59 protein-coding genes, 1 tRNA gene and 1 pseudogene (2 of these 61 running past the window's edge) are annotated in these 54367 nt (G+C 63.8%); 23 read left to right on the plus strand and 38 right to left on the minus strand.

Features of this window, described 5'->3' with window-relative positions; all coding sequences use genetic code 11:
• The 4 genes from KBZ13_RS10615 to KBZ13_RS10630 form a co-directional block, all read right to left on the minus strand.
• Positions 1 to 754 carry the 5' portion of a leucyl aminopeptidase gene (locus KBZ13_RS10615; RefSeq protein WP_255008948.1) on the minus strand. It extends 740 nt beyond the left edge of the window, so 754 of the gene's 1494 nt are visible here — the first part of the coding sequence; its start codon is at positions 752 to 754; its stop codon lies off the left edge, out of view.
• Between the two features lie 72 nt (positions 755 to 826).
• Complete coding sequence (locus KBZ13_RS10620) at positions 827 to 1441, minus strand: GIY-YIG nuclease family protein (protein WP_255008949.1); 615 nt, start codon at positions 1439 to 1441, stop codon at positions 827 to 829.
• A gap of 1 nt (position 1442) precedes the next feature.
• Positions 1443 to 2141: a hypothetical protein gene (locus KBZ13_RS10625; protein WP_255008951.1), complete on the minus strand. Its 699-nt coding sequence runs from the start codon at positions 2139 to 2141 to the stop codon at positions 1443 to 1445.
• 108 nt (positions 2142 to 2249) lie between these two features.
• On the minus strand, positions 2250 to 2954 hold the full coding sequence (locus KBZ13_RS10630; protein ID WP_255008953.1) for a response regulator transcription factor: 705 nt from the start codon (positions 2952 to 2954) through the stop codon (positions 2250 to 2252).
• Between the two features lie 99 nt (positions 2955 to 3053).
• On the opposite strand from KBZ13_RS10630, the gene KBZ13_RS10635 reads away from it, so the two are divergent.
• From KBZ13_RS10635 to KBZ13_RS10650, 4 genes and pseudogenes are all read left to right on the plus strand, one after another.
• Entirely contained in the window at positions 3054 to 3377 is a 324-nt protein-coding gene (locus KBZ13_RS10635) for a DUF1825 family protein (RefSeq protein ID WP_255008955.1), read from the plus strand.
• Between the two features lie 63 nt (positions 3378 to 3440).
• Positions 3441 to 4742: a tyrosine--tRNA ligase gene (gene tyrS, locus KBZ13_RS10640; RefSeq protein ID WP_255008957.1), complete on the plus strand. Its 1302-nt coding sequence runs from the start codon at positions 3441 to 3443 to the stop codon at positions 4740 to 4742.
• Positions 4739 to 5379, plus strand: a pseudogene (gene pyrF / locus KBZ13_RS10645) (orotidine-5'-phosphate decarboxylase). The gene tyrS and the pseudogene pyrF overlap by 4 nt, the downstream one beginning before the upstream one ends.
• A gap of 18 nt (positions 5380 to 5397) precedes the next feature.
• Positions 5398 to 6267: a transglutaminase-like domain-containing protein gene (locus KBZ13_RS10650; RefSeq protein ID WP_255008959.1), complete on the plus strand. Its 870-nt coding sequence runs from the start codon at positions 5398 to 5400 to the stop codon at positions 6265 to 6267.
• Here the strand turns inward: KBZ13_RS10650 and KBZ13_RS10655 are convergent.
• The 5 genes from KBZ13_RS10655 to hpf are packed head-to-tail and all read right to left on the minus strand — an operon-like array spanning position 6228 to position 10988.
• The gene (locus KBZ13_RS10655) at positions 6228 to 7445 is read right to left on the minus strand and encodes a glycosyltransferase family 4 protein (protein WP_255008960.1); all 1218 of its coding nucleotides are present in this window, start codon (positions 7443 to 7445) and stop codon (positions 6228 to 6230) included. The genes KBZ13_RS10650 and KBZ13_RS10655 overlap by 40 nt on opposite strands.
• Positions 7446 to 7474: 29 nt before the next feature.
• Entirely contained in the window at positions 7475 to 8854 is a 1380-nt protein-coding gene (locus KBZ13_RS10660) for an MFS transporter (RefSeq protein ID WP_255008962.1), read from the minus strand.
• Between the two features lie 19 nt (positions 8855 to 8873).
• Positions 8874 to 9689: a DNA repair protein RecO gene (recO, locus tag KBZ13_RS10665; RefSeq protein WP_255008964.1), complete on the minus strand. Its 816-nt coding sequence runs from the start codon at positions 9687 to 9689 to the stop codon at positions 8874 to 8876.
• A gap of 18 nt (positions 9690 to 9707) precedes the next feature.
• The gene (deoC, locus tag KBZ13_RS10670; RefSeq protein ID WP_255008966.1) at positions 9708 to 10388 is read right to left on the minus strand and encodes a deoxyribose-phosphate aldolase; all 681 of its coding nucleotides are present in this window, start codon (positions 10386 to 10388) and stop codon (positions 9708 to 9710) included.
• Between the two features lie 33 nt (positions 10389 to 10421).
• Positions 10422 to 10988 carry a ribosome hibernation-promoting factor, HPF/YfiA family gene (hpf, locus tag KBZ13_RS10675; RefSeq protein ID WP_255008969.1) on the minus strand — a complete coding sequence of 189 codons (567 nt, stop codon included), beginning with the start codon at positions 10986 to 10988 and terminating at the stop codon, positions 10422 to 10424.
• Positions 10989 to 11039: 51 nt separating this feature from the next.
• Here hpf and lipB point away from each other — a divergent pair, with 51 nt between their 5' ends.
• The 4 genes from lipB to KBZ13_RS10695 all read left to right on the plus strand — a co-directional run bounded on the left by lipB (position 11040) and on the right by KBZ13_RS10695 (position 15769).
• Positions 11040 to 11720 (plus strand): lipoyl(octanoyl) transferase LipB, encoded by a 681-nt coding sequence (gene lipB, locus KBZ13_RS10680; RefSeq protein ID WP_255008970.1) that lies wholly within the window; start codon positions 11040 to 11042, stop codon positions 11718 to 11720.
• Between the two features lie 28 nt (positions 11721 to 11748).
• Positions 11749 to 13656, plus strand: coding sequence for an AMP-binding protein (locus KBZ13_RS10685; protein WP_255008972.1), 1908 nt, complete (start codon positions 11749 to 11751; stop codon positions 13654 to 13656).
• An 86-nt stretch (positions 13657 to 13742) separates the two neighbouring features.
• Positions 13743 to 14189 carry a YlqD family protein gene (locus KBZ13_RS10690; protein ID WP_255008973.1) on the plus strand — a complete coding sequence of 149 codons (447 nt, stop codon included), beginning with the start codon at positions 13743 to 13745 and terminating at the stop codon, positions 14187 to 14189.
• Positions 14190 to 14413: 224 nt separating this feature from the next.
• A complete protein-coding gene (locus KBZ13_RS10695; protein ID WP_255008974.1) occupies positions 14414 to 15769 on the plus strand; it encodes a phage integrase SAM-like domain-containing protein in 1356 nt (451 codons plus the stop codon).
• A gap of 137 nt (positions 15770 to 15906) precedes the next feature.
• Here the strand turns inward: KBZ13_RS10695 and KBZ13_RS10700 are convergent, their stop codons facing one another.
• The 4 genes from KBZ13_RS10700 to KBZ13_RS10715 all read right to left on the minus strand — a co-directional run bounded on the left by KBZ13_RS10700 (position 15907) and on the right by KBZ13_RS10715 (position 19959).
• Positions 15907 to 16083 (minus strand): hypothetical protein, encoded by a 177-nt coding sequence (locus KBZ13_RS10700; protein WP_255008975.1) that lies wholly within the window; start codon positions 16081 to 16083, stop codon positions 15907 to 15909.
• 2555 nt (positions 16084 to 18638) lie between these two features.
• On the minus strand, positions 18639 to 18998 hold the full coding sequence (locus tag KBZ13_RS10705; RefSeq protein WP_255008976.1) for a hypothetical protein: 360 nt from the start codon (positions 18996 to 18998) through the stop codon (positions 18639 to 18641).
• A 23-nt stretch (positions 18999 to 19021) separates the two neighbouring features.
• Positions 19022 to 19219 (minus strand): hypothetical protein, encoded by a 198-nt coding sequence (locus KBZ13_RS10710; protein WP_255008977.1) that lies wholly within the window; start codon positions 19217 to 19219, stop codon positions 19022 to 19024.
• A 407-nt stretch (positions 19220 to 19626) separates the two neighbouring features.
• Positions 19627 to 19959 carry a hypothetical protein gene (locus KBZ13_RS10715; RefSeq protein ID WP_255008978.1) on the minus strand — a complete coding sequence of 111 codons (333 nt, stop codon included), beginning with the start codon at positions 19957 to 19959 and terminating at the stop codon, positions 19627 to 19629.
• A gap of 111 nt (positions 19960 to 20070) precedes the next feature.
• On the opposite strand from KBZ13_RS10715, the gene KBZ13_RS10720 reads away from it, so the two are divergent.
• The gene (locus KBZ13_RS10720) at positions 20071 to 20322 is read left to right on the plus strand and encodes a hypothetical protein (RefSeq protein ID WP_255008979.1); all 252 of its coding nucleotides are present in this window, start codon (positions 20071 to 20073) and stop codon (positions 20320 to 20322) included.
• A 13-nt stretch (positions 20323 to 20335) separates the two neighbouring features.
• Here the strand turns inward: KBZ13_RS10720 and KBZ13_RS10725 are convergent, their stop codons facing one another.
• The 3 genes from KBZ13_RS10725 to KBZ13_RS10735 are packed head-to-tail and all read right to left on the minus strand — an operon-like array spanning position 20336 to position 26698.
• Positions 20336 to 23494, minus strand: a complete 3159-nt coding sequence (locus KBZ13_RS10725; protein WP_255008980.1) for a type I restriction endonuclease subunit R — start codon at positions 23492 to 23494, stop codon at positions 20336 to 20338.
• Entirely contained in the window at positions 23494 to 24813 is a 1320-nt protein-coding gene (locus tag KBZ13_RS10730) for a restriction endonuclease subunit S (protein WP_255008981.1), read from the minus strand. Before KBZ13_RS10730 ends, KBZ13_RS10725 begins: the two co-directional genes overlap by 1 nt.
• Positions 24803 to 26698: a type I restriction-modification system subunit M gene (locus tag KBZ13_RS10735; RefSeq protein ID WP_255008983.1), complete on the minus strand. Its 1896-nt coding sequence runs from the start codon at positions 26696 to 26698 to the stop codon at positions 24803 to 24805. The genes KBZ13_RS10730 and KBZ13_RS10735 overlap by 11 nt, the downstream gene beginning before the upstream one ends.
• Before the next feature lie 122 nt (positions 26699 to 26820).
• Between KBZ13_RS10735 and KBZ13_RS10740 the strand changes: the two genes are divergently transcribed.
• The 3 genes from KBZ13_RS10740 to queA all read left to right on the plus strand — a co-directional run bounded on the left by KBZ13_RS10740 (position 26821) and on the right by queA (position 30055).
• Complete coding sequence (locus KBZ13_RS10740; RefSeq protein WP_255008984.1) at positions 26821 to 27036, plus strand: hypothetical protein; 216 nt, start codon at positions 26821 to 26823, stop codon at positions 27034 to 27036.
• 503 nt (positions 27037 to 27539) lie between these two features.
• On the plus strand, positions 27540 to 28904 hold the full coding sequence (locus KBZ13_RS10745; protein WP_255008986.1) for a dihydrolipoamide acetyltransferase family protein: 1365 nt from the start codon (positions 27540 to 27542) through the stop codon (positions 28902 to 28904).
• Positions 28905 to 28909: 5 nt separating this feature from the next.
• Positions 28910 to 30055 carry a tRNA preQ1(34) S-adenosylmethionine ribosyltransferase-isomerase QueA gene (gene queA / locus KBZ13_RS10750; RefSeq protein WP_255008988.1) on the plus strand — a complete coding sequence of 382 codons (1146 nt, stop codon included), beginning with the start codon at positions 28910 to 28912 and terminating at the stop codon, positions 30053 to 30055.
• A gap of 57 nt (positions 30056 to 30112) precedes the next feature.
• Here the strand turns inward: queA and KBZ13_RS10755 are convergent, their stop codons facing one another.
• The 3 genes from KBZ13_RS10755 to KBZ13_RS10765 form a co-directional block, all read right to left on the minus strand.
• Entirely contained in the window at positions 30113 to 30712 is a 600-nt protein-coding gene (locus KBZ13_RS10755) for a superoxide dismutase (RefSeq protein ID WP_255008989.1), read from the minus strand.
• Positions 30713 to 30787: 75 nt separating this feature from the next.
• On the minus strand, positions 30788 to 31471 hold the full coding sequence (locus KBZ13_RS10760) for an FKBP-type peptidyl-prolyl cis-trans isomerase (RefSeq protein ID WP_255008991.1): 684 nt from the start codon (positions 31469 to 31471) through the stop codon (positions 30788 to 30790).
• A 55-nt stretch (positions 31472 to 31526) separates the two neighbouring features.
• Complete coding sequence (locus KBZ13_RS10765; RefSeq protein ID WP_255008993.1) at positions 31527 to 31868, minus strand: phasin family protein; 342 nt, start codon at positions 31866 to 31868, stop codon at positions 31527 to 31529.
• Between the two features lie 69 nt (positions 31869 to 31937).
• On the opposite strand from KBZ13_RS10765, the gene KBZ13_RS10770 reads away from it, so the two are divergent.
• The 3 genes from KBZ13_RS10770 to KBZ13_RS10780 all read left to right on the plus strand — a co-directional run bounded on the left by KBZ13_RS10770 (position 31938) and on the right by KBZ13_RS10780 (position 34591).
• Complete coding sequence (locus tag KBZ13_RS10770; RefSeq protein WP_255008995.1) at positions 31938 to 33500, plus strand: apolipoprotein N-acyltransferase; 1563 nt, start codon at positions 31938 to 31940, stop codon at positions 33498 to 33500.
• A gap of 152 nt (positions 33501 to 33652) precedes the next feature.
• Positions 33653 to 34306: a class I SAM-dependent methyltransferase gene (locus tag KBZ13_RS10775; RefSeq protein WP_255008997.1), complete on the plus strand. Its 654-nt coding sequence runs from the start codon at positions 33653 to 33655 to the stop codon at positions 34304 to 34306.
• 72 nt (positions 34307 to 34378) lie between these two features.
• Positions 34379 to 34591: a hypothetical protein gene (locus tag KBZ13_RS10780; protein ID WP_255008999.1), complete on the plus strand. Its 213-nt coding sequence runs from the start codon at positions 34379 to 34381 to the stop codon at positions 34589 to 34591.
• A gap of 1 nt (position 34592) precedes the next feature.
• Here KBZ13_RS10780 and KBZ13_RS10785 read toward each other — a convergent pair whose 3' ends face one another.
• Together KBZ13_RS10785 and KBZ13_RS10790 are read right to left on the minus strand one after the other, a co-directional pair.
• Complete coding sequence (locus tag KBZ13_RS10785) at positions 34593 to 35357, minus strand: hypothetical protein (protein ID WP_255009000.1); 765 nt, start codon at positions 35355 to 35357, stop codon at positions 34593 to 34595.
• A 40-nt stretch (positions 35358 to 35397) separates the two neighbouring features.
• On the minus strand, positions 35398 to 35547 hold the full coding sequence (locus KBZ13_RS10790) for a high light inducible protein (RefSeq protein WP_255009124.1): 150 nt from the start codon (positions 35545 to 35547) through the stop codon (positions 35398 to 35400).
• A gap of 127 nt (positions 35548 to 35674) precedes the next feature.
• Here KBZ13_RS10790 and KBZ13_RS10795 point away from each other — a divergent pair, with 127 nt between their 5' ends.
• The 4 genes from KBZ13_RS10795 to KBZ13_RS10810 all read left to right on the plus strand — a co-directional run bounded on the left by KBZ13_RS10795 (position 35675) and on the right by KBZ13_RS10810 (position 38179).
• On the plus strand, positions 35675 to 35941 hold the full coding sequence (locus KBZ13_RS10795; RefSeq protein WP_255009002.1) for a hypothetical protein: 267 nt from the start codon (positions 35675 to 35677) through the stop codon (positions 35939 to 35941).
• 215 nt (positions 35942 to 36156) lie between these two features.
• Positions 36157 to 36426: a CDGSH iron-sulfur domain-containing protein gene (locus KBZ13_RS10800; RefSeq protein ID WP_255009003.1), complete on the plus strand. Its 270-nt coding sequence runs from the start codon at positions 36157 to 36159 to the stop codon at positions 36424 to 36426.
• 171 nt (positions 36427 to 36597) lie between these two features.
• A complete protein-coding gene (locus KBZ13_RS10805; protein WP_255009006.1) occupies positions 36598 to 37062 on the plus strand; it encodes a bacterioferritin in 465 nt (154 codons plus the stop codon).
• Between the two features lie 424 nt (positions 37063 to 37486).
• Complete coding sequence (locus KBZ13_RS10810) at positions 37487 to 38179, plus strand: DUF547 domain-containing protein (RefSeq protein ID WP_255009008.1); 693 nt, start codon at positions 37487 to 37489, stop codon at positions 38177 to 38179.
• On the opposite strand, the gene KBZ13_RS10815 is transcribed toward KBZ13_RS10810, so the two are convergent.
• The 7 genes from KBZ13_RS10815 to KBZ13_RS10845 all read right to left on the minus strand — a co-directional run bounded on the left by KBZ13_RS10815 (position 38161) and on the right by KBZ13_RS10845 (position 43861).
• Positions 38161 to 38892 (minus strand): TIGR04283 family arsenosugar biosynthesis glycosyltransferase, encoded by a 732-nt coding sequence (locus KBZ13_RS10815; protein WP_255009010.1) that lies wholly within the window; start codon positions 38890 to 38892, stop codon positions 38161 to 38163. The two genes, KBZ13_RS10810 and KBZ13_RS10815, sit on opposite strands and share 19 nt — an antisense overlap.
• A gap of 64 nt (positions 38893 to 38956) precedes the next feature.
• A complete protein-coding gene (locus tag KBZ13_RS10820; protein ID WP_255009012.1) occupies positions 38957 to 39409 on the minus strand; it encodes a rhodanese-like domain-containing protein in 453 nt (150 codons plus the stop codon).
• 262 nt (positions 39410 to 39671) lie between these two features.
• A complete protein-coding gene (locus KBZ13_RS10825) occupies positions 39672 to 40115 on the minus strand; it encodes a nuclear transport factor 2 family protein (protein ID WP_255009013.1) in 444 nt (147 codons plus the stop codon).
• 52 nt (positions 40116 to 40167) lie between these two features.
• Positions 40168 to 40437, minus strand: coding sequence for a high light inducible protein (locus KBZ13_RS10830; RefSeq protein WP_255009014.1), 270 nt, complete (start codon positions 40435 to 40437; stop codon positions 40168 to 40170).
• Positions 40438 to 41097: 660 nt separating this feature from the next.
• Positions 41098 to 41382: a high light inducible protein gene (locus KBZ13_RS10835; protein WP_255009015.1), complete on the minus strand. Its 285-nt coding sequence runs from the start codon at positions 41380 to 41382 to the stop codon at positions 41098 to 41100.
• A gap of 113 nt (positions 41383 to 41495) precedes the next feature.
• Positions 41496 to 42503 carry an SDR family NAD(P)-dependent oxidoreductase gene (locus KBZ13_RS10840; RefSeq protein ID WP_255009016.1) on the minus strand — a complete coding sequence of 336 codons (1008 nt, stop codon included), beginning with the start codon at positions 42501 to 42503 and terminating at the stop codon, positions 41496 to 41498.
• Positions 42500 to 43861: a cytochrome P450 gene (locus tag KBZ13_RS10845; RefSeq protein WP_255009017.1), complete on the minus strand. Its 1362-nt coding sequence runs from the start codon at positions 43859 to 43861 to the stop codon at positions 42500 to 42502. The genes KBZ13_RS10840 and KBZ13_RS10845 overlap by 4 nt, the downstream gene beginning before the upstream one ends.
• A gap of 206 nt (positions 43862 to 44067) precedes the next feature.
• Here KBZ13_RS10845 and KBZ13_RS10850 point away from each other — a divergent pair, with 206 nt between their 5' ends.
• A complete protein-coding gene (locus tag KBZ13_RS10850) occupies positions 44068 to 44745 on the plus strand; it encodes a peroxiredoxin-like family protein (RefSeq protein WP_255009126.1) in 678 nt (225 codons plus the stop codon).
• A gap of 73 nt (positions 44746 to 44818) precedes the next feature.
• A complete protein-coding gene (locus tag KBZ13_RS10855; protein WP_255009018.1) occupies positions 44819 to 44992 on the plus strand; it encodes a DUF2256 domain-containing protein in 174 nt (57 codons plus the stop codon).
• A 91-nt stretch (positions 44993 to 45083) separates the two neighbouring features.
• Here KBZ13_RS10855 and KBZ13_RS10860 read toward each other — a convergent pair whose 3' ends face one another.
• The 7 genes from KBZ13_RS10860 to ftsH form a co-directional block, all read right to left on the minus strand.
• Positions 45084 to 45383 carry a hypothetical protein gene (locus tag KBZ13_RS10860; protein WP_255009019.1) on the minus strand — a complete coding sequence of 100 codons (300 nt, stop codon included), beginning with the start codon at positions 45381 to 45383 and terminating at the stop codon, positions 45084 to 45086.
• A gap of 123 nt (positions 45384 to 45506) precedes the next feature.
• Positions 45507 to 45689, minus strand: coding sequence for a hypothetical protein (locus KBZ13_RS10865; protein ID WP_255009020.1), 183 nt, complete (start codon positions 45687 to 45689; stop codon positions 45507 to 45509).
• A 186-nt stretch (positions 45690 to 45875) separates the two neighbouring features.
• Positions 45876 to 46556: a cupin domain-containing protein gene (locus tag KBZ13_RS10870; RefSeq protein WP_255009021.1), complete on the minus strand. Its 681-nt coding sequence runs from the start codon at positions 46554 to 46556 to the stop codon at positions 45876 to 45878.
• A 178-nt stretch (positions 46557 to 46734) separates the two neighbouring features.
• A tRNA-Ala gene (locus KBZ13_RS10875) sits at positions 46735 to 46807 on the minus strand.
• A 67-nt stretch (positions 46808 to 46874) separates the two neighbouring features.
• Positions 46875 to 47576 carry a transcriptional repressor LexA gene (gene lexA / locus KBZ13_RS10880; protein ID WP_255009023.1) on the minus strand — a complete coding sequence of 234 codons (702 nt, stop codon included), beginning with the start codon at positions 47574 to 47576 and terminating at the stop codon, positions 46875 to 46877.
• Positions 47577 to 47698: 122 nt separating this feature from the next.
• The gene (gene argF / locus KBZ13_RS10885) at positions 47699 to 48664 is read right to left on the minus strand and encodes an ornithine carbamoyltransferase (RefSeq protein WP_255009025.1); all 966 of its coding nucleotides are present in this window, start codon (positions 48662 to 48664) and stop codon (positions 47699 to 47701) included.
• 69 nt (positions 48665 to 48733) lie between these two features.
• Positions 48734 to 50635, minus strand: a complete 1902-nt coding sequence (ftsH, locus tag KBZ13_RS10890) for an ATP-dependent zinc metalloprotease FtsH (protein ID WP_255009027.1) — start codon at positions 50633 to 50635, stop codon at positions 48734 to 48736.
• A 103-nt stretch (positions 50636 to 50738) separates the two neighbouring features.
• Here ftsH and KBZ13_RS10895 point away from each other — a divergent pair, with 103 nt between their 5' ends.
• Both KBZ13_RS10895 and KBZ13_RS10900 read left to right on the plus strand, forming a co-directional pair.
• Positions 50739 to 51386, plus strand: coding sequence for an SOS response-associated peptidase (locus KBZ13_RS10895; RefSeq protein WP_255009028.1), 648 nt, complete (start codon positions 50739 to 50741; stop codon positions 51384 to 51386).
• A 32-nt stretch (positions 51387 to 51418) separates the two neighbouring features.
• On the plus strand, positions 51419 to 52213 hold the full coding sequence (locus KBZ13_RS10900; RefSeq protein WP_255009030.1) for a potassium channel family protein: 795 nt from the start codon (positions 51419 to 51421) through the stop codon (positions 52211 to 52213).
• Positions 52214 to 52216: 3 nt separating this feature from the next.
• Here KBZ13_RS10900 and ribD read toward each other — a convergent pair whose 3' ends face one another.
• The 3 genes in view from ribD to KBZ13_RS10915 are tightly spaced (at most 26 nt apart) and all read right to left on the minus strand, a layout consistent with a single transcriptional unit that may run on beyond the window.
• Positions 52217 to 53272, minus strand: coding sequence for a bifunctional diaminohydroxyphosphoribosylaminopyrimidine deaminase/5-amino-6-(5-phosphoribosylamino)uracil reductase RibD (ribD, locus tag KBZ13_RS10905; RefSeq protein WP_255009127.1), 1056 nt, complete (start codon positions 53270 to 53272; stop codon positions 52217 to 52219).
• Between the two features lie 26 nt (positions 53273 to 53298).
• Complete coding sequence (locus KBZ13_RS10910) at positions 53299 to 53787, minus strand: DUF3122 domain-containing protein (protein WP_255009032.1); 489 nt, start codon at positions 53785 to 53787, stop codon at positions 53299 to 53301.
• A gap of 4 nt (positions 53788 to 53791) precedes the next feature.
• On the minus strand, positions 53792 to 54367 hold the end of the coding sequence (locus KBZ13_RS10915) for a GH116 family glycosyl hydrolase (RefSeq protein WP_255009041.1). 1956 nt of this gene lie beyond the right edge of the window; the window shows 576 of its 2532 coding nt (coding positions 1957–2532); its start codon lies off the right edge, out of view — the gene reads right to left on this strand; its stop codon occupies positions 53792 to 53794.

Here is a 54367-nt window from a genome sequence, read left to right on the forward strand (position 1 = left end):
CCTCCCCGGCTGGGTGGTACGTGAGGTGGATGAACTTGGGCGGCAGGCTTGAGGCCTGGCTCACCGCCAGGTAGGCGCCCATGCCCAGGGCCTCGCAGTCGGCGCGCTCCAGCACCTTGAGCTCCAGGCCGAAGTCCCGGGCGATGGCGGCGGCGGTGTCCGCCAGGGCCTGGGGGGTGACCACGTTGGGGGGGGCCGCCACTAGCTCCCGGGCCAGTTCCACCCCGGCGCAGGTGGCCCCCACGGCCGCCAGAACGCCATCGTGGGCGGCCTCGAAGCCCAGCAGGCTCACACGCTCGGGCAGGGGGCGGGTCTCCGCCTCACTCTTGAAGCGCTGGTCGGCATAGAGGCTCAGGCGCACGGCGCCGGCGATGGCGCTGACCGCCTCCGCTGGCTCCACTCCCGCCAGCGGCAGTGCCAGGCCCAGGTCGGTGCCTCCCGCCGCCAACGACGCCTTGGCGGCGGCGGCGGCGGCCCGCCTCAGGCCGGCCAGATCGAAGGCTTCGGCCTCACCCAGCCCCACCAGCAGCAGGGTGCCGGGGCGGCGTCCCAGCCAGTCGAAACTCAGCACTTCGCCGGGTTTGGCCTTGAAGCGGCGTTGCTCCAGCCGCTCCTTCAGCCCAGGGCCGAAGTGGGCCTCCAGGGCCTCCAGAGTGGTGCCGTCCTCACCGCTGAACAGACCCACCGCCAGGGTGTCACCATTCCCACTGCTGGCCCAGCTGCTGGCATCGGCGGGGGTGCAGCGAAACTCCATCGTTGGGCCAGATCAGACGCCGCGATCGTAGCCAGTGCGCCCCTAGGCATCGCTGCGCCCAGGGTGCTTCGCTCAGGCCGGTTCGGCGTGGAAGGGGGTCGCCCAGCGCCGGCGGGTTTCCTTGTTGAAGGGCGGCTGCCAGCGCTGGATCAGGGCCTGCTCCAGCGCCCGCCGGGGCCGAACGGCGGTGGGCACATCGAACCAGAAGCGGATGCTCAGGCGACCCGTGAGCCCCACGCTGGCGGTCGCCTCGCCATAGGCGGCCAGGTAGTCCTTGCAGTCGTGCTCCCCCTTCCAGCGCTGCTCGGCGCGGCCCGTTTCGCCGATGTACAGCAGCAGGGGGGAGGCCAGATGGGGCGGCTGATCAATCACCACGTAGAGGGCGGCCCCCCGCTGGGGGGCGCTGGGCCAGCGCCAGAACTGCAGGTGCTGGGGGGTGAGGGCCAGGGGCGCGAAGGCGGCGGCCAGCTCGGTGGCGCTCACCGCGGCGTGGGCGAACAGAGTGGCCTGGGCCGGTCGCGGTGGGTCTGAAGTGCTGGCCGCCTCGAACAGCGGGCGCTGGAAGGCGATCAGCCGCTGCTGCCACTGCTCCAGTTGGTGGCGCAACAGCGGTAGCTCCGGGGCGGCCGGGGTGGCCCCCAGGGGCAGCGGGGCCTGTGGGTCGAACAGATCCCCCTGGCGAGCCATCTCAGCGGCCCCCCGCTTCGGGTTTCGGCAGCATGGGCCCCACGGGCCCGGTGCCGAAGCGGACCTTGCCGATCAGCGCCTCGACCACATCGGCGGGCAGCTGCAAGCGCTGCTGCAGATCGGCCAGATCCAGGAAGGCCCCCCGCTGGCGCTCCCGCAGCAGCCGTTGGTTGCGTTCGCCGGAGAGGCCCAGGCGCCGCTCCAGTTGTTCGCCGCTGGCCTGGTTGAGGTCGAGCGGCGGCGGGCCTGCCTTGGGCGGATCGGTGTACCAGCTGAAGCGCAGCAGAGGCTGCCAGCCCCGCAGCACCGGCTCCGGCAGCTCCAGCAGCCGTTGGAGATCCTCGGGCCCGCTCAGTTGCACCCCGCCCCCTTGGAGCCGCAGCAGCAGGTCCACCTGGCGGGGGGTGCAGCCCGGCAGCCGCAACCAGTCGGTGGCGGTGGCCCGGTTCACATCCAGATGCCAGCCCAGGGCGGCGGCGTGGGCGACCTCCTCAAAGCTGCGCAGGCGCAGGGCGGGGTTCTGGCGCAGTTTCAGGGCCAGCAACTCGCGCTCGATCCGCTCGGCCTCCGCCTCTGGAGCACCCCCTGCGGGGGCGGGTTCCGCTCCGGCGCCATGGGTTCGGCCGCGTTCAGCCGGCAGCTGGCCCGTGGCCTCCAGCAGACGGCGGGCGATGGGATCCAACCAGTGGCCCTTGGCCATGGGGCGTGGGATCGCGCTGAACTGGCTGGAAGTTAGCGGCAGCGCCACGGCTGTCATGCCACTGCTTTCGTGCCACTGCTTTCATGCCGCTGCCAGCGCTGGCAACCTTCAGTGATTCGGCCAGTTCACCAGGTCGCGGCAGAGCCCAATCGCCACGGCGTGGGCGCGGTTGCGGGCCTGGAGCTTGAGCAGCAGATTGCTGATGTGGGTTTTGACGGTTTGCTCTGAGACCACCAACGTCTTGGCGATTTCGGGGTTGGTGTAGCCCTTCACCATCAGCTCCAGCACCTCCAGCTCGCGGGCGGTGGGCAGGTCCAGCAGCTCCGGGCCCGCTCCGCGTTGGCTCTCGCGCAGCAGGTCCCGCAGCTCCCGGTCGATGTAGAGGCCACCGCCCACCAGGGACTGGATCGCGTCGACCATCGTGCCCAGGCCCATGCGCTTCTCCAGGCACATGCCGTCGCAGCCGGCCTCCACGGCCCGGCGCAGCAGGGACCGGCGGCGGATATCGGCCAGCAGCAGCAGCACCAGGGAGTCCGGGTATCGCTCTTTGGCGCCGATGGCCAGCTCGATGCCGCAACCCTGCTCGAGGCGGTCACTGGTGATCAGGAGCGTGGGCCGGTGGCGGTCCATCAGGGCGAGGCCCTCCGATTCCGTGGTGGCGCCCCCCACCAGCTCCGGCCGATTGGGATCGGCCAGCAGGATGCTGAGCGTGCTGCGTTTGCCGAAGCAGGCCAGCACCGTGCGGCCCGCGAGCACGGCGTTCAGCTGGGCGTGCGTTTCACGCAACGCCTGTAGTCGGGGCGTGAAATCCATGGGCCATTCTGCTCAGGGGCTTCGGATACGTCTATCCGTACTCCCCAGGGGCGATCACGCCGTTCACAATCGAAACTGCTGCTGGGGCCTGCCTGTTCGATGGCATTTTTCGATTCGGAGATCGTCCAGGAGGAGGCCAAGCGGCTGTTCAGCGATTACCAGCAGCTGATGGAGCTCGGTGGTGAGTACGGCAAGTTCGACCGGGAGGGTAAAAAGCTGTTCATCGAGCGGATGGAGGAGCTGATGGAGCGCTACCAGGTGTTCATGAAGCGCTTCGAGCTCTCGGAGGATTTCCAGGCCAAGCTCACGGTGGAGCAGTTGCGCACCCAGCTGGGCCAGTTCGGGCTCACCCCCGACGGGATGTTCGCCCAGATGAACCTCACCCTGGAGCGGATGCGCAGGGAGCTGGAGGCGAGCCTCTAACGCTTGAGCCGCCATCGGCGGACGGAGCGTGGCTGCCTACGATCCGCCCATCGCAGGGCAGGCATGGCTGTTGGTGGCGCTGGACCTGTTGGGGGCGCTGGACAATCTGCGGACCGTGGGGAGGCGTTGCCGAGCTGGCTGGAGCGTGGCGTGGTCGATCTGTTTCCCTCCGGCGAGCTGGACCACCCCGACCAGCGCCTGGGCGCCCGGCTGGCGGAGGCGCAACGGGAGGGGCGGCCCCTGCGGGTCAAGCTGGGCATCGACCCGACCGGCTCTGATATTCACCTGGGCCACTCAATCCTGTTCCGCAAGCTGCGGGCCTTCCAGGACGCGGGCCACACGGCGGTGCTGATCATCGGAGATTTCACCGCCCGCATCGGCGACCCCACCGGCAAGAGCGTCACCCGGGTGCAGCTCTCGGCCGAGGAGGTGGAGGCCAACGCCACCACCTACCTGGTCCAGCTGGGCCAGGGCCAGCCCAGGGACCGTTCGCTGCTGGATTTCGAGACGCCGGGTCGACTGGAGGTGCGGCGCAACAGCGAGTGGCTGGCGGGTCTGGATCTGCCGGCGGTGATCGACCTGCTGGGCACGAGCACCGTGGGACAGATGCTGGCCAAGGAGGATTTTTCCAAGCGCTACGGCAGCGGCACCCCGATCGCCTTGCACGAGTTCCTCTATCCCCTGTTGCAGGGTTACGACTCCGTGGCGGTCCGCTCCGATCTGGAGTTGGGGGGCACCGATCAGAAGTTCAACGTGGCGATGGGCCGCGACCTCCAGCGCCACCACGGCCAGCGGCCCCAGTTCGCCCTGCTGCTGCCGATCCTGCCCGGCACCGATGGGGTGCAGAAGATGAGCAAGAGCCTCGGCAACACCGTGGGGCTCCAGGAGGATCCGCTCTCCACCTACTCCAAGCTGGAGAAGGTTCCCGATGCGGCGGTGGAGGCCTACCTGAACCTGCTCACCGATCTGGATCTGGCGGAGCTGCCGGCCAACCCGCGGGAGCGTCAGAAGGCCCTGGCCCTGGCGATCACTGCCGGCCTGCATGGGGAGGCGGCGGCCCTTGCGGCCCAGGCCGATGCCGGGCGGCTGGTGGCGGGGGCCGGCGGCGGTGGTGTGGCCGATGCCGAGGTGCAGGAGGTTTCGCTGGCCGCCGTGAACTTCCCGGCCAAGGCGTTTTATCTGCTGGCCGCCCTTGGGCTCTGCGCCAGCAGCAGTGAGGCCCGGCGCGCGATCCAGGGCGGCGGCGTGAAGCTCGACGGCGAAAAGCTGGCCGATCCCAACCAGGAATTCGGCGCTGCTTCCGAACTGGCGGGCAAGGTGTTGCAGCTGGGCAAAAAGACCTTCCGGCGCCTGGTGGCCCGATGATCAGCGCCCCTGATCTCGCCGAGCGGATCATCCTGGCCCTGGATCGCCCGGATGCCGAAACCGCCCTGGCCCTGGCCAGGGCCATCCCCGAGCTGCGCTGGGTGAAGGTGGGTCTGGAGCTGTTCTGCGCCGCCGGTCCCGATGTGGTGCTTCAGCTGCGGGAGCGCGGCCTGCGGGTGTTCCTCGATCTCAAATTCCACGACATCCCCGCCACCATGGCCGGGGCCTGCCGCAGCGCCGCCCGGCTGGGGGCGGAGTTGATCACCGTGCACGCCTGCGCAGGCTCGCAGGCCCTCTCGGCCGCCCAGGCGGGGGCCTTGGAGGGGGCGGGCGCCGCGGGGCTGGCGGCCCCAACGCTGCTGGCGGTCACCGTGCTCACCAGCTGGGATCCCGCCCGCTTCGCCGCCGAGTTGCAGGTGGCTGAACCCCTGGCGGCCCACCCGCAACCCTTCACCCTGGTCACACCTGGCATTCGCCCCGCCGGCAGCGCCACGGCTGATCAAGCCCGGGTGATGACCCCCAGCGGGCGATCGCCGCCGGCGCCAGCTACTTGGTGATCGGGCGGCCGATCAGCGCGGCCTCCGATCCGGCGGCCGCCTTTGCCGCCTGTTGCCAGGAGCTTCAGTCGCCAGACTGACGCGATTGCGCTGATCCGTTGACGCTGGGACTGATCACGATCGAACTGGGCTGCGATCTGGAGGTCCAGTGCGCCCAGGACACACCGATGCTGCTGCTGATGCACGTGCACAGCAGCCGGCTGCTGGATCTGATCGGCTTTGAGCAGATCAGTTCAGAACCCCCCAGCGCGGGCACCTTTGTGCTGGACGAGGAGGGCAACCGCTTCTGGCGCCTGGTGGCGCCCGCCGGCACGAGCACGATCCAGCTGCGGGCGCACGTCCGCGACTGTGGGCTGCCTGAGCCCGTGGCGCCAGGGGCCCCCCAGGCCCCCGTCGAGGAGCTGCCGGTGCAGTGCTACCCCTACCTGCGGGCCAGCCGCTACTGCGAAAGCGATCTGCTGGCCCCGATGGCCTGGTCGCTGTTCGGGGCCACCCCGCCTGGCTGGGAGCGGGTGCAGGCCATCTGTGACTGGGTCCATCGCCGTCTGCTCTTCGATCCTTCGGCGGCGCGCTCCAGCAAAACCGCCCTGGAGGCCGAGCGGGAGGGCCGGGGCGTGTGCCGTGATTTCGCCCATCTGGCGGTGGCCTTCTGCCGCGCCCTCAACATCCCGGCGCGCTACTGCACCGGCTACATGGGCTACACCGGTGTGGAGGAGAGCCCGGAACCGATCGATTACTCGGGCTGGTTCGAGGCCTACCTGGGGGGATGCTGGTTCACCTTCGACGCGCGCACCAACCAGCCCCGCATCGGCCGGGTGCTGGTGGGGCGAGGTCGCGATGCCGCCGATGTGCCGATTCTCCAGTCGTTCGGCAGCCATGACCTCAACAGCTTCCGTGTGATCACGATCGCGCGCGAACTGGAGCCGGATCAGGCGGACACGACCTCCCTGGGCACCAGCTCGCCGTAGAGCTGCTCGAGGGCGTCGATGTTGCGCTTCAAGGTGTAGCGCTCCAGCACCCGCTCCCGCCCGCGCCGGCCCAGTTCGGCCGTGAGCACGGGCTGGTCCCGCAGCACCGGCAGCAGGGTGCGCAGCTGGGTGGTGACCCCCTGGGTGCTGATCACGATGCCGGCGCCCCCCTCCAGCACCTCCCCATCGGCGCCGGCATCGGTGGCCACGCAGGCGGTGCCGCTGGCCATCGCCTCCAGCAGCGCGAGCGAGAGTCCCTCCACCAGCGACGGCAGCAGGAACACCTCGGCCTGCTGCAGCAGGGCAATGCGGCGATCCAGATCCGGTTCGTAGCCCCACCAGAGCAGGTCGTCCCCATCACTGCCGGCCTGGAGTCCGTTGCGCAGGGGGCCGTCGCCCACGATCACCAGCCGGCAGCCCTCGGGTCGCACCAGCCGCCAGGCGCGGATCAGGGCCTCCACGTTCTTCTCTGTGGAGATGCGCCCCATGTAAAGGAACAGGCGCCGATCCCCCAGCCGTTGGTGCAGCTCCGCCAGCGCTGGACTGGGCCCGAGCGCCGAAGGGCGCCAGGCGTCGACGTCGACGCCGTTGGGAATCACCGCCAGCCGATCGTCTTTCACCCCCAGCCGGGAGAGCACCTCGGCCTGCAGATCGGAGAACACGATCACCCGGTCGCAGCGGGCCAGGGTGGGCGCATAGAGCTGGTAGGTGAGCTGCTGGGTGCCGGCGGTGAGGTTGCGCAGGCCGGCGTCGAAGGCGGGGTGGAAGGTGGCCACCAGGGGCAGTCCGAGCTGCTGGCAGAGGTCCGGCAGGAGGAAGTCCAGGGGCGAGAGTGTGAGGCTGGCATGCACCACATCGGGCCGCAGGCGCTCGAGCGATTCGCGGAACTCCCGCTGGGCCCCCGGAGACGGGATCGTGTACACCTGGGATTTGACCAGGTAAGGCAGGGCCACCTCGGGGGATTCACCGGGTTCCAGGGCGTTCGGGGCCCAGTGGAACAGCTGATCACCCAGATGCCCGAATTGGCCGAGCCCCTTGAGCTGCTGGGCGGCCGAGGTGTCGAAATGAATGAAGCTGATCTGGTGGCCCCGCTGGCGCAGGGCGTGGGTGGTGCTGAGGCCGTAGGTGACGTTGCCGCAGAAGGGAGATTTCTTGCCTAGCCAGGCAATGTGAGCCACCGGGGCCGCGCTTCATTCCAGCGAAAACGTTAGCAGCGCTCCCAGGGGCGCTCCAGCAGGGCGGCCAGCACGGCCAGGGCCGCCAGGGCCCAGAGCACCGGCAGCAGGCCGTAGCGGCTCACCACCGCCCCCGCCAGCACCAGCGGCAGGCTCAGGGCGATGTTGATCATGTTGTTCTGCAGGCCGAACACCTTGCCCCGCAGGCTTTCCGGGGTGTCCTCCTGGATCGTGGTCTGGGCCGGAATCGCCAGCATCGCCGCCCCCACCCCGAGCAGCCCGCAGAGCACCAGGGTGATCACCAGATTGCCGCGCACCTGCCCCAGCAGCACCAGGGAGAAGGCGATCGTGCCCAGACCGGCAGCAGCCAGGCGACGGCGGCTGAAACCGTGGCCCACCTGCGCCACCGCCAGGGCCCCCAGGGCCAGCCCGACGCCGCTCATCGCCAGCAACACCCCGAACTGGGTGGGGCCGAGGCTCTCGATCGTGGAGGCCAGGCTGATCGCCAGCACGTAGAGGGCCGCCAAAAGGCTGTAGAGCAGCACCAGCTGGAGAATGGCGTTGCGCACGCTGGCCCGGTCGCGCAGCACCTCGAAACCCTCGCCGATCTCGCTCCACACCGTCGTCGTGCTGGCCGGTCGTGGTCTCTCCTCCAGCTTGATCGTGCCGAGCACCAGGGCGGCCAGGCCGTAGCAAAGGGGCAGCAGCAGGAATTCGCCGTTCTGCAGACCCACGTGGGACAGCAGGTTGCGCAGCAGGCGCAGCAGGGGATCGCCGAGGGCAAAGCCGACGATCGTGGCCCCCATGCTGGAGGCCTGGTAAAGCGAATTGGCCGCCAGCAGCTGGGGCTGGGGCACCAGCAACGGGATGGCCGCCTGCTCGGCTGGGGCGAAGAACTGGGTCAGCACCGACTGCAGGAAGGTGATCGCCACCAGGCCCCAGTAGCCCCAGCTCAGGCCCAGCCAGTGGGGACCATCAATCAGGCAGAAGGGCACCAGCAGGGTGAGGCCGGCCCGCAGGCCGTTGGAGGCGACCATCACGCTGCGCTTGGGCCAGCGGTCGGCCCAGACCCCGGCCACCAGGCCGAAGACCATCGCCGGCACCGTGTTGGCGACGTAGATCCCCGTGGCCAGCAGGGTGATCATCTGGGCCCGGGTTTCCAGATCCATGCGCAGCACCGTGGCCGCCTCGGCCAGGGCGCCGCTGCTCAAGGGTGTGTCCGTCACCCAGTACTGGGCGATCAGGAACACCATCAAAACGATGTAGAACTTGTCCGCCAACTGGGAGAGCACCTGGCCGCACCACAGCCGCCGGAACTCCGGGAGGGCGAGCACCGCCTGCAGGCCGGCTGTTCGTTGGCCCTCCACCGGTTCAGGAGAGGGAGAGGCACCGGTTGGAGGGAGAGCGCTCAAGGCTTGGTTGATCGTGCGTTCATGATCGCCCAGCGCCCGGTGGCAGCGGGTGGTCCGGAGCGAAGCAGATCCGCAGCAGGCCCAGGGAGCGGCTGCGCCGGTCCAGGTGTTCGCCGCACCACAACTCAATCACTTGCAGCAACCGCAGCCAGACCAGCTCGGGACCCATCAGCTCGCCGGCACGCGTGCGGGGCAGGGCCGGCCGGGTGAGGCGCTGCAGCAGGGCCAGTTCGGAAGCGTTGAGCATCAGCAGGGCGCCGGGCACCGCCCCGATCACCAGGCCCTCAGCGGGCAGCAGGCTGCAGCGCCAGCTCCAGTCGCCCAGGGGGGGCTCCAGGGCAGAGCCGCTGCGGGAGCAGCGCTGCAGGGGCAGGGCATAACCCCCTAGGGCCAGCAGGTGCACGTGCGCCTGGACACTGATCGCCAGGGCTTCGAGGCTGCCTTGGCGTTCGCTCACGACGGTCTCGAGCCGGCCCAGGTGCATCAGCAGGTCGTCGAGGGCGCCGGGCACTCCCTCGCCACTGGGCACCAGCTGCAGGGCCAGCTCCGCCAGGGACTGGGCCGCGGCCAGGGCCTCCAGGCGCCCCGCCAGGTTGGCGTAGCTGCGCGCCACCGTCAGCTGCCGCACCCGGGCCAGGCCGCGGCCGCCGCCCACCTGAAGCCGCAGCAGCACCAGGGGCACGGCCGCCGCCAGGCTGCTTTTCGGCCGCCGGGCCCCGGGCACCGCCAGGCGCACCAATCCCTCCTCGGCGCTGAGCAGGGTCAGGAGCCGGTCGTTCTCCCCCAGGGCCCCGCACTTGAGCGACAGCCCCTCCAGGATCCGCTCGGGGCTCATGGCGAGGCGTCCATCGCGTCAGCCGTCCGGCTGGATGGGGCCCCGGCGCAGGGCCTGCATCAGGGCCACCCCGCGGCTGGTGCCCAGCCGGCTCGCCCCCGCCTCCACCAGGGCGATCGCCTGCTCCACATCGGCGATGCCGCCGGAGGCCTTCACGGCCGCCCGGCCCCGGGCCAGCTGGCGCAGCTGCTGCACCTGCTCCACGCTGGCCGGCGGCCCGAAGCCGCTGCCGGTCTTGAGGAAGGCTGCGCCGGCGTCGATCGCCACCTCCACCAGCAGGGCCAGGGTTTCAGCGTCGTGGCGACCCGCCTCCAGAATCACCTTCACCGGCAGCCCGAGCGCCACGATTCCAGCCAGCTCCTCGCAGACAGCCGAGGCGTTGCCGTCGGCCAGGGCCCCGAAATCGGGCACCACATCGAGTTCATCGGCCCCCTGGGCGGCCGCCCATTCCGCCTCCTGCTGTTTGATCTCCGCGGGGATGGCGCCGAAGGGAAAGCCCACCACCGACACCAGCTTCACCGGGGTGGCGGCCCCCAGGCGTTCCCGGGCCACGGGCAGCCAGCGGGAGGCCACGCAGACCCCGGCAAAACCGAAATGACGGGCCTCATCGCAGATGCGCTCGATCGCCTCGTGGCCCTGGTGAGGGTCCAGCAGGGAGTGGTCGATCAGGGGGGCGAGGTCGGGTCGGTCGCGGGCCACGGCGGGGGTGCGCCCGGACCGGGCGCTTCGGGATCAGGATTCTCGCGGTTGGATCACTCCGTAGCCGCCGTGGTTGCGCCTGTAGACCACCTGAATCGTGCCGCTGGCCGCATCACGGAAGAGGTAGAAATCGTGATCGATCAACTCCAGTTGGTGCAGGGCGTCTTCGATCGACATCGCCGGCATGGCGAAATACTTGCGCCGCACGGCCGGCACCGGAAGCTCGGCCACACGGCCCTTGGTGAGATCGCCTTCGATCGGCAACTCCTCCAGGAGCTCCTCGGTGCTGGGGGCGTGGTGGTGACCATGCAGGCGCTCCTTGTAGCGGCGCAGCTGGCGGCTGAGCTTGTTCGCCACCATGTCGATGCTGGCGTAGAGGTTCTCGCTGCGTTCCTGGGCGCGGATCACCACGCCGTTGGCGAACACCGTGACCTCGGCGGTCTGCTGGGGTACCCGTGGGTTGCGGGCCACCGAGAGGTGCACGTCGGCTTCCTTGACCAGCCCGTTGAAATGGCCGATCGCCCGGCCGAGCTTGTCTTCGGTGTAGTCGCGGATCGCGGAGGTGACCTCCATGTTGCGACCGTGGATCAGAAGCTTCATGCCAACACTCCCTCTGAGGTGGGGCTCCCCCAACGCTAAGAGCGATCCCCGATGGACCCCAGGCTCGACGCAATCTGTTTTGAACCGCCGGATCCGGTGCCGTTTGAGCGCGCCTGGGCCTGGCAGCAGCAGCTGCAGCAACGGCTGCTGGAGGATCCACAGGCAGCTGAGGCCCTGCTGCTGCTCCAGCACACCCCCTGCTACACCCTGGGCCGCGGCGCCAGTGAGGCGTTTCTGGGCTTCGATCCGCTCGATCCGCCCCTGCCCCTGCACCGCATCGACCGCGGTGGGGAGGTGACCCACCACCTGCCGGGCCAGCTGGTGCTCTACCCCGTGCTCGACCTGCGGCGCCATGGCGCCGATCTGCACCTCTACCTGCGTGACCTCGAGGGGCTGGTGATCGAGGTGCTCTCGGAACTGGGCCTGAAGGGCGAGCGGACCACTGGGCTCACGGGGGTCTGGCTGGAGGGCCGCAAACTGGCGGCGATCGGCGTGGGGGCGAAGCGTTGGATCAGCCAGCACGGCCTGGCCCTGAACGTGGACTGTGGCTTGGAAGGCTTCGAGCGGATCGCGCCCTGCGGCCTCACCGATCGGCCCGTGGGGCGCCTGAGCGATTGGCGGCCAGGGCTGACGGTGGCCGCGCTGCAGCCGCTGGTGAAGGCGGCGGCGGCCCGGCGCTTTCGCCTGAGCTTGCGCCCACCATCCGCCACCGAACTCCTGGAGGGGTTGTAAAAGGAGGACAACCCTCGCAGGACGGCCGGTGAACGCCGAGATCCACTGGCAGGCCGATGCCGCTGACCACCGCGCCCTCGCCGGCCGCACCGACTGGAGCGGGCTCACGGGAATCGAGCAGCTCTGGGGCGCGCTGGAGCGGCTCTACGGCGATGCCCCCGCCCTTGAGGCCCCCCATGGCCGCCATCCCGAGCAGCTCACCTACCGGGAGCTGCACCAGCGGATCGAGCAGACCGCCGCGGCCTTTGCAGGCCTGGGCCTGATGCCGGGAGAGCGGGTCGCCCTGTTCGCCGAGAACGGCCCCCGTTGGCTGGTGGCGGACCAGGGGCTGATGCGCGCGGGCGCCGCCGATGCCGTGCGCGGCAGCGCTGCACCGATCGACGAGCTGCTTTACATCCTCGAGGATTCCGGCTCCGTCGCCCTGGTGGTGGAGTCGGCGGCCCTGCTGGCCAAGCTCGGCCCCGGGCAGCCCGCCCTGGCCGGCCTGCGCTTCGTGGTGGTGCTGGAGGGGGAGGCCCCGGCGGCCGCCCCCTGGCCCTGCCTGGATTGGGCGGCGCTGCTGGAGCGGGGTGCGGCCGCCCCGCTGCCGCCGCCGCCACCGGCCGATCCGGAGCGTCTGGCCACGCTGCTCTACACATCGGGCACCACCGGCGCCCCCAAGGGGGTGCCCCTCAGCCACGCCAACCTGCTGCACCAGATCCGCACCCTCGGGGTGGCGGTGAACCCCTCGCCGGGGGATCGGGTGGTGAGCGTGCTGCCGATCTGGCACGCCTACGAACGCACGGCCGAATACCTGCTGCTGGCCTGCGGCTGCCATCAGACCTACACCACCCTCAAGCAGCTGCGCCCCGACCTGCAGCGGGTGCGCCCCAGCTACCTGATCAGCGTGCCGAGGCTGTGGGAGGCGCTGCTCTCGGGTTTCGAGGATGCCCTCGCCGCGATGCCCTCCAGTCGCCAGAAGCTGCTCAAGGGGGCCCTGGCGGTGGGCCGGCTCCATTGCACCGCCCGTCGCCGGGCGCTCGATCTCACCCTCACCCCGGAACCGCCCCTGGCCCGGCTCCAGGGGGCGGCCCTGGCGCTGCTCACCTGGCCGGTGCAGCGGCTGGCGGCGGCGCTGTTCTGGCCGAAGGTGCGCCAGCAGCTCGCCGGTGGCGCCCTGCGCACCGCCATCAGCGGCGGCGGTGCCCTGGCCCCCCACGTGGATGGCTTCTTCGAGGTGATCGGGATCGAGTTGCTGGTGGGCTACGGCCTGACCGAAACCAGCCCGGTGCTCACTTGCCGGCGTCCCTGGGCCAACCGCCGCGGCAGCTCCGGCCGCCCCCTGCCCGGCACCTCCATCCGCATCGTCGATCCGGAGAGCCGTGCGCCCCTGGGCTGGGGCGAGCGGGGCCTGGTGCTGGCCAGGGGCCCCCAGGTGATGGCCGGTTACTTCCACAAACCCGAGGCCACGGCCGCCGCCATCGACGCCGAGGGCTGGTTCGACACCGGTGACCTGGGCCTGCTGATTTCCGATGGCTCCCTGGTGCTCACCGGCCGGGCCAAGGACACGATCGTGCTCAGCAGCGGCGAGAACATCGAACCCGGCCCCCTGGAGGAGGCCCTGGCCGCCAGTCCCCTGGTGGAGCAGGTGCTGGTGGTGGGCCAGGACGAGCGCCTGCTGGGGGCCCTGGTGGTGCCCCGCGCCGAACCCCTGAAGGCGTTCCAGGGCCAGCTGGCTGAGGCGTCCGATCAGGCGTTGTTGCGGGCGCTGAAGGGTGAGTTCAACCGGCTGCTGGCGGCCCGGCCCGGCTCCAGGCCCGATGAGCGCCTCGGCGGTGTGGCCCTGGTGGAGCCCTTCACCCTCGAGAACGGCCTGCTCACCCAGACCCTCAAGCAGCGCCGTGACCGCATCGGTGTGCGCGACCGGGCCGCGATCGAGGCCCTTTACGGGCGCTGAGGCCATTGGGCGGTTCACCGCCCCTGGAGGCGATTGACCCCTGGGCCGGTCGGCTGACAGCCTGTGTGCTTGTTGCTCAGCAACCAATGTCGGACGGCTCATCGCTCACGATCAAGCGCACGGTCACCGTGCGGGCGGTGGTGACCCCGCGCTGGAAGGAGGATGCCGAGCGCGAACTCAGCGCCGCAGTCGCCAACAGCGATGCCCAGCTCTCCCAGCTGGAGCAGGAGGGTCAGCAGCTGATCGAGGAGATCCGTCGCCAGAGCGCCAACCCCCTCGACCCCCGGGTGGGCGAGCAGGTCAATTCGGTGCACCAGCAGGTGGCCGCCAAGCGGGCCGAGCTGGAGGAACAGAAGCGCACGCTGCTGGAGCAGCAGCGTCAGGTGCAGGAGCTGGAGTTCGAGCAGATCGTCGAGCAGGGCCAGCTGGAGAGCAGCACCAAGGTGAAGGTGGGCGACAACCTGGTGGAGAAGCTGCAGGTGGCGCTGGTGGTGCGCGACGGCATCGTCGAGGCAATCGAAGGTCAGCTCTGAGCTGATCGCGCCAGGGCGCACCCGTAAAATCACGCACACCACCCGTGCGGGATCAAGCGTTGGCGACCCACGAAGATGCCTAAATCCTGTCTCCGCAGGGCTCATGCATCTGGAACAAGGGTTGGAACACAGGCTTAGGTGCGATAAAGTCGGGTTGCCACTAGCCATGGGGGAATGCGGTTGGAACAGAACTTGGACTGTTCCAACCGCGTTTGAACTTGCCAATGCCAAAGATTGAAACAAAAGAACCAACCCTTAATGGGCAGGCATATGTAATTAAATATGCCGAGAGAAGCTGTTTTTATTTACGGGTTAACAGAGGTAATAAAAGGTATACAAATATTTCTCTGAACACTTCTGATATAAGGCAAGCACATAAGAATGCGCTTTCAGCCTATGTCAAAGTAGAGAGTGACCCGCCAAAGTCAAAGACCAGAAAGCTAAGCATTGATAAGGTTTGTGAAGAATATCTTAAAGAAAAAGAAAACGATGTTCGCAGGGGTCAATTGGCTGCTGGCTCACACGATTCATATTCTCAGAGGATATATCAGAGAATCATTCCCTATTGCAGAAGTGTGGGCATAATTTCTATTAGTGATATCTCTAAAAATGCATTCGCTGAATATGCAGGGTTCTATTTAGATATCAAGACAAAGGGTAAGTGGAAGTCGGAAACTTCTGGTCTTTCAACAGGCACTATCAACAGCGATCTCACGACTCTAAAGGCAATAATAAATTGGATGGTTAAAAAGGAGTTGCTGGACCCGAAGAAAAAGCCAGAAATAGATAAGCTGAAAGATCGCACTAACTATAGGGATGAAGCAAACCCTGCCTTTCTCCCAGACGACTGGACAAAGTTTTGCTCCGAGCTATATGGTTTCGAAAAAAATATCAAGGATCAGGAAGTATTATGGAAAAGACGATGGTTTATTCATTGGGTTCGCTTCCAGTTCCAGAGTGGCTGTAGACCTCATGAAACCGCACAAATCCTCTGCGGAATCGACGAGAAACTTAGGCGCAAAGATCAAAAGCTAACCGGCATCGTGACCGTTAGCAATACATCAAAAACAGGAGGCAGAGAAGTTGTGATGAACTGGCATACTATTCAAAGTATTAAAAGTCATCTCACTAAAGGCATAAAAATACGCAATGAACAAATTGAAGTATACAATAAAAAGGTCCTTGCAGGAGAAGTTAAGGATAAAAAGGGCAAAGTGATCTCCGAGACCCTCCCACAAATTCCTCAAAGAGGTAGAGACGACTTATTAATGATGAATCCATTTTTTGAAAATCGGACAACATATCACATGGAACATATTAGACAGTGGTTTAATCGAGTTTTGTCTAAGTGTGAATTTGATCGAAGATATACTCTGTATTCGCTCCGTGCTACGCATATATCATTCGCACTTTTGGATGGTCAAAGAGTTGACCTCGTAGCGAAGAACTGCGGGACATCAATGACAATGATCCAGAAAACATATGATGGGCTTTCTAGTAGGTTCCACTTTGAATCTCTTGGGCTTTTTCAGGAATCCGTATCTAGCCCCGCCAAGGCAGGTAAATTATTGCTTGACTAATTACTTGCCTAGGACTGCCTGATAGGGCGTTATACGGTCAGTTGCACTAGTGCCACTTCGCACAAGTATCTCTCCTTGAGATGTCACTGAGACTAATACTTGAGTTGGATTACTGTATCTATTCAGTGCAATATGTCCTAATCAGGTGGATCTTCAAACAGGGTGAAGGCGCTATTTATAACATCATAATCGTCATCATCTAGATCCTCTAGTTCAGCTAGTTCCATTGCGTCATCGTAAGTTAATGGATAAAACGGATTAGGAGGAGGTCCATCAAGGGAAAACTCTTCATGCTGGAAATTGTGGTTATTCATAGTCCCAAAAGATTTATTTCTTGAGTTTGTCGTATTGGTCTTTGACGTAATCCTTTATATACTCATCTGGTTTTCTTCTATTCCTTTTTGCAATTTCTTCTAACATCAAGTATTCAACCTGATTTAATTGTATTGTTTTCATTGAGTTATCCCTTCAGGCAATGGAACATTGCAAGTATTTAAATGATTACCTTCTTTTCTTATTAGGAACTTAATCAGGTCAGATTTATTAAGCCTGTAGTGTGAGCATAGATTGTCCCGTATAGAACGTATGTAGCTCTCGTGTTGCTTATAGGACAACTGTTCCCTAATTGGTTTTGCTGAATTCATATTGCATTCTTGTGTAGGCTATGACTATTTAGGCTTCATGAAAAGTATAGTATTCATTGCTTAGGCGTCTTAGACCACTAGATCACGAGGAACTAAAGAATGCATAAGTATGTTTTAAAGCATATTATAATTATCCCCTACGGGGATGCCTTCGGCAGGTCTATTGTAGCAAGTAATATGTAACTTAAGGTTGCTTGGAGGAAGAGATCCATCATTGCACTGCGTAGCTATTTAGACATCTGCAATCTTTAAGATAAAGGATGCCTGAACAAGCTGCGTAGTTATTATACACACAATGCTTATATCTGTCAACTTGACGGATGATTTGAATGGCATTAGTCTAGATGTGTTGTAATAAATACATATAAAATATGGAATCTCCTATTGATCAAAGATACCGATTACTGCTGTTGTATCATTATCTGGATGATGCTGCAGAAAAGATTGTTAGACATAAGTGGATTTTTAGGTGTCCTCACTGTGCTCCCATAGCACCTACAGAAGGTAAGAGAACACATCGCAAAGGAGCACTATTTTGGAATTCAGCTAGCAACTCCTGGATCTTCTCCTGTGCGAGGAAGGGCAGTCCATTCTGTCGGGACAACATGGGCTTTCCTCGTTTTATCAGTTCCTTGAATCGAGACCTTGGAGACGCGTATGTTAGAGAGCGTTGGACTTCACGAACTACCGGTAAAGGACATAATTGTCCAAACCCTAAAAGGTATCCCCTAAATAGTAATAGGATACCTGGTTCATCGAATGAAAACAAAGAAGCAAAGGATTACCTTTAAGGATTTCTTGCAGAGAGTAAAATCCTTTATTGATGTTAGCGATAAGCGTCTAGGAGAATCAACCTTCTACATCTTTCGCACAGACACTCATGCTGTGCTTGCTCGAAACATCGAGGGCTATGAGACTGCGAAGGCAAAGGCAAACGCTTTAAGAAAGTCTCACCGGTTAAAGTGGTCCCAGGTAAGCTTCAAGTCTGAAGGAAAAGGGAGTAACACTACTAGTCGAAATAGGATTGATGTTGCCCCTAACTACAATCATTCCAAGAGAACTCACTTTAAGGGTGGGTATGATAAAAGTGGGAATTATTATGATATTGACTAATATAGTTAAAAGCTAATAAATTTTGGTTGTGCTAATCTGGAAACTTGAATCTTATTCCTTTTTCGTTTTCGCTGATAATTACATTTGTCCCAAAGCTGCCATCGACTTTTCTGTAGTCAATGAACAAATATTTAAAAAATTCGCATGATATCTGACGATCAGTCAGAACTATAGGTTTTGTTAGTACACCCTTAGTAGACGTGAAGGTCGAGTTGATTGCCACTGGCAGATCTTCGTATGTGTTTCTAGTGATTTTACCTGTCGACGAAATTGCGACATAAGTCAAGTTGGAGTTATAGTGAGTTATGTAAGTTGTTATCTTTTTGCCATTTTGTGATTTGACTAATACAAGATCCCTTATAAACTCACCGTTGTTTTCGCTGGCTTTGCTAAAAGAGGCTTTCATCCCTTTCGTGGCGAGCTCATCACAGTCTTTGCTTACAGATTCTGGCAGAAAGGAACAGCTCGAAATTAATGACAGTGTTATTATTGACGCCATCACACGGATTTCTGTATGTACTTTACTCATTTAGGCTGCTAGATGCAGGGTACCTGCTAGTTTATCACATTCATAATTGTTCTCTGATACCTATTTATTGCCAGCGGGAACTTATTTTTTATTGTCTCTGCATTGCCTACCCCCAAAGATCCAACCCAAGTCCCGCCAATGCAGCTGCCCTTCTCAGGCATGAGGATGCGGCAACCTCAGCAGCAGGTGCCTGGGACTTCGACTCCAGCGGTTCCGATGCAACTGCTGAGTAGTGAAGCAGGTCTCCATCAGCAGTAGGGATTGTCAAACGACCCGTCACGACAACCGCACCACCAACCTCTTGCACCGATTGCACTTCCCAGCACCAACCAGGAGCACGGTGATGAAGGTGACGAGCAATGGTGTTCCAGGGGCAGTAGGTGAGAGTGACCGTTCCCTGCTTCCTGCTCTTCAGGTGCCGGGGGTCAATGGGTCGTGAGAGATCGGCAAGGGTTTCGGCAGTGGGTCGAAGAGCAAACTTAGGAGTCGTTGCCTGAGTGCCGTTGCTGGCAGTTTGAAGCATGGTGCTGAATCTCTGTGGATTACTTACGTGATTCTAGTGCATGATGCTAGAGAATGTCAATCAGGCGCTCTCTTGTGTGAGGCAGAGATAGGTGCTCACCATCGGTTTTGCCTGCCCTTGTCTTTGTGCCTGCTGCTGAAGACCCTTGATGGCATCACGAATCTCAGCGGCATAGTCCCAACTCGTTCGGGAGCGTGATTTGAGCATCCATCCACCAGGGGCACGAACACCAAAGCGGAGTTCAGCATCTGAGAAGATCTCCAGCAACTCGGCATCAATGAATTGCTTCTCCTGCTCCAGGTGTTTCAGGGTTTCTGAAATCTCCACTCTCCTGCCAACCATTTGATCCACGCTGAGATCCGCAAGATGCGGGAATGGATCTGCTCCTACGGGGGGCAGGGTCTTCAGTAGGTGCTCCAAGGCACCAGGAGGTAAAGGAGGGGTCATTTTTTGCCGTAGATAGCGCCCTCTTCCACCAATCTGGCGTAGTGGCACTCAATGGCACTCTCCACGATGGATGCAAGGGTTGTGGGTTGATTGGTGCGTTGACGGAATTCCTGTATCGCTGATACCAGTTCCATCGTCTCTTCGCTCAGTCGAATGCCGAACTGCTTGGGGGCGTCTGGATGCTCGTTTGCCATTTCTGCTGGTTTTGGGTTGTAGGAGTTTGACAGCTGACACCGCCAACACCAGCAGGAATCCAAGAATTCATCGTGATGGCACCAGGGCGTGTTCTTCAGCGGCGTTGAATGACTGCTCCATGGTCTGATGACTGGAGAGGGTTCTGGTTTCCCAGCACATCTCCTCGACCTGAGTGCGACGGCAAAGGTCAAAGGTGCCGGTGAAGCGGGAGAACCGGATGGAGAGACCCTCCCGATCGGGGCAGGTGAAATGCCAGGAGAAGGGTGTGATTTGCTGGAGCACTGGGAACCTCTATGGGTTTCGTTGAAATGGGTTGAGAGGGGCGGGTTTCTGTGAACCTCTTGCCCGTCGACGCAATAACTATAGCATAAAAAGCTGGTTTCCTGTTGCCTTGTGCTCTTTTGGGTCAGAATGGTGCTGGTTGAGCGGACGCCACCTCCACGGCAAGAGCATCCAGAATCTGCTCCTCCACTGACCGGCATGGATTGCTTAACTCACTGAAGCGAACATCGAGCACCTGAACGAACAGGGAGGCGAATTCACTGCTGACGGTGCTGGCGAGTAGGTCAGCGGCAAATGCCCAGTGCTCCAACATCAGCGCCTTGCTGAGTTGTCCATCGGCAGCGGCATCAGTGGATTCTTGTTCCCACAGGCAGCAGTGGTTTTGGATGGCGGCGACAATCACGCCCTGGGCGGCATTCAGGGTCGCCAGGTCAATCGTGGAAAGGTCGGAAGGCATGGTCTGAACCTCTATGGGTTTCTTTGACACAATAACTATAGCATGTGATGCTGGTTCCTGGTGACTACTTGCTCGTTTGCTGTCGCTTGGTGCTTGAGGTATGGTGTCTTCATGGCAAAGCAAGTTCGTCTGACCCTCGCCAAGGCAATCGCCAAGGCAAATCTGCATCGTGCAGAGTCAGGGGAGAAACCCTGGACGATGAACTCCCTGGCGGTTGCTGCTGGTGTTGCGGCAACCACCATTACCCGCTTGGCGCGGTCCGATGACAAGGCAGCATCAGCACTCTCTCTGGATCTGGCGGGTAAGGTGGTGACGGTGCTGGATTGTGGGATTGAAGATTTGTTGGAGGTTGTTGAGTCGTAGTGTTCAGTCAGAACTACTTTTCCAAGGCATCAGCGTCCACTGTTTCAATCTTCTTGCCGAGGTCTTCCCTTGACCACTCTTCGGAAATCATTTCGGTCTGCTGTAGAACCAGGTCAATCGCTGATGCCTCTTGATCGGGTGGATACTTATATCGCTTGAGAAGTGCCTTGATCATCGTTCGCAGTCGTGCCCGAACGTTCTCCTTGTATTGCCAATCAATGCTGAGATTACCCCTAAGTTTTTCTGCCAGTTCCCGTGCCATCTTCATCAGCACCTCATCACCCATCAGGTCGTGTGCTGATTGGTTGTTCCCCAGGGCGTCATAGAAAGCAATCTCAGCAGTCGATAGACCCATTGCCGCAACTCTTTCTGCCTCATCACGGAACTGCTTTGCCATCGCAATCAGTTCTTCGATCACCTGTGCTGCTTCGATTGAGCGGTTGGTGTATTTGTTCAGTGATGCCTGGAGCAGTTCGCTAAATCGCTTCTGCTTGACCACATTGGTCTTGAAGCGTGTAGAGACCTCTTCTCTTAGCAACCGCTGAAGCAGTTCTACTGCCAAGTTCTTCTGGGGGATCTTGCTGACTTCTGCCAGGAATGAATCCGACAGGATGCTGATGTCTGGTTTTTCAAGACCTGCCACCTTGAAAACATCGGTGATTCCATCTGCGACAAGTGCCTGTGACATCAGTTGCCGCAACTCAAAATCAACATTCTTGGGGGCACCATTGCCGCCAAGAATGTCTTCTCCCTTGATCAGCGGTGCTCTTATCGCCTGAAGAAATGCGACCTCCTGATCAAGTGCCAATGCTTCATCAGTAGTGCCGCAAAGAGCAAATGCTTTGGTCATCGATAGCACCGTGTCGCAATATCGCTTCTTGCCATCAGATATTGCGAGGATGTGATCCAAACTGATGGGCAGGAGTTCCATCGCCGTCTTTGGATCCCTGAATCCACTCCAGTCGATTGGGTGGAGCAGATCTTTGGCAACCTGAAGTTTTTCCTTGAGGATTCGCAGCACCTCACTGGTGTCGATTGTTGGAGCACCCTTGCCCTTGGCAGCGGTGTAGGTCGCCAGTGCTTCCTTGAGTTGCGGTGCGATGCCGATGTAATCGACCACCAGACCGCCTGGTTTGTCTTTGAAAACCCTGTTGACCCTGGCAATCGCCTGCGCCAGGTTTGCCCCCTTCATCGGTTTATCCACATACATCGTCGCCAGGCACGGAGCATCGAACCCCGTCAACCACATATCCCGCACCAGCACGATCCTCAATGGGTCAGCAGGATCCTTGAACCGTTTCTCCAGATCTTTTTTTTGCTGCTTGCTGGTGTGATGCGGTTGAAGGTGAGGTTCATCAGATGCCGATGCCGTCATCACCACCTTGATCGCTCCTTTCTTGGGATCGTCGTCGTGCCATTCGGGGCGTAGGGCAACGATGGCGGCATAGAGGCGAGCACAGATGTCTCGACTCATCAGCACACCAAGCGCCTTCCCTGGTTGGGTTTTGGATCGCTGCTCAAAGTGGGTGATCAAATCTGCTGCCACCTGCTTCAGGCGAGGTTCAGCACCCACCAGTGCCTCCAGTGCTGCCCACCTGCTTTTTGCCCGTTCAGCAGCAGGAATGTCGTCTTCATCTGAGAAGAGGTCATCCACCTGCTCATCCACCTGGGGCAGCAGTGGATCCTTGAGCGCCAGTTTTGCCAGGCGTGATTCGTAGTAGATCGGCACCGTGGCACCGTCTTCCACTGCCTGCTGAATGTCGTAGATGGAGACGTAGTGCCCAAAGACCGCTTGGGTGTCTCGATCTTCCTGGGAGATGGGAGTGCCCGTAAAGGCAAGGAAGGTCGCCTGGGGCAAGGCATCTCTGAGTGCCTTTGCCATTCCGTATTTGATTTCCCCTGTCTTGGCATCGAACCGTGCCTTGAACCCGTATTGGGTGCGGTGTGCCTCATCGCAGATCACCACGATGTTGCGGCGCTCGCTCAGGGTGGGAAAACGGTCTTCCCCAGATTCAGCAGCGAACTTCTGAATGGTGGTGAAGATGATGCCACCACTGGGTCGGTTGGCGAGCAGATCCCTCAGTTCCTGGCGACTGTCTGCCTGCTGAGGGTTCTCGCCCAGTAGATCACCAGCACCTGAGAAGACCCCAAACAACTGACCATCCAGATCCTGGCGGTCGGTGACCATCACCAGGGTGGGGTTCTCAAGGCGAGGGTCAGTGAGCAACTTGCCTGCCAGACACGCCATCTCGATGCTTTTGCCAGCGCCCTGGGTGTGCCAGACGACGCCTCCCTTCTTGTCGCCATCAGGTCTGCTTGCCTTCACCACCTGCTCGACTGCCGCCCTGACAGCGTGGAACTGGTGGTAGGCAGCAACCTTTTTGATGATCTGCCCGTCTTCTTCGAACAGGCAGAAGGAGCGAATGAAATCCAGGAACCGCCCCCGCTCAAACATCCCCCGCACCAAGGTCTCCAGATCACGGTGAGCACCTAATGGATCGAGGTCGTTCTCCCCTGAAATGGTGCGCCATCGCTGGAACCGTTCCCGATCAGCACTCAATGAACCTGCTCTTGCCTGAATGCCATCGCTGATCACCAGCAGCACATTGGGCGTGAACAGGTCGGGGATGTCGGTTTTGTAGGTCTGGAGTTGGTTGAACGCTGCCCAGATGTCTGCCTTCTCATCGGCAGGGTTCTTCAGTTCGATCACCGCCAGAGGGAGACCGTTGAGGTAGACCACCACATCAGGGCGGCGGTTGTGCTTCGTGCCTTGGATCGCCAACTGATTCACCGCCAACCAGTCATTGGCAGCAGGGTCATCAAACCCGATCACCTTGAGGCGGATCCCCACCTGCTGGTTCCCATCCATATAGGTGATGGGTAATCCCTGGGTCATCCAGCGGTGGAAGTTGCGGTTTGATGCCAGTAGACCAGGCACGTTGGGGTTCGCCAGTTGAAGCACCGCGACTTCGATGGTTCCCGCAGGAACATCAGGGTTCAGGCGCTTCAGTGCTGAACGCAGTCGCCCCTGGAGGACGACCTGGCGAAAGTCGGATCGTTCTGGGGTTCTGCCGTCGCTGTCGAGTTGGGGGGCAAAGACGTGTTTGTATCCCAGATCCTTGAACCACTCAAGGCACTGCTGCTCCAGATGGTCTTCTGTGATCAGTGCCATCAGATGCTCATCTCCTCAAGCATTCGCTCAGCATCAGGGATTCGGATTTCACCTGAGATGAGTTTGGGGAGGAGGGCATCACGCAAATCACTGAGATGCTGGGTTTCTTTCTGGCAGATCTTGATGGATGAGAATAGGGAGGTAGTGGTATCGCAGAATGCTCTTACAATGTCACCGCTTGGGGTAAGAAGCGGCATATCTCTGAGTATTTGCGAGTTTACCGCTGTAGCGATAGAGGATGTGCTGCCAAGAGAGTGGTAATCATATTGAGACAGCAAGCAGTATGTGTATTCAAACCCCGCCTCAGATCTCAGGGGAGAGAAATGAGCAATCGCTTCATTCGTGAGCATCTCACAAGCAGTGATTGCAACCCTTCCTACGGTGAGTTTGAAACTAACGATAACCGTATTCGCTGGAACGACCTTGACATTGAATCTTTCTACCGCTTCTCTGGTCAGGCATTCCGATGCTCTGTAAGCAAATACGCCTGCCTCGCCAAGATCTCGGATTGACAACCACGGAACATCAAGGTGACCACACGAAAACCAATGCGCCTCTTTCCTTGGAGGAGTTTTGCCAATAGATATCTGGTATTGATTACCTGCTGACTGAATCTTCCACCCACTCGGAATTTCACCCAGTTCCGAATCCTCAAATGAATCTGCGAATAGGTCGCTGATCTCATCAGGTAATCCAGTCGGGCGACCTTCTGCCTTTGCTCTTACTGGATCGAAATCCACAAACCACGACTTGAAGAGCGCCTTTGCCATCGCCTCCAAGGTTTCGTTGGTCTTGCGGTTGAGTTCGATCTTATCGTCGAGGGTGCCGAGGATATGAGCGATTGCTTGCTGAATCCATAGTTCTGGAAGGTGTATGGATGTTTCTTCGATGCCGCCTGCGCTTATATTCGGTTGAGCAGACCCATACGCTTTCTGCTCGATCTCGCTTCGCACCTCTTTGCTCTTGAGGTGAAAGAAAAGGAAGGAGGGGTCTATTAGTGCTTTGTTGTAAGAATGAAACCTCCCCACTCTCTGGTTCAAGGCACAAGGCGTATCCGCTTCTCGCACTCTCGCTACATCTCCAACATATCCTGTCATTGATATCAATATGTCTCCCTGCTCAAGCAGGAAGTCTCTTGCTTGATGTGCGACAACTTCTGAGACATATGAGCATCCATCCATCTCAAGGCGCCCTTCTTTCACGTTCGCTATCTTCACCACTGGAATCCCAGTGCTCTGCCAGTCACTGCTTTTGAAGGCAAAACCTGACCTGACTCTGGCGACACTACTTATTGATACTTGAGGATAGTCAGAACTCATATCCCAACCTCCTGAGGTTCTCAGCAATCTGCTGATCCAACCTTGCCCCTTCTTCCTGTTGCTGCTTCAGCAGACGAGTGAGGCGCTTCATCTTCTCCTCAAATGCCTCGCCATCGACTTCAACATCTGCTGCTCCCACATAACGCCCAGGCGTGAGCACAAAACCATTCTTTTCAATCTCTCCTAACTTGGCGCTGTAGCAGAACCCAGCAACATCCTCATAAGTATCAGTCACCTCGCCATTGCCACGCCAGGCGTGAACGGCAGCAGCAATCTTGTCAATATCCTCATCCGTCAGCACACGGTTGACCCGTGTTTCCATTGTTCCCATCTTGCGAGCATCAATAAACAAGGTCTCGCCCCTTCGATCACGACCACGCTGGGTCTTGTCGTTCGACAGGAACCAGATGCAGGCAGGAATCTGAGTATTGAAAAACAACTGACTGGGCATTGCCACCATTGCTTCCACCACATCGCCCCGCACCATCGCTTCTCTTATCTGCCCCTCTCCACTCTGATTGGAACTCATTGATCCATTGGCAAGAATGACCCCTGCTTGTCCCCCTGGTCGCAGTTTCCAGAGGATGTGTTGTAACCATCCATAGTTGGCATTACCGGCTGGTGGGCGTCCAAACTTCCAGCGGGGATCAATTTCGTATTTTTCGCCTCCCCAATCGGAGATATTGAAAGGCGGGTTTGCCATTATATAATCAAATTTGAGATCAGGGTATTGATCTCTTGAGAACGTGTCTGCAGGTTCTTGCCCCAAGTCGGCGGCGAAACCACGAATCGCCAGATTCATTGCCGCCAATCGCCAGGTTGTTGGATTGCTCTCCTGTCCGTAAATCGAAATATCATCTCGTCTGCCACCGTGCGATTCAACAAACTCTTCGCTGTAGACAAACATTCCGCCTGTTCCACAGCAGGGGTCATACACTCTGCCCCGATGTGGTGCCAAGACGGCAACAAGAAGTTTGACCCCAGATGGAGGAGTTAAAAACTCACCACCTTTTTTGCCTTCTGCGAGTGCAAACAGACCAAGAAAGTAAGAGTAGACCTCTCCCAGTATGTCTCCTGATTTCTTGCTATCTCCAAAACCGATGGTGGAGATCAGATCCACCAGTTCGCCCATGCGTCCTGGTTCTAGTTGAGCGGCACCAAATCGCTTATCTAACTTGCCCCGCAGTGTTGGGTTCTCGTTCTCGATGGCGACCAGTGCCTTGTCGATCAGTTGCCCGATCTCAGGTTGCTTTGCCTTTGCTCGTAGTGATTCCCAGCGAGCATCAGCAGGCACCCAGAACACGTTTTCTTGGGTGTAGTAGTCGCGATCCTCCAGTGATGCTTGCTGCTCTGCTGGGTCGTCTCCTACGTAGTTGTCCGATTCTGGGTCGCTCACCATCACCAGCACCTTTTGCTGCTGCTCGACAAAGGTGTCTGAGATGTATTTGAGGAAGATCAGCCCCAGAACCAAATGCTTGTATTCCGCCGCATCCATCTGTGCCCGCAGTTTGTCGGCACTCGCCCAGAGCACTGCTTTGAAATCCTTGGCGGGTGTTTCCTTCTTCGCTTTGCCTCGACCGTTGCCACTGGGAGCAGCGGATGCCTCATAACGACCACCGCCCTCAATGCCTTCTGCAAGGCGAATGGTTCCTCCTCTCCCTTGTCCTTTGAGGATCAGACCCAGACCCACCAAGCGGTCTTTGACTGTTGTGTATTCCTCTTCATCTATCTGGCGCTCCGCTGCCCGACCCAGTGCTTCTCTTGCTGAAAGGTTCCCAATCGTGCTGCCGTCCCCTGGAAGCACCTCCAGCAGCAGATCCCCCAGGTCGTCTTCTAGGTCGTCCTCTTCGCTCAGATCAGTCGCAAAGCTTGCTGAGTCGCTCAAGGGTCACTGACGGTATCTACCCATTTTGCCGTTTCCGACTGGTTTTTGCCCGATCAGACCCCTGTTTCCTGCCTCCTGTCCGCCCGTGGGAATACTTAGGGGGTAGTGCTCTTCCCGAACCCATGGCACCTCTCACCACATCGGCGATCACACTGGAACTGCTGCATGACACCCTGCTTACCCTCGACGCCATAGGCACAGGCGTAACTGCACTTGCCCTGGAGGCATCGGCGCATCCAGAGAAATCCCCACGGGTGAGGGTTTTGCTGGAAGGCTTCCAGGCGTTGCTACAAGACTGCGAAGACGATCTGGGGATTTACGCCGCTCTGGATTCCTGAGACCTCAGACATCGCTTGGTCTGCTGGCGTTGTTGGAACCCCCACGGGTTTCCCTTGATCACCTTCCCGCAGTGCTCACAGATAGTTGTCGGTATCCCCTTGACCCAGTTGGAGGGTCTCTCTTCTACAAACTCTCGCCTTAAGGGATCGTTGCCTCGCCCCTTTTGGTAGCGGGTAAGTGCAGGGGCGGTGGTGATTAAACCAGTCTCAAGGCAGCGGAAAAGTAGGTTTTGACCTCTCAGGTTCATGTGTCGCTTCATCTGTGGCATCTCTGACCCCCATCCGCTAATCGTATGAGGTGCGTTGGAATTCGGTCTGTCAGATCAGGAACGCTCTTGATGGTCTGAGTAGGTGGCACCCTTCAATCGGCTTTTGGGGCTTCACGGGCACCTGGTCCCGTCATAAAATCAATCAATCTTCTGCTGTGAACCACCTTTTGCCGTTGGTGAAAGGTTGGAACAACGGTTGGAACGTCCCTTCAAACACCAGTAAGGACAAAGACTTTGGCGACCCACGAAATCTTCATGCCCGCCCTCAGCTCCACGATGACGGAGGGCAAGATCGTGGAGTGGCTGAAGAAGCCCGGCGACCCGGTGGCCCGGGGTGAATCGGTGCTGGTGGTCGAATCCGACAAGGCCGACATGGATGTCGAGTCGTTTGAGGAGGGCTTTCTGGCCACTGTGCTGCTGCCCGCCGGCGGCACCGCGCCCGTGGGCGAGACCATCGGCTTGATCGTCGAAACCGAGGCCGAGATCGCGGCGGTGGCGGCCTCGGCGCCCGCCGCCCCCATGGCGGCCGCTCCCGCAGCGCCGACTGCTCCCGCCGCTGCCGTGCCCGCTCCTTTGGCCGCAGCGCCAGCCCCGGCCTCCGTTGCAGCGCCTGTGGCCGTGGCAGCCCCTGCCCCTGTGGTCACCCCTGCCGTGCCGGCGCCCGCCAATGGTGACGGCCGTCTGGTGGCCACCCCCCGGGCCCGGAAGCTCGCCTCCCAGCTGGGGGTGGCCCTGGCGGGTCTGCGCGGCAGCGGCCCCGGCGGCCGTGTTCAGGCTGAAGACGTTGAGCTGGCTGCTGGGCGGGCCGTGAGCGTGCCCCGGGTGGCGGAAGGCACCGCCCCCGCCGCGCTGGCGCCCCCGGGCGCTCCCGGCTCCAACGGCGCCGCAACAGCCCCGGCCCCGGCCGGCCAGAGCTTCGGCGCCCCCGGCGAGACGGTGGCCTTCAACACCCTGCAGCAGGCGGTCAACCGCTCGATGCTGGCCAGCCTCGAGGCCCCCACCTTCCGGGTGGGCTACACGATCACCACCGACAAGCTCGACGCTTTTTATAAGCAGGTGAAACCCAAGGGCGTCACGATGACCGCCCTGCTGGCCAAGGCGGTGGCGCTCACCCTCGCCCGCCACCCCCAGCTCAATGCCGCCAACAGCCCCACGGGCATGGCCTATCCGGCGGCCATCAACGTGGCCGTGGCTGTGGCCATGGACGACGGCGGCCTGGTGACACCGGTGCTGGCGGCCGCCGATCGCACCGATCTCTATGCCCTCTCGCGCAACTGGGCCGACCTGGTGGCCCGGGCGCGCACCAAGCAGCTCAAGCCCGACGAATACAGCACCGGTAGCTTCACGCTCTCCAACCTCGGCATGTTCGGGGTCGATCGCTTCGATGCGATCCTCCCCCCCGGCACCGGCGCGATCCTGGCGGTGGCCGCCTCGCGGCCCGTGGTGGTGGCGCTCAAGGACGGCTCGATTGCCGTGCGCCGGCAGATGCAGGTGAACCTCACCGCCGACCACCGGGTGATCTACGGCACCCACGCCGCCGCCTTCCTCCAGGATCTGGCCCGCCTGATCGAGACCAACCCTGAAAGCCTGGCCCTCTGAGCGCCATGGGCCCGGGTGACTCGCTCGCGGCGGACCTGAGCCTGTCGAGTTATGGGTTCGAGCTGCCGGAGAGCGCCATCGCCCAGCGGCCGGTGGAACCCCGCCATGCCGCCCGCCTGCTGGCGGTGGAGCCGATCGGCTCCAGCGGGCCCCTGGCCCGGGGGCTCACGGTCTGGGACCTGCAGCACGAGCTGGAGCCCGGCGATCTGCTGGTGGTCAACGACACGCGGGTGCTCCAGGCCCGCCTCAGCGCCCGGCGTGCCAGCGGCGGGGTGGTGGAGCTGCTGGTGCTGCAGCCCTGGCACCAGCGGAGCATCGGCGAGGGGGAGGATAGCTGCTGGCTCTGCCTGGCCCGCCCCGCCAAGCGCCTGCGCCCCGGGGAGGTGTTGCAGCTGGAGGCCGCCGGCCAGCCCCCCCTGGAGCTGCCGGTGGTGGCGGTGGACGAGGCCAGTGGCGGCCGGGTGGTCCGCTTTCCGCCGGAGTGCACCAGCGCCGAGCGGATCGAAGGGCTGCTGGAGCGCTACGGCACCATGCCGCTGCCCCCCTACATCCACGAGCACGACGCCGCAGACCAGACCCGCTACCAGACCCGTTACGCCGCGCGGCCCGGGGCGGTGGCGGCCCCCACCGCCGGCCTGCACCTCAGCGATGAGCTGCTGGCGGCCCTGGCGGCGAAGGGGGTGACGATCGCGCGGCTCACCCTGCATGTGGGGCTGGGCACGTTTCGGCCCGTGGAGCAGGAGGACCTCACCGATTTGGAGTTGCACAGCGAGTGGGTGGAGCTGCGCCCCGAGCTGGTGGACGCTGTGGAGCGCTGCCGCGCCCAAGGCGGGCGGCTGATCGCGATCGGCACCACCAGCGTGCGCGCCCTGGAGGGGGTGGCCGCCCTGCACGGGGGCACCCTGGTGCCGTTCATGGGCCCGGTGAACCTGGTGATTCAGCCGGGGTTCCGCTTCCAGGTGGTGCAGGGCTTGCTCACCAACTTCCACCTGCCGCGCTCGTCGCTGTTGCTTCTGGTCAGTGCGCTGCTGGGCCGCGAGCGGCTGCTGGCGCTCTACGGCGAGGCGATCGCCCAGGGCTACCGCTTCTTCTCCTACGGCGATGCGATGTGGATTCCGCCGCAGGCGGTGCTGCCGGTGGCCAGGCCGTGAGGCCATGAAAAAGCCCCCGGGGTCTCCGGGGGCCGAGGGGTAGCGATCAGGGATGGATCAGGCGGCGGCCAGGTTGGCGGCCACGAAATCCCAGTTCACCAGCTTGTCGAGGAAGGTGGCCATGTAGTCGGGACGGCGGTTCTGGTAGTCGAGGTAGTAGGCGTGCTCCCAGACATCCATGGTCAGCAGGGCCTTCTGGCCGTGGGCCAGGGGCAGGTCGGCGTTGGCGGTCTTGGTGACCTTGAGGGTGCCGCCATCGAGCACCAACCAGGCCCAGCCGCTGCCGAACTGGGTGGCACCCGCGGCCTTGAAGGCCTCCACGAAGGCCTCGAAGCTGCCGAAATCAGCGTTGATCTTTTCGGCCAGGGCGCCTGTGGGCGCACCGCCGCCGCCGGGCTTGATGCTTTGCCAGTAGAAGCTGTGGTTCCAGACCTGGGCAGCATTGTTGAAGACGCCCGCCTTGGCGGCATCCCCGGCCACGGCAAGGATCACCTCCTCCAGGCTCTTGGCCTCCAAATCGGTGCCGACCACGAGGTTGTTGAGGTTGTTGACGTAGGTGGCGTGGTGCTTGCCGTGGTGAAACTCCAGCGTCTGGCGGGAGATGTGGGGCTCGAGCGCGTCGAGGTCGTAGGGCAGCGCGGGCAGCGTGTGAGCCATGAAATCGGAGCTGTTCCAGATTGAGAGGCCACTGTAACGACGGCGTTGGCCGCTCCCGGGTGACCCCGGAGGGGATCAGCCGCCGACGCGCACCAGCTCCACTTCGAAGATCAAGGTGGCGTTGGGGGGGATCACGCCGCCGGCGCCGCGCTCGCCGTAGGCCAGATCGGGGGGGATCACGAGTTTGCGCTTGCCGCCCACCTTCATGCCGGCCACACCCTCGTCCCAGCCCTGGATCACCCGGCCACCGCCGAGGGGAAAGCTGAACGGTTGGTTGCGGCTGTAGCTGCTGTCGAACTCCCTGCCATCGGGCAGGGTGCCCCGGTAGTTCACCAGCACGGTCTGGCCGGAGACCGCTTCGGCGCCGCTGCCCACGACCAGATCGGTGATCCGCAGGCCGCTGGGGGTGACGCGCTCCTTGGCGGCGGTGAGGTCGCCGCCGAGGGCACCGGCCTGGGCGAGCTCGGCTGCGTTCTCGGGGCTGGAGCTGGGTTCAGTGGCCATGGTGAACAGGGTGGGGTTGGGGTCGTTGGGGTCGAGCTCGAAGCTCCCCAGGGCCGGTTGTGCTGGGCTGGCCGGGGCGCCGCCGCTGGCCTGGGCCGTGGAGCTGCGGACGACGGCCTGCTGGAGATCACCACTCCCGAGGGCACCAGGGTTGATGGCGCTGGCGTTGACCGTCGTGGGGGCCACCAGCTGGCTCACCAAGGCGAGCAGCAGGCAGACCATGCAGACGCCGGAACTGATCAGGATGTCGCGCATGGCCAGGGCCCGTTGCAGGAGGGCCCGATTCTGCCAGTCAGCTCAGGGCAGCCGATCAATCGGGGATCTCGCGCAGCTCCGGGCGGCTGCGCAGGAGTTGCTCCAGGCGGTCGATGCGGCCCCGCAGCTCATCGACTTCCTTCTGGCGAGCCAGACCGACGTCCTGAAGGAAGTGATCGAGGTTGCGCTCCAGGTCGCGCTCCACCTGCTTCTGCACCTCCGGGTCCTCCCCCCGCAGCCCCGTGAGCACCGCGTCCACCAGGGTGGCGGCCTGGGAGGGGTCCAGCCGTCCGCTGCTGACCCAGTCCTGGGTGACCTGCCGCAGGCGATCCGCCACCAGGGAGGTGGTTCCCAGGCCCCGCAGCAGCAGTTGCTGGAGAACGTTGTCGCGATCCATGGCCGTTGGGTGGGTGGTTGAAGGGGACAGATGCCCTTTCGACCCTGACGCTTCCTACCCTCCCTGGCGATGGGCAATGACCGGCACGTGTGGTGGCTCACCGCCCTGGGGGCAGGGTTGCTGGCCGGTGTGGCCCTGCCGCCGGTGGGGTTTCCGCCGCTGCTCTGGCTGGCGCTGGTGCGCCTGTGGGTCGCACCCCAGGGCCATCGCCCGCGGCCTTTCCTGCTGGGGTTCCTCTGGGGCCTGGGGGCGGTGCTGGCCTCCCACCGCTGGCTGCTGTGGTTGCACCCGCTCGACTGGGTGGGGGTGCCGGGGCCCCTGAGCCTGCCACTCGTGACGGGATTGTGGATCGCCCTTGGCCTGCTGGGGGGGCTGCTGGTGGGCCTCTGGAGGCTGTTGGTGGGGCGGCTGGGGATCGAGCGCCTCAGCACGGCCCTGATCGGCGCGCTGCTCTGGGGGCTGGCCGAGACACTGTTGGCGAAAGGGCCCCTGTTCTGGATGGGCCTGGGGGGAGCGGCGCTGCCGGGGGATCCGGCCCTGGCGGGGCTGGCGGCCCTGGGGGGGAGTGCCCTGGTGGCGAGCGCCCAGCTGCTGATCGGTTGGGCCCTGGCGCGGGCCCTGGTGCGGCAGGGCCCAGCCCGGCGGCGTTGGGCGCTGCTGGGGGCCCTGGTGCTGGCGCTCCACCTGGCCGGGGCGCTGGCGCTTGCCCGTGCCGGGGGGGCGGGCACGGCTCAGGCGGCGGGTGAGGCCCTGCCGCCGCTGCGGCTTCTGGTGCTGCAGCCGGCGATCCCCACTCGCGAAAAATTTCGGGTCACTCAGCAGCAGCGACTGCTCGATCTGCTGGCCATGGCCCAGCGGGAGGCCGGCCAGCGCCGCGCCGATGCGTTGCTGTTGCCGGAGGGGGCCCTGCCCCCCGGAGAAACCCTGCCGCTCCCGGCCGGTTCGGTGGTGCTGGGCGGGGGCTTCCGCTACGCCGGCGAGCAGCTGCGCAGCAGCCTGCTGCGCTTTTCCCCGGGCGAGTCGCTGCCCGAGCACTGGGTCGACAAGCACCGCCTGGTGCCCCTGGGGGAGTGGGTGCCGTTCGCTGAGTGGTGGCGTTGGGCGGGGCTTTCGGCCGTGGGCGGCGTGACGCCGGGGTCCCCCTCGCGGCTGCTGGCGGCTCAGGGCAATGGCCCCGTGGGGGCGGTTGGGGTGGCCATCTGCTACGAGCTCAGCGATGGGGCCGCCCTGGCCGGCGCCGTGCGCGGCGGAGCCGGCTGGCTCCTGGCCAGCGCCAACCTCGATCCCTACCCCGCCCAGCTGCAGGAGCAGTTCGTGGCCCTCGCCCGCCTGCGGGCGATCGAAACCGGCCGCTGGCTGGTGAGCTCGGCCAACACCGGCCCCTCGCTGGTGGTGGATGCCCAGGGCCGGGTGCGCTCGCGCCTGGCCCCCGGCCGTGCCCGCACCGGCGTGATGGAGCTGCAGCCCCTGGGCGGCCTCACCCCCTACGACCGCTGGGGTGACGCTCCGCTGCTGCTGCTGCTGGCGGGGGCACTGCTGGTGCGGGCGCTGTTGGTGCGGGCCCATGCCCACGGCGAGCGCGCCCACCCGGTCGCAGACGGGGTTGGGATCGTCGATGAAACCGGTCGGTGATGGGACGTTGATCGCTCCGCTGCCGCCCTGTTCAGCGCCCAGGTGCCCTGATGGGCCACCCCAAAGGGGGCCAGGGCCGGCTGTTGCCACGATCGTCACCGAGGGCCCCGTTGACTCGCCACCATGGCCCTGAGATCTGATCGCAGGCGGTGATGGTGGTCCTTGTGCTGGGTGAGTCGGAGCGCCGCAAGCTGGACGGCTCCGACGATGCCGACTTCTATGCCGAGCCCCGCTTCGTCCATCACCTTGACGGTGCCTTCCGCCAGCGGCTCACGGCCCTCTACCGGGAGAGGATTCCACCAGGTGCCGTGGTGCTCGATCTGATGAGCAGCTGGGTGAGCCACCTGCCGGAGGACATCAGCTACCAGGAGGTGATTGGCCATGGGCTCAACCCAGCCGAACTGGCGGCCAACCCACGTCTGGATCGCCATTGGGTGCAAAACCTCAACCTCAGCCAACGGCTGCCCCTGGAGGATTCCAGCGTGGACGCTGTGTTGATCGTGGCCGGCTGGCAGTACCTGCAGCAGCCCGAACATCTGGCCGCCGAGCTGCTGCGGATCGTGGGCCCCGGCGGACAGGCGATCGTGGCCTTCTCCAACCGGATGTTCGCCCAGAAGGCCCCGCGAGTGTGGACCGATGGCAGCGATCGGGATCACCTGGCCTACGTGAGCCGGGTGCTCCAGGCGCAGGGCTGGCCTTCCCCCCAGCTGATCGCCGAAGCCACCCGGGCCGAGGGCCCGTTGGGCTGGCTTGGGGGGCACGGGGATCCGTTCTTCGCCGTGGTTGCTGAAAAGCCAGCGCCTTAACCCAGGGCCCAGGGCCGCCCGGGGTCACGGTTCACAATCCGTTACATTAGGCTGATCAAAAGACCGTTCCCCATGCTCGACGCCCTGTTTCCCATCGTTTACATGTTCAGTTTTGCGGTGATCGCTGGGGGCGCCTTCGCCTTGATGACCCAGAACCTTCGCGCTGCCTCCAGCCCCCCCAGCCCCCGTCAACGCCACCCCGAAGCCCCCGCTCCCGGGGAGGAAGTGCTCTATGTCGACCTCGGCCGCGAGCGGCTTGAGCAGCTTTACGAGCTTCCCTCCTGAGTCAAGGCTTGCCTTCTGGGCACACGGTGAAGCTCGATCGTTCCCGATAGCTTTCCTCGCCCATGTCATCCACGCTGAAGGAGGTCCAGGTGACGGATCGTTCAGGCTCGGCCAACGCGATCGGCCATTCAATCCGGCGTCGCTGGTATGTGAGTCCCACGCAGGTGAGCTCCTGATCATTGGCCATGAGTGACCAGAGCAAGCGCATGTCTCCCCGGTCGTAGACGATCGGTTGTTGCCCCTGATGGGCCTCGACCGGATAGCCGGGCTTGAGTTCAAGTTTTCGCTGGTTCTCCCAGCAGAGATAGTCGCCGTTCTCGGTGGGATAGAACCAGCAGGTTTCGTGGGCGATTTCCCCTAAGGAAACCTGATCGAGGCAGGAGATCTCCTCGATCTCGATTCGAGGCGATTGTTCAGGGCTCGGATCAGTCCAGGCCGATCCCCGGAGTTCGTAGGCCCCAAGCCACAGAGCTGTGGTGTCGAGGTGCGGAATCAAGGCATCGCAGATCAGGCGACGCTGCTCTGAAACCCCTGGTTCTGGCGCCGGAACCAATGGGAGGAAGGGATCGTCTCCACTGGCGTTGGCATGGCCCGAACCCACCAGGGCCTCGAGGCTGTGATCGACATCCGCAGGAACCCGGAACATCCGCAGGGCCGAACCACTGCCGACGCCCTGGAGTTGAGCCGCCAGGAGGTCGTCCCAGGTGACCTCGTCACCCGGCAGGGAGTCCTGGGGTGCCAGGACGAAAACGAGTGCATGCTCCATGGTCCTGAGGCGTTACCGCTGCAGCATCGGCCAGGTTGGATCAGCCGAGACCGATCTGGGCCAGGATGCTCTGGCCGGTGAGGAGCTCGGTGCCGAGCCCGATCACGAAGCCCAGCATGGCCAGACGGCCATTCCAGGTTTCGGCGAAGGCAACGAAACCGAAGCGGGGAGCAGGGGAATCGGGGGCCATGGGGGAAAAGAAGTTGCGAAACTTGAAGTAATTGTAAAGGCTCTTGAAGCCGTTGGATCGTTTTCTGCGCCTGCCCACGTGATCGCGCCGGCCCTGGGAGGTCAGGGCGATGTCTTGGAAGGTCGCCATGGCTTGGCTGATGCCTACTGATGGCTGGCGGGCGGTTGATACGGTGATTGATGGCCTGAGCGGAGGGGGCGTGGCGCGGGATCTGGTGCTGGCCGTTGGACTACCGGTGGCCCTGTTGTTGATCGCCACCTTGCTGCTTCAGCGTTGGCAGGGGCGCCTGCCACCCTGGCTGCGGCGACTGTCCGAGCGGCCCTCGCTGATCTGGAACGCCGGCATCGGCCTGATCCTTGCCCTGTCGCTGCTGCGCTGGTGGCTGCAGCGCTGAGGGGCTCCCTCAGCCAGCGCCCACCAATGCTCCACCACCGCCGGGGTGCCATACCAGCTCTCAGCGAAGGCCGATCCCGCCAGACGCCGCTGCACCATCTCTCGGAGCACACCGTGGCCTTGAGCGCCATATGAGGGCTGCCCAGCATCACCCGCGTGCCCGACGGGATCTGCCTCTGGAAGACTGTGATCCGGCGTTGATCACAGGGCCCTGAGGTGAATCCAGAGCCCGATTCCTCCGCCCCAGGCCCCCAGGCCCTGGAGTTGCCCGCGGGCCGCACGTTTCTGTGCAGCTGCGGCCGCAGCCGCCGGGGCTGGATCTGCGACGGCGCCCACCTCGGCACCGGCCTGATCGCCCGTGAGGTTCTGCTGGCGGAGCCGGGCACCGTGCAGGTGTGCGGTTGCGGCCGCTCCCGCCGCTTTCCCCTGTGCGACGGCAGCCATAACAAGCCGACCCGAAGGCCCTGGTGGAAGTGGTGGAGATGAAGGAACGCAGGCATCACGCCGACGTCCTGAAGACCCGTTTCTTCTTTTGATGAGCCGTCTCTGCGGCTTGGCCGGGGCGAGCGGCTGTGCTGTGCAGCGCACGCTTGGAGGGCCCTGGGTGCCACGTAGGGTGAAGTGAGGATTGCATCAGATCAAAAGGGAGAACGAACCATGCAGACGATCGAAGCCACGGTGAAGGCGTCGATGATTCATGCGCTTAATCACATCCTGGAGCTTGAACTGGCTGGGGTGGTGAAATACACCCATTACGCCCTGATGGTGTACGGCTACAACCGCATTCCGATTGTGTCCTGGCTCAAGGGCAACGCGGAGGAGGGACTGGTTCATGCCCACAAGGCCGGTGAGATGGTGACGCTGCTGGGAGGGCATCCATCCCTTCAGATCGGTTCACTGCTGGAGACCCAGAAGCACGACATCGGCGACATCCTGAGAGAGAGCATGGAGCACGAAAAAGAGGCACTCAAGGCCTATTACGAGCTACTCTCCCTTGCCGAAGAACATTCCGTGCTGATGGAGGAGTATGCAAGGGAGATGATCGTGCTGGAGGAACTTCACCTCGACGAGGTGGACAAGATGTTGCGCCGACCGGGCGATCTTGAGCCCTACCACGGTTGATCGCAGACCTCTTGCCTCAACGAATTCAGGTGAGGCCGCCCGCGAGCTGATTCATTCCTCAAGCTGTTAGACCATGGTGTCACGACGGCAAATCGATCTGCCTGTCAGCACCATCCCCACTGGGGTGAACAGGAGTTTCAGCCCCCTCGGCGCCTGCTGGGTCAAAGCTTGTCGGCCTCGCCCGGCTCACCGCTAGGCGATTGATGAGCAGTAGCTGACGGCCGTCACTCTGCCAACATTCCCTGGGGCTCAGGGAAACAGGAAGGGATGGTTGGCTCTTCCATCTCTGAGCCCTACTTCGATCAACCGGCAGTACGCCTCCTCAGCGCTCACGGACCTCACCGCCACGTCGAACAAGGAAAGAAGTGTTGCCTCTTCGGTGGCCCCGCAGCCAACTGGTTCACTCCACCACCCCTGCCGAGCGATGAACGACCTCCTCACCTGGGATCAGCTCCTCCACCACTACGTGGACCGGGCCGGCCGGGTGGATTACCAGGCCTGGAGCACCCACGACCCCCAGACCCTCGCCCGCTGGCTGGCCCAGCAATCCGCCGAGACCCACGGCCGTGAGGATCACCTCGCCCACTGGATCAACCTCTACAACGCCTTCACCATCGAGGCGGTGCTGTCGGCCTATCCGATCCGCTCGATCCGCCCGACCCTGATGGGCCTGCCGAACTGGATCGCTTTCCTGCGCTTCTTCCAGCGGCGCGTGTATCGCCTCGGCCGTGATCGTTTCAGCCTGGCGCAGATCGAGAACAGGATGCTGCGCCAGCTCAGCGGTGATCCCCGGCTTCACTTCGCGATCGTCTGCGCCTCCGTGGGTTGTCCGCTGCTGCGCTCCGAGGCCTACACACCGGAGCGGGTGGAGGAGCAACTGGAGGAGGACATGATCCGCTTCATCAACAACCCCGCCAAGGTGCGATTCGATCCTGAGGGGGGCGTTCTGTATTGCAGCAAGATTTTCAAGTGGTACGAGGCTGATTTCCTGGCGGTGGCCCCGTCGCTGCCCGCCTACATCCTTCCCCACCTGCGCGGCCTATCGCCACCGGTTCATGAACCCCGAATCGCCTTTATGACCTACGACTGGAGCCTGAATCAGCGGATGTCCTCGTAGAAGCGCTTCAGGCGCGCCGGTGGCATCCCCAGACCCCAGAGCACGCCGATCGAGAGATAGATCGCAGCGGCCTTGGCCGCTCCCCAGCGCTGCACCCGCCGGTCGGAACTGATCACCACCCGGTTGATCAGCCGGAGGCGGCCCCGCTGCACCAGCCGCAGACAGAGATCACCGTCCTCCAGGAGCGGCAGGGTTTCGTTGAAGCCACCGACCTCCCAGAAGGTCTGGCGGCGGCAGATCATCACCTGATCGCCGAACAGCAGGCGCAGCCCGCGCAGATACAGGTGGGGGCGAAACAGCAGGGGCGCCAGATGGGTCTTGAGCAGGTTCAGGGCCGAAATCCCCCAGCGGGTGGTGGCGTCGCCACGCATCAGCGACACGAAGCCCGCCCCGGCCGTTGTCCGGTCCGCCAGCACCCGCTCCGCCATCGCCACCAGATCACAGGGCACGAGGGTGTCGGCATGCAGAAAGCAGAGCAGGTCGCCGCGCGCCTGGCGGGCGCCTTCATTCATCTGGATCGCCCGGCCCGCCGTTGCCCAGGGGCAGACCGACACGCCCGCCGCGCTGGCGATCGCCAGGGTGGCGTCGTCGCTGCCGCCATCCACCACCAGCACCTCGAGCGCCGGTGGATCGAGGGCACGCACAGTTGCCAGGGTGCGGCCCAGGCTCGCGGCCTCGTTCAAGGTGGGAATGATGATCGACAGCGGCGCCATGCCAGGACCCCTCAGGCTTGGGCCGCCCGATTGAGAGCTGATGAGGGCTCTGAGGGGCTGCCGTTCATCGGCGTGGCTTCAGGAGCAGACCCCAGAAGCGATGGAACGGATGCACCTCAGTGGTGGGTCGGCCCCCCTGCACCAGTTGATGCCCGTGGTTGACCCATTCAAACAGCCCTCCCTCGAGATTCACGGCCCTGCGAAAGCCCCGCTGCTGAAGCTCGTTCACCACGGCGGCGCTGCGCAACCCCACCGAACAGCAGACCACGATCGGCTGCTCCAGGCTTGCTTCCTTCGAGGGGGCGAGGCCCAGGAGCTCTCCCCCATCCGCGAGGAGTACCGCGCCTGGGAGGTGGCTGACATTGAATTCAGCAGCCGTGCGGGCGTCGAGAATCACCCAGTCGCCAGGCCGCTGAATCGCCAGTGCTCGTTGTAGCTCGTCAGAGCGAATCGAAGGAGCCGAGGGATAACGCAATCGGATCCACTGCTTGAGACAAAACCACACAAAACCGTTCATCACCCAACGGTTTGGGCCTCAGGCCAACGATGTTGGCTATGAACCGGAGCTGAACAGAAATTGCAGCACCGCGAATCCCAGCAGACAGGTGGCGGCGAGCAAGGGGATGGTGTGCAGCAAGATTGGAACCTCCCGACTCTTCGATTGACCGACAATGCTTGCTCAACGGTGCCGTTGGCAGGCCGGATGTGGAGAACAACAAACACACTTGGTGATGAAGTTGTGTTGCAGGTGATGGGAGGAACCGCTCCTGCCGCCTTCATCAAGCCACGAACCGCCGGTACAGCCAGCGCACGAAGCCACCCACCACCGGCACCGGTTCAAAGGTGGGACCAACGAAATCGAAATAGTCGCGATGCTCGACGATCTTGCCGCCCTCACCGATGCGGAGGCGGGTGGTGCCGGGATAGATGAACTCGATCCCCTTGATCTTCAGGCCCATCGTCCACTCCACGAAGGCCGTTTCGCCGCTGAGCGCCACGGCACCGGGGGCCAGGAAGACGTCATCGCAGCGGCGCATCAGTCCCTCCTGGGCAGCGATGTAGGCCTCGATGCCGCGCTTCTCCTGGGTTGGGTCCTGGAAATGGACCGACTCGTCGTAGATGGCCCGCCATTGCTCCGCGCTGGGCCCCGGAGCCCCATAGGGCTTGGTGAACAGGGCCTTGAGCGTCGCCTCGGTGAGCGGCGGCGTGATAACAGCATTCATGGCGGCAATCCCGCCAGGCCCAGAGCCCGTTGGACCCGGCCTGGAAATCGGATCAGCCAAGTCCCAGGATGCTGCGGGTGAAGGCCTCGCCGCCTCGGGCGTATTCGGTGATCAGCAGGGCGATGAAGCCGAGCATGGCGAGGCGGCCGTTGAGCTTCTCGGCGCGTTCGTGAAAACCCCAGCCACGATCTGCACTCACCACTTCCATGCGCGGTTCGGTGGCGAAGGCATTGAGGCGACCGCCGTCCTCGGTGGTGACGGTGGCGCCCCGGATGGTGGCGCGATCAAGGGCCGTGGGGGTTTTGGTGTCTTCTTGGTCCATGGATTGATCGGTGCGAGCGATGAAGAAACCGTACCAGCCACGCCTGGGTTCGATCGAAGGTCGTTGGAACGATTCTTCATTCACACCTGTAGAGGCTGCTGGCCCGCCAGGGTTTTGCTTTCACCGTTGAATCAGCTCCGATCACCGCTCCAAGCTGACCAAGTCGCCAAAACCACGGGTGCCCACTGGTAAAAATCCTCACTTCGAGAGCTCACGGCAAGCAACTTGGCTGGAAGTGGTTGCCTAGGGCAGGAAGGGGAAGGGCTGCAAATCCTGATCAATCATCGATCAGATAATCAACGAGTTGAGCCTGCCCGCTGCTGTCAAAGTGAAGGATCTAGATATCCAGCCGAAAGATAAAGAGCCCCACCGACAGCTCAGTGATCTCTTGGGTGGCCGCTGACAGCCAGCCCCATCTCAGCGTTCAGGGGCGCTGGATTCCGAGCGCCTGCGCTCCGTACATCTCGCTGAACATGGCCTGAAGCTGCCAGGCCCTCAGCAGTGATTTGGCCACTTCGCGGAGGTCTTCGAGTTCGTTGCAGCTGTCGATCGCCCGTGAGTGAGCTTCAACCGCAAAGGCTCTGGTAAGGGAAAGGGAATCTTCCATGGCGTTGGGCCGTGATTGGTTGATTGGTTGGTTTTGAACGTTGAGGAGAGGATTCAGCCGAGGCCCAGCAGACCGCGGGTGAAGGCTTCGCCGCCCATGGCCAATTCAGTCGCCAGCAGGGCAATGAAGCCGAGCATGGCCATGCGGCCGTTGAGCTTCTCGGCGCGCTCGTGGAAGCCCCAGCCGCTCTCGGCACTCACCACTTCCATGCGGGGCTCGGTGGCGAAGGCGTTCAGGCGGCCGCCGTCTTCGGTGGTCACGGTGGCGCCGCGGATGGAGGCGCGATCAAGGGCGGTGGGGGCAGTCGAGGTGGGGGCAGTGGCGGTGGCTTGGGTCATGGGGGCCTTAGCTGAGATGAGTGAATTGTAACAGATCATTGCGGAATGCAAACGCATGTGACGTCCAGGCCGCAGCCGGGCGGATCGGGCTGGCCTCGGGGCAGCCGAAGGATTCAGTCGATGGCCTGCTGCTGAGCGAAGCCCTGCTCGGGTGCCAGGGCCAGCTGCTGGGCGCTGAGATCCCAGAGCTGACGGGCCAGTTGGTCTGAGCAGGCTTCGGCGCTGGGTTCACTGGCCTCGAAGCGCCGCCGGCCTGGGCCCAGCACCCGGTTGCTCCAGTACTGGAAGCCAATGGGTGCCGGCTCTGAGGCGGTGGCCAGACCGGCCAGCAGGGCGCCAGCCCTCTGGGGCGTTTCGGTGAGCCGCAACAGGTCGCGGGCGACCAGGGCGAACAGAGCCTGAGCCACGGGGTTCTGGCGGCGGCTGTAGCGGAAGAAGCCGCCATCACTGCGCGGGATCACCAGCCCCGGGCTCCAGGCGAGCACCGGCACGGGCGTGCCTTGCTCCCGCAGCCGCCGCTCCAGCTCCCGCGCCATCAGCAGGTTGCAAAGCTTGCTGTCTTTGTAGGCCTTCTCGGCATGGAAGCGGGCGCTGCCATCCAGCATCGGCGCCCCAGGCCCCTGGCGCAGCCCAGCCAGATCGCCCAGGCCGGCCGCTGGGCCCACCTTCCCCCCGGCGCTGCTGGGGTCATGCACTTCCGAGGCCGTGACCACCAGCCGCGGTGCCGTGCCCCGCAGCAGCAGGGGCAGCAGCCGCTGCAGCAGGGCCTGGTGGGCCAGGTGGTTCACCGCGATGGTGAGTTCAAACCCCTGGGCTGACCAGCGGGGCTCGGCCCCGCCGCTGTATTGCAGGCCGGCGTTGAGCACCAACGTGTCGATCGGTTCGCCTGCCGCCAGCAGGGATTCAGCGCAGCGCTCGAGGCTGCTCAGATCGGCCAGATCACAGACGGGGGTCTGGAGCTGGCCGCCCAGGCGCTGGCGCAGGCCCGTGGCGGCGGCGGCATTCCGGCAGGGCAGGGTGAGGCGGTGACCGGCCTGGAGCAGCAGGACCGCTGCCTCCAGGCCGATGCCGGAGCTGCCCCCGGTGAGCAGGATGTGCCGGGTGGCGCCGGCGTCGCTCACGTCGCCCCCACGCGATCGGCAGCGCTGGCACGGCGCCGCGGGCGCACCAGAAGGCCCTGCTTCGGCGAAGGGCTGGGGATGAGGCTGAGCGTCAGGTCCTGATCCGGCTCCAGCGCCAAGCTCAGCTGTTTGAGCAGCCCCACCGCCAGCAGGCGGATCTCCAGCTCGGCCAGCGCCTTGCCCAGGCAGACCCGTTCACCACCTCCGTAGGGCAGCAGGGTGACGGTGCGCTCGCCGGCCAGGTGACGCTGGGGCCGGAACACCTCCAGATCCTCGCTGCCGCTTCCATCCCGGTGGCTGGCGGTGATGCTCACCTGCACCACCCGATCAGCCGGCACCAGCACACCCGCCAGGGCGATCGGATCCCGGGTGCGGCGGAAGAAGCCCCCCACCGGCGGGGTGAGCCGCATCACTTCTTTCACCACCGCATCGAGACGCGGGGCTCGGATCGCGTCGAAGGCGGTCACGGCCTCCCCTGGCGCTGGAGGCCAGGGCAAGCCGTCGAGTTCCTGCTGCAGCCAGGTCAGCTCGGCTGGATGTTGCAGCAGGCTTAGCAGCAGGCAGCTCAGGGAAGAGGCGGTGGTTTCGTAACCGGCGAACAGCAGCAGCAACAGCTGCTCGGCCACGTCGTCATCGCCCAGGGGAAGACCGGCTTCATCGAGGCCACCGGCCAGCAGATCGAGCCCGCCGGCGGCCAGGGGCGCTCCGGCGGCAGCGGCGCTCTGGGCCTTCTTAAGCACGGCGCCCAGGCGTCGCAGCAGCCGTTGGCGGGCCTGAAGCGCCCTGGCGTAAGGACTGCCGGGCAGGGCGTAGGGGAGGGAAAAGAGGCCCTGGCACCAGGTTTCGAAATCCACGAACAGGGCCTCGCGATCGACGGGATCGAGCCCCAGCACCGTGCTGGCGATCACGCTGAAGGCGAAGCGTCTCAGTTTGGGCACCAGGGCCACGGGCGATGCGCCGCCGAGCAGCTCCCCGCTGAGCGCATCGACCAGCGCCACGATCGCCGGGCTGTAGCGCTTGAGTGCAGAGGAAGCGAACAGCTGGCCCACCACCCGACGACGGGCCTTGTGATCGACGCCGTTGCGGTTGGCCAGCGACAGGGGCCCCAGCAGCTTGCGCACACTGTCCGGCCACCAGCCCTCGACGGCATCGCCCTGGGCGAATAGGTCGTTGATCGCCTTCTCCCCCCGGATGAACACGGTGCGCTGCCCCAGAAGGGTGGTGCCGTACACATCGCCGTAGCGCTCGAAGCGGGAGCGGGCGAAATCCGGATCACGAAGGAAGGAGAGGGTTTCGAGCACGCCGCTCACAGCTGGCGTGATCGGCAAGGGCTGAATGGTGGCGGGATCGGGGGGCAACCAGGGTTCTCCAGGGTGATCTCCAGGCTGTCGGATCGCCGCCGCCACCGCGCCAGCATGGACGCACCATGACCGCCGCGATCCCCGTGTCCACCCCAGAGTCCAATACGGAGTCCACCGGCGAGTCCACCACAGGTCCTGCTGGCGCCGGGGCAAGGCCGATGGCAGCCGCTGCGCTGCTTGAGCGGCTGGCGGAGGTGGAGGGGATGGGAAAGGGCCGCCGCCGGCTGGTGGTGCTGCTGAGCCAGCTGGGGGATTTCGACAGCCTCGAATACGCCCAGGCCCTTGCGCCTGTGCTGCCGCAGCTGGAGGCTGCCGGCATCAACGTGCTGGCGATCGGCATCGGCGACGAGCAAGGCCGTCAGCGCTTCTGCGCGTTCACCGGCTTTCCGCTCGAACGACTCCTGGTGGATCCCGACCCCCACCTGCATCGGGCCCTGGGGCTCTACGGGGGATTGCAGCAAATCGGCGGGCCTTGGCCGAATCTGTTGTTGATGTGCGCCGGCATCGGCTCCCCCGGCACCCTGGCCGAGGTGCTGCGCGGTTACACCGGCGATCGCAGCGCGCCCCAGCGCATCGGCGACGACGAGACGATCCAGGCGGGCCCCCTGCCGCCGATCAAGGGCTCCTTTTTTGCGAAGGCCGGCGGTACGGGGTTCCAGCGCCCGTTTGAGCTGGCCACGGTGCGGCTGCGCAACATGGCCGAAGTGCTGGGCCACTGGCGCACCTATGTGCCCCGCGACGACTTCCTCACCCAACGGGGCGGCACCTTCCTGCTGGAGGCCGACGACACCGTGCTCTTCTGCCACCTCGACCGTGGCATCCTCGGCTTCTCACCAACCATGGCCAGGCCGCTGAGCTTCCTGGATCCGTTCCTTGGCTGATTGCTGTGCCAGGCACGCCCCGGGCAGACCAGCTGCGGCAGGACAGCGGCTGGAGAATGTCTCTCTTTCGCTGATGGCCCATCACGCCGATCGCCCCACCAAGGTCTGCCCGGTCTGCGGGAGACCCTTCCAGTGGCGCAAGAAGTGGAAGGACGTCTGGGACCAGGTGCGCTACTGCTCAGATCGCTGCCGCAACAACCGCAATCGATCAACGCAGCCGGACGTGCCCAACGATCAACAATCCTGAGCAGCAGGCATGCATGACGCGCCGCCGGGTGTTCAAATGGTATTAATTAATCCAGTCAGAGGTTGAATGAGCGGAGTAATTGGTTGATTTATCAGTAGTTATCGCCGTATTTGATGTCTGTGGTGGCATTCATGAGTTCAACCGTGGTTTGATAGCCCTGCGCCACCGTAAGTTCGTGCTGAGCTGCGATATCCTGAAGCGCTTCAAAGTCAAATTTGGGGGCTGTAATCCAGCTGAAACCCTTGCCGAAGGTGTTGTCTGGATTCACCACATACCAGTGGCAGGCCGTGTCGGGCACGGAGACGGAGCACTTGGTCCAGTCGTTGTCCCATTGGGGAACCTGCACGAAGGTCAGCGCCGCAAAGAGAAAGCCGAACAGGGCTCTGAACATGGTTGCTTTAAATATGTTTACAATCCTAGCATCCATCTTGATTTCGGCCCACTTCGTCAGCGCACTTCATCAGGGCAGACGCGGCGGACCCTGGGCCGTTCCCCCGTTCCCGCTTCTCTACCGTCAGTCAGAGGGCGGCGGCTCTTTTGACCAGATGCGCTCCAGCGACTTGAGGAACTCCCCATTACTCATGGGTCGGGCCAGGTCCCGTTTCCGCAGAATGCTGCCGATCCACCAGATCTGAAGACCCCCAAAGGCCAGGGCTACCAGAGCCAGTTGCCCATAGCCCCAGTTCAGCGGCTCCATCACGCCGCCGGGCGCCCCTTCGCCCAGTTCCGATCCAGGGTCGCTCTGAACCGCTCAACACGCAGGGCTGCGTCGTCAGAACGCCTCTGCAATGTCCAATAGACCCGCCAGACCTTCATGCCCACGGCCCCAGCGAAGACGGCCCAGGGCACAAGAATCAGCAGGGGATGCTCCATCCCACCATTCTCACCCGGGGCCAGCCGGCCCTGAGGCCGCTGGCAGGTGGCCGGTCTTCACCCAGATCGTGCAGCCCGCCTCACTCCAGGGCCGGTGCTGGCTGCCGTGGGGATTGCGCAGCCAGCTGCCCGCTCCGTAGCTGCCGTGCTCGTCAGAGAAAACACCCTCCAGCACCAGGATCTCCTCGCCGCCGGGATGGCCGTGGGGATGAAACACCGTGCCAGGCGCCCAGCGCACCAGGGCCACGTGCTCAGTGCCAAAGGCCGACAGCGGCATCACCTCAAGGCCCGCCACCAGCCCCGGCACCCAGGGGGCCATGCGCGTATCGATCTCGAAGCCTTGCTGATCGGCTGGGTGCATCTGCTGCAGCTTCACCAGGATCGTGCAGCCCTGCTCGCTGAACGGAGCATGGCCTGAGCCGACTGGGTGGCGCAGGTAGGTGCCGGCCGGGTAATCGCCCGCCTCGTCGGAGAAGATGCCCTCCAGCACCAGGATCTCCTCACCGCCGCCATGGCTGTGGCGCTCAAAACGGCTGCCGGGTGCATAGCGCACGATCGAGGTGGCCCGGGCCAGCTCGCCGCCGATGCGATCGAGCATCCGCCGCTCCACCCCCGCCATCGGCGAGGGCGTCCAGGGCAGAGCCGTGGTGTCGAGCACCACCCGCTGGGCGAAATCGGCGTGGACATCCATGGTCTTGATTCTGCTGGTCTGCCCGGAGCCTCTGAGCCTGCTGGCTGGGGTCACGCCGGGGAGCCTTCGGCCCGGCTGGGCTGATGACCCCCGTGGAGCGGCTCGATGGGAGGGGTCCGAGCCCACAAAAAACCGGACCCCTGCGACCAGGGACCCGGTTGAATGGGATCGAAATCAATGGAGCCAAGCGGATTCGAACCGCTGACCCCCTGCATGCCATGCAGGTGCTCTACCAGCTGAGCTATGGCCCCAGATGGCGCCGCGCAGGTGCCTTGGGCCCCGGCGTTTTGCCAGATGTGAGCTTACCCGATGGGGTGCTCAGACCTGGCGCCACACAGCCACCAGCTTCCCTTGGATGCTCACCTGGTCGGCGGGCAGCACGATCGGCTCGTAGGCGGGGTTGGCCGCCTCCAGCCGCACCGTGGCTCCCTCGCGGTGGAAGTGCTTGAGGGTGGTGCCGCTGCCCGGCACCAGGGCGCTCACGATCGTGCCCGCCTTGATGCGGCTGGGCTCGCTCACCGGTTCCATCAGCACCACATCGCCATGGTCGATGTGGGCGTCGACCATGCTGTCGCCGTTCACGGTGAGCGCGAACAGTCCCCGGGTTTCCAGCACCGGCGTCAGATCCAGCCGCTCCTGGAGGTCGTCGTAGGGCTCCACCAGGCCGCCGGCGGCCACGGTTCCCAGCACAGGGATCCCCGGGGCCATGGCACCCAGCAGCTGCATGGTGCGTGCCTGGCCCTCCTGCCAGGTGATCCAGCCCTTCTGCTGCAGGTGCCTCAGGCGGCTCTGGATCGGCGCCGGTGAGCGCAGCCCCATGGCCTCCATCATCTGGCGGATCGAGGGGCTGTGGCGGTGCTGGCCGATGAACTCCGCCAGCCAGTCGTAAAGCTCCCGCTGGGCGCTGGTGAGCTCCTGGCCCCTCTGGCGGCCAAGGTCAGTTCTGCTGGCTGACCTGAGGTCAGGTCTGCTGGCTGACCTGAGGTCAGGCGCGAGATGGTGGGCGTGCTGGGTGGGCACCGGCAATACAGATGAACCAGTCGCCCCTTTCTCGCACCGCTTCGGGCCTTTGTCCAGTCATGGCCGGATCTGCCCTGTCCACCTGCAGCCGGCCGGCCTGCCAGAGGTTCTTCAGCGGCCCTTCAGAGGCCACCCAGCAGCACTGCCAGTAGCGCCTGCTGCACATGCAGCCGGTTCTCGGCCTGATCGAACACCCGGCTGGCGCTGCCCTCGATCACCCCGGCGCTGATCTCCTCCCCCCGGTGCGCCGGCAGGCAGTGGAGCACGATCGCCCGGGCATCGGCCTCCGCCAGCAGCGCCTCATCCAGGCAGAAGCCCTGGAAGGCCGCCTCCCGCTGGGCCTGCTCCCCTTCCTGCCCCATCGACGCCCACACATCGGTGTAGAGCGCCTGGGCGCCCCGCACGGCCGCCACGGGATCGTGGGTCACCACGATGGCGCTGCGCTCCCCCGCCAGGGCCCTGGCCCGCTCCACCAGCGCTGGATCGGGCTCGAAACCAGACGGGCAACCGATGCGCACATTCACCCCCAGCAGGGCGCCTGTGAGCAGAAGCGAATGGGCGACATTGTTGCCGTCGCCCACGTAGGCCAGGGTGAGCCCCCCTTGGCCATCACTGACGCCGAAGGCCTCCTGCACGGTGAGCAGATCGGCCAGGGCCTGGCAGGGGTGCTCCAGGTCGGTGAGGGCGTTGATCACCGGGATCGTGGCCCAGTGGGCGTACTCAGCCAGCTCGTCTTGGGCGAAGGTGCGGATGGCCAGGGCATCCATGTAGCGGCTGAGCACGCGGGCCGTGTCGGCCACCGGTTCACCCCGTCCCACCTGGGTGACGCTCGGGTTGAGGTCCACCGTCTGGCCGCCCAGGCGGGCCATGGCCACGGTGAAGCTGACCCGGGTGCGGGTGGAGGCCTTGGTGAAGATCAGTCCGAGCGTCTTACCGCGCAGATCAATGCACCGCTCACCGCTCTTGAGTTCGGCGGCGAGCTGGAGCAACGCAAAGGTCTGCTCCCGGCTGAGATCGGCCGACGAGAGGAGATCGTGGCCGCGCAGGGCGGCGAGGCTGGGCAGAACGCTGGCGAGCTGAGGGCTCATATCCCCATCTCAAAGAACCCTTATCCGGGATCGGGGGCCCCTTCGTCAAGGCCCCTTGATCGTGTTCCCTCAGGCGCCGACGGCCACAGGCTCAGCAAGAACGGCCGCCTCGGGCAGGGTGCTGGAGGCCAGCAACCCCTTGAGCTCATCGCCCTCGATCACCTCTTTTTCGAGGATCCTGCCGGCAATGGTCTCGAGCAGCTCCCGGTTGCCGTGGAGAATCGCTAGGGCCCTGTCGTGGGCGCGGTCCACCAGGGCGCGCACCTCGCGATCGATCGCCTGGGCGGTCGCGTCACTGACACTGCGGCGGGGGTTGTTGCCGCCCCCGAGGAAGCGGTTGCCGCCCTGCTTGTCGTAGGCCAGCGGACCGAGCGTGTCGCTCATGCCGTAAGTGCCGACCATCTGCTCGGCGATATCGGTGGCCCGTTGAAGGTCATTGGAGGCACCGGTGGTGACCTCACCGAAGACGACCTCTTCGGCGCTGCGGCCCCCCAGCAGGGTGGCGATCTGGCCTTCGAGGTCTTCCTTGGAATTCAAGAAGCGCTCCTCGGTGGGCAACTGCAGGGTGTAGCCCAGGGCGCTCATGCCCCGGGGCACGATCGAAATCTTGGCCACCTTGCTGCCGCCTGGCATCAGGTGCCCGACGATCGCGTGGCCAACTTCGTGATAAGCCACCACTTTCTTCTCATCGGGCTGGAGCACGCGGCTCTTCTTCTCCAGACCCGCCACCACGCGCTCGATCGCCTCGTTGAGGTCGGCCTGCTCCACTTCGGTGCGGTAGGCCCGGGCCGCCAGCAGGGCCGCCTCATTCACCAGGTTGGCCAGGTCGGCGCCGGCGAAACCACTGGTGGCCTGGGCGATCTTGTCGATGTCGATGCTGGCGGCCAGCTTCACTTTCTTGGCGTAGATGTCGAGGATCTTCCTGCGGCCGGAGAGGTCGGGGCGATCCACCAGCACCTGGCGGTCGAAGCGGCCGGGCCGCAGCAGGGCGGCATCGAGGGTTTCGGGCTGGTTGGTGGCCGCCAGCACGATCACCGGCTTGTCCTGGCCGGTGAAGCCGTCCATCTCGGTGAGCAGCTGGTTGAGGGTCTGCTCCCGTTCGTCATTGCCCCCCACCACGCCCATCGAGCCCGAGCGGCTCTTGCCGATCGCATCGAGTTCGTCGATGAAAATGATGCAGGGAGCTTTTTTCTTGGCCTCTTCGAACAGATCACGGACGCGGGCGGCGCCGGCTCCCACGAAAAGTTCAACGAACTCAGAGCCGGAGATGATGAAGAAGGGCACTTCCGCCTCACCGGCCACGGCCTTGGCCAGCAGGGTCTTGCCCGTGCCCGGAGGCCCCACCAGCAACACACCCTTGGGGATGCGGGCGCCGATGGCGGCGTAGCGCTCGGGGGTCTTGAGGAAATCGACGATCTCGTTGAGCTCGGTCTTGGCCTCGTCCACACCAGCCACATCGGCGAAGGTGACCCGGGATTCCTCATCGGGCACATAGACCTTGGCCTTGGATTTGGTGAAGCTCAGGGCTCCCTGGGCGCCACCCGCACCGCCCATGGCCCGGCGGGCGAAGAACTGCAACACCACGATGAAGATCAGGGGCGGCACCACCCAGCTCAGCAAGGTGGTGAAGAAGCTGGGGCGCTTGGGTGGCGCGGCGGCGAATTCCACCCCCTTGGCCTCCAGCCGCTGGGGCAGCTCCATGTCGAAGATCGGTGTGGTGGCCAGCACCGGCGCTTCCCCTTCGCCGGGATTGGCCAGCTCGTAGCGGATCTGGTCCTGGGTGATGTAGGCGCGCTTGACCGCTCCGTCATCCACCTGATTGATGAACAGGGAGTAGGGCACCCGAGGCACCTGGGCCTGCTGGTTGGGCAAGAAGCTGCTGAACAGCAACAGCACCCCAAAGCCGATCAGCACCAGGTTGATGATGCTGAGCCGCCGGTTCGGCTTGTTGTCGTCCTGGCGGATGGCCATCGGGGCTGTGTGCGCGTCCTGACCAAGCTAGGTCGGTGTTCCTTCGCTTCGGACCTGGGCCGGGGTGAGAGAACCGAACGTTCACAGCTGCGGTTGAATCGAGATGTGCGGCCGTTTCTGCCTGACCACGCCCCTGGCGACGTTGGCGCCGAGGCTGGGGGCTCCGTTGCCGCCGGGGCTGGCCCACCACTACGCCCCCAGGATTCAGGTGCGCCCCGGTGAACCCCTGCTGGCCCTGCGCCAGGAGCACGGCCGCGATGAGGTGGCTCTGATGCTCTGGGGTCTGCTGCCCGACTGGGTCAAGGATCCCGCCGGCGCCAACAGGTCGATCAATGCCCGTGCCGAGACCGTGGACCAGAAGCCCAGCTTCCGCGGCGCCTGGCGCCACCGCCGCTGCCTGCTGCCGGCGGATGGTTTCTACGAATGGAGTGGCGCGGGAGCGGGCCGGCGGCCCTGGCTGATCCGCCGCCAAGGTGGCGCGCCCTTCTGGCTGGGGGGGCTCTGGGAGCGCTGGATCGGCGCTGATGGCAGCGAGCTGGAGAGCTGCTGCGTGCTCACCACCGCCCCGAACGCCCTGCTGGCGCCCATTCACCAGCGGATGCCGGTGATCATTCCGGACGGTCTTGAGCAGGCCTGGATGGCGCCCTGCGATGGCCCCGAGCTGCGGGCGTTGGCGCCGTTGATGGAGCCCTGGGATCCCGCGGGCTGGGAAGCACGTCCCCAGGGAGGGCCGTTGGAACTGACGGTCTGAGGCTCCACAATTCACGGGTACCGCATCGAGCCTTGGACCCTCTCCGCAGCAGAGTTCTCAATGCCCGGGCGCGGCTGGGCCGGCGGCACCGCTTCTTCCTGCAGCTTTTTCTGGTCTGCGTGCTGTTGATGGTGAGCTACACGCTGCCGCAGCCGCTGCGCCACCTGAGCACCGTCGGCCAGGTCCTGATGGTGGTTCTGCTGATCAAGCACCTGGGTGAACCGATCACGTTCCCTGCCACCAGCCGGGTGAGCGACTGCCTCTACCGCGCCCTGGGGGTGCTCGCCCTGATGGCCCAGGCGACCTGGTTTCTGACGCCGCTCTCGTTCGCGAAAACCGGCATGCCCTTGCTGGTTCTGTGGTCGTTGTTCGTGACCTGGAGCACCCTGCGGCTGGTGCACCTGCTGGGCCAGGAGACGGTGGTGAATGGCCAGGTGCTAATGGGGGCGGCCGCCGGCTATCTGATGCTGGGCCTGACGGCGGGGTTGCTGCTGAGCGTGCTGGAGACGGTGCACCCCGGCAGCTTCACCAGCGTCCACAACGAGGGCGGGCAGTTGCTGGTGCCGCGCCTGCGGGGGGGGCTGGCGCCGGTGCAGGTCTGGGAGCTCGACTTCGTGCGGCTCAACTACTTCGCCTTCGTCAGCCTCACCACCGTGGGCTACGGCGACATCCTGCCGGTGACGCCGGTGGCCCAGATCGCCAGCGTCAGCTTCAGCGTGATCGGCCCTTTTTATCTGGCGGTGGTGATGGGGCTGCTGATCAGCCGCTTCACGATCCAGGAAGCCAACCAGGGGAAGGACAATCGATCCGGGGATGGAGAGCATTAGCGCTCAGAGCTCGAGATTCCAGAGCAGATCAGGCCCCAGCCGGGTGAGCGCCAACTCCTTGAGCTCGGGGCCGTCATCGATGCGCTCCAGGCCCAGGTCGCCGAGGGGGGTGCGGGCGGGCGGCCCCCCCAGCAGCTTCGGGGCCACCACGGCGGCCAGCTGCTGCACGCAGCCCTGGCCCAGGGCGGCGGCGGCCAGCTCCGCTCCGCACTCCCAGAGCACCCGGTTGCAGCCCCGCGCCGCCAAGGCCTCCAGCAGGGCGTCGGGCTCGCAGGCGGCCAGTTCCAGCCGCTCCACCCCGAGGCGCTCCAGACGGGAGCGGCCCTGCGCCGGCGCCTCCGGTCCATGGGCCACCAGGGTGGGGGCCAGCGCCGTGTTCCAGAGCTGGGCCTGATCGGGCAGATCCAGGCCGCGGCTGAGCACCACCCGCAGGGGCTCGCCCTGGCGCTGCCCCCGGGAAGTGAGCAGGGGGTCGTCGGCGCGCACGGTGCCGCCCCCCACGATCACCGCATCACAGCGGGCCCGCAGCCGGTGCACCCAGGAGCGGGCCTCGGGGCCGCTGATCCACTGGCTCACGCCGTTGGGCAGGGCTGTGCGGCCATCGAGGCTCATCGCCCACTTGAGGATCCCCCAGGGGCGGCCCGTGGCCAGGCGATGGAGGAAGGGCCTGTTGAGGGAGCGGGCCTGCGCCTCGCGCACCGCTTCGATCACCTCGATGCCGGCGGCCCGCAGCTGGGCCAGGCCGCGGCCGGCCACGCGCGGGTCGGGATCAGCCATCGCCACCACCACCCGCGCCACACCGGCGGCGATCACCGCCTCACTGCAGGGGGGGGTGCGGCCGTGGTGGCAGCAGGGCTCCAGGGTCACCACCAGGGTGCCGCCCTTCGCCCGCTCCCCCGCCTGGGCCAGGGCTCCCACTTCCGCATGGGGCTGCCCGGCGGCGGCATGGAAGCCTTCGCCCACCAGTTGGCCGCCTGCATCGAGCACCAGCGCCCCCACCAGGGGGTTCGGGCTGGTGCGCCCTTCGGCCAGGGCCGCCAGCTCCAGGGCGCGGTCCATCCAGAGAGGCCAGGCGGCGGCGCCGCTCAACGGCCGCTGGTCGCCAACGCGCGCCACTGCTTGACCAGGTAGGGCGGCACCGCCAGCTCATCGATCGCACCGGGGAGCTTCAGGCGCAGGGGCCGGTTTTGCTGGAGATCGGCCAGCAGCGGCTCCAGATCGAATTCGGCGACGGCCGAACGGCCATCGCTCGAGAGCTGGGGGTTCTTCGCGGTGAGGTCGTCCAGGCTCCAGCGGAACGGCCCCGAGCGCACCTGCAGTGCCGTGGGGTGCTCCAGCCGTAGCTTGCCGGGGAAGCCCACCAGCCGCAGGCGCATGGGCCCATCGCCTGAGCCCTGGTGATAGGCCACCAGCTGCCAGCTCTGGTCGTCGAGGTCGCGCAGGCTTTCGAGGCTGCGCTCGATCGGATGGGCCCAGGCGGGCGCAGGGACCGCCGTCAGCCCCAGCAGCCCTGCGGCCCCAAGGGCGAGCGACAGAATCACCGCCATCACGTGCTTGATCCGCAAACTCCCCATCGGTTCAGGGCCGCCTGGCCGCACCGGGGATCGGCTCCCAGCCGGTGTGGGTGGCCCAGAGGGCCCAGATCGCCATCGCCCGCAGGTAGTGGCAGGCCCGGAAGGTGCCGACAGCCGTGATCGCCTCCGGGGTGCGGAACTGCAGTCCGCCCGCATACACCTGCTCGACCACGGCGCCGGTGATCGAAAGGGCGGTGCCCGTCTCGTCCAGCAGCCGGTAATAGGCGGCCAGGCCGAAGTTGATGCCGGTCCAGACCTCAAGCGGATGGGTGCCGTTGGGATCGAGCGGGGTGCCGTCACGGCGCAGGCCGTTGGCCACCCCGAGCCGGCCCCCCTCGAAGCGCTCGAAGCAGGCCTCCTTGATGGCGCCCAGGGCGGAGCGCGCCCGCTCCTCGGCCACCACCGGCGGCAGCCCCAGCAGGCGGGCATAGAAATCACCGCAGAGCTGGTCGGCCATCACCACCGGTGTGCCGCTGCCGGCATCGATGCGGTAGAACTCGCCGTTCCAGAGCAGCGCGTCAAAGTTCGCCCTGCTCTGCTCCAGCCAGCCTCCGAACTCCCGCTGCTCGGCGCTGGTGTC

The sequence above is a fragment of the Cyanobium sp. ATX 6F1 genome (genome assembly GCF_024346315.1).
Classification (GTDB): domain Bacteria; phylum Cyanobacteriota; class Cyanobacteriia; order PCC-6307; family Cyanobiaceae; genus ATX-6F1.

Bases quoted from the DNA above. Each gene is read 5' to 3' on its own strand.
- KBZ13_RS10895 (WP_255009028.1), top strand. From the start codon at position 50,739: ATGTGCGGCCGTTTCTGCCTGACCACGCCCCTGGCGACGTTGGCGCCG.
- KBZ13_RS10630 (WP_255008953.1), bottom strand. From the start codon at position 2,954: ATGGATTTCACGCCCCGACTACAGGCGTTGCGTGAAACGCACGCCCAG.
- KBZ13_RS10760 (WP_255008991.1), bottom strand. From the start codon at position 31,471: ATGCGCGACATCCTGATCAGTTCCGGCGTCTGCATGGTCTGCCTGCTG.
- KBZ13_RS10755 (WP_255008989.1), bottom strand. From the start codon at position 30,712: ATGGCTCACACGCTGCCCGCGCTGCCCTACGACCTCGACGCGCTCGAG.
- KBZ13_RS10830 (WP_255009014.1), bottom strand. From the start codon at position 40,437: ATGGACCAAGAAGACACCAAAACCCCCACGGCCCTTGATCGCGCCACC.
- KBZ13_RS10805 (WP_255009006.1), top strand. From the start codon at position 36,598: ATGCAGACGATCGAAGCCACGGTGAAGGCGTCGATGATTCATGCGCTT.
- lipB (WP_255008970.1), top strand. From the start codon at position 11,040: ATGGACCCCAGGCTCGACGCAATCTGTTTTGAACCGCCGGATCCGGTG.
- KBZ13_RS10825 (WP_255009013.1), bottom strand. From the start codon at position 40,115: ATGAATGCTGTTATCACGCCGCCGCTCACCGAGGCGACGCTCAAGGCC.
- ribD (WP_255009127.1), bottom strand. From the start codon at position 53,272: ATGGACCGCGCCCTGGAGCTGGCGGCCCTGGCCGAAGGGCGCACCAGC.
- KBZ13_RS10715 (WP_255008978.1), bottom strand. From the start codon at position 19,959: ATGCCTTCCGACCTTTCCACGATTGACCTGGCGACCCTGAATGCCGCC.
- KBZ13_RS10765 (WP_255008993.1), bottom strand. From the start codon at position 31,868: ATGGATCGCGACAACGTTCTCCAGCAACTGCTGCTGCGGGGCCTGGGA.
- KBZ13_RS10785 (WP_255009000.1), bottom strand. From the start codon at position 35,357: ATGGAGCATGCACTCGTTTTCGTCCTGGCACCCCAGGACTCCCTGCCG.
- KBZ13_RS10690 (WP_255008973.1), top strand. From the start codon at position 13,743: ATGTCGGACGGCTCATCGCTCACGATCAAGCGCACGGTCACCGTGCGG.
- KBZ13_RS10795 (WP_255009002.1), top strand. From the start codon at position 35,675: ATGGCTTGGCTGATGCCTACTGATGGCTGGCGGGCGGTTGATACGGTG.
- queA (WP_255008988.1), top strand. From the start codon at position 28,910: ATGGGCCCGGGTGACTCGCTCGCGGCGGACCTGAGCCTGTCGAGTTAT.
- KBZ13_RS10710 (WP_255008977.1), bottom strand. From the start codon at position 19,219: ATGGCAAACGAGCATCCAGACGCCCCCAAGCAGTTCGGCATTCGACTG.
- KBZ13_RS10820 (WP_255009012.1), bottom strand. From the start codon at position 39,409: ATGAACGGTTTTGTGTGGTTTTGTCTCAAGCAGTGGATCCGATTGCGT.
- KBZ13_RS10865 (WP_255009020.1), bottom strand. From the start codon at position 45,689: ATGGAGCCGCTGAACTGGGGCTATGGGCAACTGGCTCTGGTAGCCCTG.
- KBZ13_RS10780 (WP_255008999.1), top strand. From the start codon at position 34,379: ATGCTCGACGCCCTGTTTCCCATCGTTTACATGTTCAGTTTTGCGGTG.
- KBZ13_RS10695 (WP_255008974.1), top strand. From the start codon at position 14,414: ATGCCAAAGATTGAAACAAAAGAACCAACCCTTAATGGGCAGGCATAT.
- ftsH (WP_255009027.1), bottom strand. From the start codon at position 50,635: ATGGCCATCCGCCAGGACGACAACAAGCCGAACCGGCGGCTCAGCATC.
- KBZ13_RS10870 (WP_255009021.1), bottom strand. From the start codon at position 46,556: ATGGATGTCCACGCCGATTTCGCCCAGCGGGTGGTGCTCGACACCACG.
- KBZ13_RS10860 (WP_255009019.1), bottom strand. From the start codon at position 45,383: ATGTTCAGAGCCCTGTTCGGCTTTCTCTTTGCGGCGCTGACCTTCGTG.
- KBZ13_RS10770 (WP_255008995.1), top strand. From the start codon at position 31,938: ATGGGCAATGACCGGCACGTGTGGTGGCTCACCGCCCTGGGGGCAGGG.
- KBZ13_RS10790 (WP_255009124.1), bottom strand. From the start codon at position 35,547: ATGGCCCCCGATTCCCCTGCTCCCCGCTTCGGTTTCGTTGCCTTCGCC.
- KBZ13_RS10635 (WP_255008955.1), top strand. From the start codon at position 3,054: ATGGCATTTTTCGATTCGGAGATCGTCCAGGAGGAGGCCAAGCGGCTG.
- KBZ13_RS10835 (WP_255009015.1), bottom strand. From the start codon at position 41,382: ATGACCCAAGCCACCGCCACTGCCCCCACCTCGACTGCCCCCACCGCC.
- hpf (WP_255008969.1), bottom strand. From the start codon at position 10,988: ATGAAGCTTCTGATCCACGGTCGCAACATGGAGGTCACCTCCGCGATC.
- KBZ13_RS10815 (WP_255009010.1), bottom strand. From the start codon at position 38,892: ATGGCGCCGCTGTCGATCATCATTCCCACCTTGAACGAGGCCGCGAGC.
- KBZ13_RS10775 (WP_255008997.1), top strand. From the start codon at position 33,653: ATGGTGGTCCTTGTGCTGGGTGAGTCGGAGCGCCGCAAGCTGGACGGC.
- KBZ13_RS10740 (WP_255008984.1), top strand. From the start codon at position 26,821: ATGGCACCTCTCACCACATCGGCGATCACACTGGAACTGCTGCATGAC.
- KBZ13_RS10625 (WP_255008951.1), bottom strand. From the start codon at position 2,141: ATGGCCAAGGGCCACTGGTTGGATCCCATCGCCCGCCGTCTGCTGGAG.
- KBZ13_RS10910 (WP_255009032.1), bottom strand. From the start codon at position 53,787: ATGGGGAGTTTGCGGATCAAGCACGTGATGGCGGTGATTCTGTCGCTC.
- recO (WP_255008964.1), bottom strand. From the start codon at position 9,689: ATGAGCCCCGAGCGGATCCTGGAGGGGCTGTCGCTCAAGTGCGGGGCC.
- KBZ13_RS10810 (WP_255009008.1), top strand. From the start codon at position 37,487: ATGAACGACCTCCTCACCTGGGATCAGCTCCTCCACCACTACGTGGAC.
- KBZ13_RS10725 (WP_255008980.1), bottom strand. From the start codon at position 23,494: ATGGCACTGATCACAGAAGACCATCTGGAGCAGCAGTGCCTTGAGTGG.
- KBZ13_RS10620 (WP_255008949.1), bottom strand. From the start codon at position 1,441: ATGGCTCGCCAGGGGGATCTGTTCGACCCACAGGCCCCGCTGCCCCTG.
- KBZ13_RS10720 (WP_255008979.1), top strand. From the start codon at position 20,071: ATGGCAAAGCAAGTTCGTCTGACCCTCGCCAAGGCAATCGCCAAGGCA.
- argF (WP_255009025.1), bottom strand. From the start codon at position 48,664: ATGAGCCCTCAGCTCGCCAGCGTTCTGCCCAGCCTCGCCGCCCTGCGC.
- KBZ13_RS10700 (WP_255008975.1), bottom strand. From the start codon at position 16,083: ATGAATAACCACAATTTCCAGCATGAAGAGTTTTCCCTTGATGGACCT.
- tyrS (WP_255008957.1), top strand. From the start codon at position 3,441: ATGGCTGTTGGTGGCGCTGGACCTGTTGGGGGCGCTGGACAATCTGCG.
- KBZ13_RS10855 (WP_255009018.1), top strand. From the start codon at position 44,819: ATGGCCCATCACGCCGATCGCCCCACCAAGGTCTGCCCGGTCTGCGGG.
- KBZ13_RS10730 (WP_255008981.1), bottom strand. From the start codon at position 24,813: ATGAGTTCTGACTATCCTCAAGTATCAATAAGTAGTGTCGCCAGAGTC.
- KBZ13_RS10850 (WP_255009126.1), top strand. From the start codon at position 44,068: ATGGGAAAGGGCCGCCGCCGGCTGGTGGTGCTGCTGAGCCAGCTGGGG.